The 51,664-nt window shown below is 41.0% G+C and carries 52 protein-coding genes, 1 rRNA gene and 1 other annotated feature (1 of these 54 running past the window's edge); of the genes, 38 read left to right on the top strand and 15 right to left on the bottom strand.

The genetic code is table 11. The annotated features are described in order from the left end of the window. Positions 1–149: 149 nt before the first annotated feature. A 5S ribosomal RNA gene (rrf, locus tag ACFO3D_RS00840) occupies positions 150–265 on the top strand. Positions 266–322: 57 nt separating this feature from the next. Here the strand turns inward: rrf and hemQ are convergent. The 3 genes from hemQ to ACFO3D_RS00825 form a co-directional block, all read right to left on the bottom strand. Further along, positions 323–1,033 carry a hydrogen peroxide-dependent heme synthase gene (gene hemQ / locus ACFO3D_RS00835; RefSeq protein ID WP_390292677.1) on the bottom strand — a complete coding sequence of 237 codons (711 nt, stop codon included), beginning with the start codon at positions 1,031–1,033 and terminating at the stop codon, positions 323–325. A 192-nt stretch (positions 1,034–1,225) separates the two neighbouring features. Continuing rightward, on the bottom strand, positions 1,226–1,396 hold the full coding sequence (locus ACFO3D_RS00830) for a hypothetical protein (RefSeq protein WP_390292676.1): 171 nt from the start codon (positions 1,394–1,396) through the stop codon (positions 1,226–1,228). A gap of 72 nt (positions 1,397–1,468) precedes the next feature. Beyond that, complete coding sequence (locus ACFO3D_RS00825) at positions 1,469–2,740, bottom strand: BaiN/RdsA family NAD(P)/FAD-dependent oxidoreductase (protein WP_390292675.1); 1,272 nt, start codon at positions 2,738–2,740, stop codon at positions 1,469–1,471. A gap of 135 nt (positions 2,741–2,875) precedes the next feature. Here ACFO3D_RS00825 and ACFO3D_RS00820 point away from each other — a divergent pair, with 135 nt between their 5' ends. Together ACFO3D_RS00820 and ACFO3D_RS00815 are read left to right on the top strand one after the other, a co-directional pair. Next, a complete protein-coding gene (locus ACFO3D_RS00820) occupies positions 2,876–4,495 on the top strand; it encodes a putative polysaccharide biosynthesis protein (protein ID WP_390292674.1) in 1,620 nt (539 codons plus the stop codon). Positions 4,496–4,508: 13 nt separating this feature from the next. Beyond that, entirely contained in the window at positions 4,509–5,231 is a 723-nt protein-coding gene (locus ACFO3D_RS00815; protein WP_390292673.1) for a pseudouridine synthase, read from the top strand. A 28-nt stretch (positions 5,232–5,259) separates the two neighbouring features. On the opposite strand, the gene ACFO3D_RS00810 is transcribed toward ACFO3D_RS00815, so the two are convergent. Then, positions 5,260–5,478, bottom strand: a complete 219-nt coding sequence (locus ACFO3D_RS00810; RefSeq protein ID WP_390292672.1) for a DeoR family transcriptional regulator — start codon at positions 5,476–5,478, stop codon at positions 5,260–5,262. A gap of 157 nt (positions 5,479–5,635) precedes the next feature. Between ACFO3D_RS00810 and thpR the strand changes: the two genes are divergently transcribed. From thpR to ACFO3D_RS00790, 4 genes are all read left to right on the top strand, one after another. Further along, positions 5,636–6,199 carry an RNA 2',3'-cyclic phosphodiesterase gene (gene thpR, locus ACFO3D_RS00805; RefSeq protein ID WP_390292671.1) on the top strand — a complete coding sequence of 188 codons (564 nt, stop codon included), beginning with the start codon at positions 5,636–5,638 and terminating at the stop codon, positions 6,197–6,199. Continuing rightward, the gene (locus ACFO3D_RS00800) at positions 6,200–7,123 is read left to right on the top strand and encodes an NERD domain-containing protein (protein WP_390292670.1); all 924 of its coding nucleotides are present in this window, start codon (positions 6,200–6,202) and stop codon (positions 7,121–7,123) included. Next, entirely contained in the window at positions 7,124–8,041 is a 918-nt protein-coding gene (locus ACFO3D_RS00795; protein WP_390292669.1) for a diacylglycerol/lipid kinase family protein, read from the top strand. Positions 8,042–8,259: 218 nt separating this feature from the next. Beyond that, the gene (locus tag ACFO3D_RS00790; RefSeq protein WP_390292668.1) at positions 8,260–9,087 is read left to right on the top strand and encodes a phosphotransferase; all 828 of its coding nucleotides are present in this window, start codon (positions 8,260–8,262) and stop codon (positions 9,085–9,087) included. On the opposite strand, the gene ACFO3D_RS00785 is transcribed toward ACFO3D_RS00790, so the two are convergent. Continuing rightward, positions 9,062–9,349 (bottom strand): YtzH-like family protein, encoded by a 288-nt coding sequence (locus tag ACFO3D_RS00785; protein WP_390292667.1) that lies wholly within the window; start codon positions 9,347–9,349, stop codon positions 9,062–9,064. The genes ACFO3D_RS00790 and ACFO3D_RS00785 overlap by 26 nt on opposite strands. A gap of 71 nt (positions 9,350–9,420) precedes the next feature. On the opposite strand from ACFO3D_RS00785, the gene trmB reads away from it, so the two are divergent. Then, positions 9,421–10,059: a tRNA (guanosine(46)-N7)-methyltransferase TrmB gene (gene trmB / locus ACFO3D_RS00780; protein ID WP_390292666.1), complete on the top strand. Its 639-nt coding sequence runs from the start codon at positions 9,421–9,423 to the stop codon at positions 10,057–10,059. A 238-nt stretch (positions 10,060–10,297) separates the two neighbouring features. Here trmB and ACFO3D_RS00775 read toward each other — a convergent pair whose 3' ends face one another. Further along, positions 10,298–10,774, bottom strand: a complete 477-nt coding sequence (locus ACFO3D_RS00775; protein ID WP_390292665.1) for a DUF4367 domain-containing protein — start codon at positions 10,772–10,774, stop codon at positions 10,298–10,300. A 211-nt stretch (positions 10,775–10,985) separates the two neighbouring features. On the opposite strand from ACFO3D_RS00775, the gene ACFO3D_RS00770 reads away from it, so the two are divergent. Then, positions 10,986–11,840 carry a YtnP family quorum-quenching lactonase gene (locus tag ACFO3D_RS00770; RefSeq protein ID WP_390292664.1) on the top strand — a complete coding sequence of 285 codons (855 nt, stop codon included), beginning with the start codon at positions 10,986–10,988 and terminating at the stop codon, positions 11,838–11,840. Positions 11,841–11,918: 78 nt separating this feature from the next. Here the strand turns inward: ACFO3D_RS00770 and ACFO3D_RS00765 are convergent, their stop codons facing one another. Then, positions 11,919–12,233 carry a PepSY domain-containing protein gene (locus ACFO3D_RS00765; protein ID WP_390292663.1) on the bottom strand — a complete coding sequence of 105 codons (315 nt, stop codon included), beginning with the start codon at positions 12,231–12,233 and terminating at the stop codon, positions 11,919–11,921. Between the two features lie 266 nt (positions 12,234–12,499). Here ACFO3D_RS00765 and ACFO3D_RS00760 point away from each other — a divergent pair, with 266 nt between their 5' ends. Continuing rightward, complete coding sequence (locus tag ACFO3D_RS00760; RefSeq protein ID WP_390292662.1) at positions 12,500–13,567, top strand: M42 family metallopeptidase; 1,068 nt, start codon at positions 12,500–12,502, stop codon at positions 13,565–13,567. A gap of 64 nt (positions 13,568–13,631) precedes the next feature. After that, entirely contained in the window at positions 13,632–14,132 is a 501-nt protein-coding gene (locus ACFO3D_RS00755) for a DUF84 family protein (protein WP_390292661.1), read from the top strand. A gap of 28 nt (positions 14,133–14,160) precedes the next feature. Here ACFO3D_RS00755 and ACFO3D_RS00750 read toward each other — a convergent pair whose 3' ends face one another. Then, positions 14,161–14,601, bottom strand: coding sequence for a YtoQ family protein (locus ACFO3D_RS00750; protein WP_390292660.1), 441 nt, complete (start codon positions 14,599–14,601; stop codon positions 14,161–14,163). Positions 14,602–14,762: 161 nt separating this feature from the next. On the opposite strand from ACFO3D_RS00750, the gene ACFO3D_RS00745 reads away from it, so the two are divergent. The 12 genes from ACFO3D_RS00745 (at position 14,763) to motS (ending at position 26,344) form a co-directional block, all read left to right on the top strand. Beyond that, positions 14,763–15,302: a hypothetical protein gene (locus ACFO3D_RS00745; RefSeq protein WP_390292659.1), complete on the top strand. Its 540-nt coding sequence runs from the start codon at positions 14,763–14,765 to the stop codon at positions 15,300–15,302. A gap of 107 nt (positions 15,303–15,409) precedes the next feature. Continuing rightward, positions 15,410–15,727, top strand: coding sequence for a thioredoxin family protein (locus ACFO3D_RS00740; RefSeq protein ID WP_390292658.1), 318 nt, complete (start codon positions 15,410–15,412; stop codon positions 15,725–15,727). A 17-nt stretch (positions 15,728–15,744) separates the two neighbouring features. After that, a complete protein-coding gene (locus ACFO3D_RS00735) occupies positions 15,745–16,560 on the top strand; it encodes a DUF1444 domain-containing protein (protein ID WP_390292657.1) in 816 nt (271 codons plus the stop codon). Between the two features lie 6 nt (positions 16,561–16,566). After that, positions 16,567–17,169 (top strand): YtpR family tRNA-binding protein, encoded by a 603-nt coding sequence (ytpR, locus tag ACFO3D_RS00730; RefSeq protein WP_390292656.1) that lies wholly within the window; start codon positions 16,567–16,569, stop codon positions 17,167–17,169. Between the two features lie 190 nt (positions 17,170–17,359). After that, on the top strand, positions 17,360–19,711 hold the full coding sequence (locus ACFO3D_RS00725; protein ID WP_390292655.1) for a DNA translocase FtsK: 2,352 nt from the start codon (positions 17,360–17,362) through the stop codon (positions 19,709–19,711). A gap of 153 nt (positions 19,712–19,864) precedes the next feature. Next, positions 19,865–20,977, top strand: a complete 1,113-nt coding sequence (locus tag ACFO3D_RS00720) for a nicotinate phosphoribosyltransferase (protein WP_390292654.1) — start codon at positions 19,865–19,867, stop codon at positions 20,975–20,977. Positions 20,978–21,094: 117 nt separating this feature from the next. Beyond that, complete coding sequence (murC, locus tag ACFO3D_RS00715) at positions 21,095–22,420, top strand: UDP-N-acetylmuramate--L-alanine ligase (protein ID WP_390292653.1); 1,326 nt, start codon at positions 21,095–21,097, stop codon at positions 22,418–22,420. Positions 22,421–22,667: 247 nt separating this feature from the next. After that, the gene (locus tag ACFO3D_RS00710) at positions 22,668–23,072 is read left to right on the top strand and encodes a DUF948 domain-containing protein (protein WP_390292652.1); all 405 of its coding nucleotides are present in this window, start codon (positions 22,668–22,670) and stop codon (positions 23,070–23,072) included. A 28-nt stretch (positions 23,073–23,100) separates the two neighbouring features. Continuing rightward, positions 23,101–23,505, top strand: coding sequence for a YtxH domain-containing protein (locus ACFO3D_RS00705; protein ID WP_390292651.1), 405 nt, complete (start codon positions 23,101–23,103; stop codon positions 23,503–23,505). 181 nt (positions 23,506–23,686) lie between these two features. Beyond that, positions 23,687–24,682: a catabolite control protein A gene (gene ccpA, locus ACFO3D_RS00700; RefSeq protein ID WP_390292650.1), complete on the top strand. Its 996-nt coding sequence runs from the start codon at positions 23,687–23,689 to the stop codon at positions 24,680–24,682. 62 nt (positions 24,683–24,744) lie between these two features. Continuing rightward, positions 24,745–25,569 carry a flagellar motor protein MotP gene (motP, locus tag ACFO3D_RS00695; protein WP_390292649.1) on the top strand — a complete coding sequence of 275 codons (825 nt, stop codon included), beginning with the start codon at positions 24,745–24,747 and terminating at the stop codon, positions 25,567–25,569. Further along, the gene (gene motS / locus ACFO3D_RS00690; protein WP_390292648.1) at positions 25,559–26,344 is read left to right on the top strand and encodes a flagellar motor protein MotS; all 786 of its coding nucleotides are present in this window, start codon (positions 25,559–25,561) and stop codon (positions 26,342–26,344) included. Before motP ends, motS begins: the two co-directional genes overlap by 11 nt. A 45-nt stretch (positions 26,345–26,389) precedes the next feature. Here motS and ACFO3D_RS00685 read toward each other — a convergent pair whose 3' ends face one another. The 4 genes from ACFO3D_RS00685 to ACFO3D_RS00670 all read right to left on the bottom strand — a co-directional run bounded on the left by ACFO3D_RS00685 (position 26,390) and on the right by ACFO3D_RS00670 (position 32,102). Next, complete coding sequence (locus ACFO3D_RS00685) at positions 26,390–27,556, bottom strand: acetoin utilization protein AcuC (RefSeq protein WP_390292647.1); 1,167 nt, start codon at positions 27,554–27,556, stop codon at positions 26,390–26,392. After that, the gene (locus ACFO3D_RS00680) at positions 27,553–28,203 is read right to left on the bottom strand and encodes an acetoin utilization AcuB family protein (RefSeq protein ID WP_390292646.1); all 651 of its coding nucleotides are present in this window, start codon (positions 28,201–28,203) and stop codon (positions 27,553–27,555) included. The genes ACFO3D_RS00685 and ACFO3D_RS00680 overlap by 4 nt, the downstream gene beginning before the upstream one ends. Beyond that, on the bottom strand, positions 28,203–28,856 hold the full coding sequence (locus tag ACFO3D_RS00675) for a GNAT family N-acetyltransferase (RefSeq protein ID WP_390292645.1): 654 nt from the start codon (positions 28,854–28,856) through the stop codon (positions 28,203–28,205). Before ACFO3D_RS00675 ends, ACFO3D_RS00680 begins: the two co-directional genes overlap by 1 nt. A gap of 141 nt (positions 28,857–28,997) precedes the next feature. After that, the gene (locus ACFO3D_RS00670; RefSeq protein ID WP_390292644.1) at positions 28,998–32,102 is read right to left on the bottom strand and encodes a transglycosylase domain-containing protein; all 3,105 of its coding nucleotides are present in this window, start codon (positions 32,100–32,102) and stop codon (positions 28,998–29,000) included. Positions 32,103–32,221: 119 nt separating this feature from the next. After that, positions 32,222–32,425 (top strand) — a binding site (T-box leader). Between the two features lie 55 nt (positions 32,426–32,480). Here ACFO3D_RS00670 and tyrS point away from each other — a divergent pair. Then, positions 32,481–33,752 carry a tyrosine--tRNA ligase gene (gene tyrS, locus ACFO3D_RS00665; RefSeq protein WP_390292681.1) on the top strand — a complete coding sequence of 424 codons (1,272 nt, stop codon included), beginning with the start codon at positions 32,481–32,483 and terminating at the stop codon, positions 33,750–33,752. Positions 33,753–34,397: 645 nt separating this feature from the next. Here tyrS and rpsD read toward each other — a convergent pair. Then, positions 34,398–35,000 (bottom strand): 30S ribosomal protein S4, encoded by a 603-nt coding sequence (rpsD, locus tag ACFO3D_RS00660; protein WP_390292643.1) that lies wholly within the window; start codon positions 34,998–35,000, stop codon positions 34,398–34,400. A 342-nt stretch (positions 35,001–35,342) separates the two neighbouring features. Between rpsD and ACFO3D_RS00655 the strand changes: the two genes are divergently transcribed. Further along, positions 35,343–37,226 carry a diguanylate cyclase domain-containing protein gene (locus ACFO3D_RS00655; protein ID WP_390292642.1) on the top strand — a complete coding sequence of 628 codons (1,884 nt, stop codon included), beginning with the start codon at positions 35,343–35,345 and terminating at the stop codon, positions 37,224–37,226. A 110-nt stretch (positions 37,227–37,336) separates the two neighbouring features. On the opposite strand, the gene ACFO3D_RS00650 is transcribed toward ACFO3D_RS00655, so the two are convergent. Beyond that, positions 37,337–37,825: a GAF domain-containing protein gene (locus ACFO3D_RS00650; RefSeq protein WP_390292641.1), complete on the bottom strand. Its 489-nt coding sequence runs from the start codon at positions 37,823–37,825 to the stop codon at positions 37,337–37,339. A gap of 119 nt (positions 37,826–37,944) precedes the next feature. Here ACFO3D_RS00650 and refZ point away from each other — a divergent pair, with 119 nt between their 5' ends. From refZ to ACFO3D_RS00615, 7 genes are all read left to right on the top strand, one after another. Then, positions 37,945–38,559 (top strand): forespore capture DNA-binding protein RefZ, encoded by a 615-nt coding sequence (gene refZ, locus ACFO3D_RS00645; RefSeq protein ID WP_390292640.1) that lies wholly within the window; start codon positions 37,945–37,947, stop codon positions 38,557–38,559. A 238-nt stretch (positions 38,560–38,797) separates the two neighbouring features. Beyond that, positions 38,798–40,489: a septation ring formation regulator EzrA gene (ezrA, locus tag ACFO3D_RS00640; RefSeq protein ID WP_390292639.1), complete on the top strand. Its 1,692-nt coding sequence runs from the start codon at positions 38,798–38,800 to the stop codon at positions 40,487–40,489. A 1-nt stretch (position 40,490) separates the two neighbouring features. Beyond that, positions 40,491–40,799: a hypothetical protein gene (locus ACFO3D_RS00635; protein ID WP_390292638.1), complete on the top strand. Its 309-nt coding sequence runs from the start codon at positions 40,491–40,493 to the stop codon at positions 40,797–40,799. Positions 40,800–40,946: 147 nt separating this feature from the next. Beyond that, the gene (locus ACFO3D_RS00630) at positions 40,947–42,086 is read left to right on the top strand and encodes a cysteine desulfurase family protein (protein ID WP_390292637.1); all 1,140 of its coding nucleotides are present in this window, start codon (positions 40,947–40,949) and stop codon (positions 42,084–42,086) included. 6 nt (positions 42,087–42,092) lie between these two features. Next, on the top strand, positions 42,093–43,295 hold the full coding sequence (gene thiI, locus ACFO3D_RS00625) for a tRNA uracil 4-sulfurtransferase ThiI (protein ID WP_390292636.1): 1,203 nt from the start codon (positions 42,093–42,095) through the stop codon (positions 43,293–43,295). A gap of 75 nt (positions 43,296–43,370) precedes the next feature. Then, positions 43,371–43,574 (top strand): small, acid-soluble spore protein, alpha/beta type, encoded by a 204-nt coding sequence (locus ACFO3D_RS00620; RefSeq protein WP_390292635.1) that lies wholly within the window; start codon positions 43,371–43,373, stop codon positions 43,572–43,574. A 699-nt stretch (positions 43,575–44,273) separates the two neighbouring features. Then, positions 44,274–45,875, top strand: coding sequence for an amidohydrolase (locus ACFO3D_RS00615; protein ID WP_390292634.1), 1,602 nt, complete (start codon positions 44,274–44,276; stop codon positions 45,873–45,875). 293 nt (positions 45,876–46,168) lie between these two features. Here the strand turns inward: ACFO3D_RS00615 and ACFO3D_RS00610 are convergent, their stop codons facing one another. Then, a complete protein-coding gene (locus ACFO3D_RS00610) occupies positions 46,169–46,960 on the bottom strand; it encodes an NAD kinase (RefSeq protein ID WP_390292633.1) in 792 nt (263 codons plus the stop codon). 133 nt (positions 46,961–47,093) lie between these two features. Between ACFO3D_RS00610 and ACFO3D_RS00605 the strand changes: the two genes are divergently transcribed. The 6 genes from ACFO3D_RS00605 to ACFO3D_RS00580 form a co-directional block, all read left to right on the top strand. Continuing rightward, positions 47,094–47,663: a DUF2953 domain-containing protein gene (locus tag ACFO3D_RS00605; protein ID WP_390292632.1), complete on the top strand. Its 570-nt coding sequence runs from the start codon at positions 47,094–47,096 to the stop codon at positions 47,661–47,663. 17 nt (positions 47,664–47,680) lie between these two features. Next, positions 47,681–48,229 carry a GerW family sporulation protein gene (ytfJ, locus tag ACFO3D_RS00600; RefSeq protein WP_390292631.1) on the top strand — a complete coding sequence of 183 codons (549 nt, stop codon included), beginning with the start codon at positions 47,681–47,683 and terminating at the stop codon, positions 48,227–48,229. 103 nt (positions 48,230–48,332) lie between these two features. Next, complete coding sequence (gene tpx / locus ACFO3D_RS00595; RefSeq protein WP_390292630.1) at positions 48,333–48,833, top strand: thiol peroxidase; 501 nt, start codon at positions 48,333–48,335, stop codon at positions 48,831–48,833. 192 nt (positions 48,834–49,025) lie between these two features. Beyond that, entirely contained in the window at positions 49,026–50,012 is a 987-nt protein-coding gene (locus ACFO3D_RS00590) for a class I SAM-dependent methyltransferase (RefSeq protein ID WP_390292629.1), read from the top strand. 23 nt (positions 50,013–50,035) lie between these two features. Further along, complete coding sequence (locus ACFO3D_RS00585) at positions 50,036–51,229, top strand: acetate kinase (protein ID WP_390292628.1); 1,194 nt, start codon at positions 50,036–50,038, stop codon at positions 51,227–51,229. Positions 51,230–51,240: 11 nt separating this feature from the next. Continuing rightward, positions 51,241–51,664, top strand: the 5' portion of a protein-coding gene (locus ACFO3D_RS00580) for a MogA/MoaB family molybdenum cofactor biosynthesis protein (RefSeq protein WP_390292627.1). The gene runs 86 nt beyond the window's last position; the window shows 424 of its 510 coding nt (coding positions 1–424); it begins with the start codon at positions 51,241–51,243; its stop codon lies beyond the right edge, outside the window.

The raw sequence follows: 51,664 nt of genomic DNA, 5'->3' as shown, positions 1-51,664 counted from the left end.
GATACTAATAGATCGAGGACTTAACTAAATCTTTACCTGATGTCATGCGAGGCTCTTATTTAGTTTTCAGGGTACAAACATTTCAAAGGATGTTTTGTTAAAACCGCTCACGTCCTGTGAACAACACAGAACGACCTACATCCTGTAGGTCTGGTGGCAATAGCGGAGAGGTCACACCTGTTCCCATGCCGAACACAGAAGTTAAGCTCTCCAGCGCCGATGGTAGTTGGGGCTTTGCCCCTGCAAGAGTAGGACGCCGCTAGACAATAAAATCCATGTTACGTTAAATCGTAACATGGATTTTTCTTTTCTCAACTAATCCTCAGGCAAAGAAAATGTCAATTGCTTCTTCTGCCATATAATTGCCGATATAAAAAGAACCGAAAATGGCATATTTGGCACTTACTTCATCAAATCTGGTATCATATATAAGTTTTTTAAATTGAAGTGGGTCATCGCAAAATAAGGATATACCCCATTCGTAATCATCCAATCCAATTGAGCCTGTAATGATTCTTTTAATGTTCTTAGTGTATGGTTTGCTTGTGGCAATATGATCAAACATCATGCGGCCCCGTTCTTCTTTTTCCAATGTAAACCAATTATTCTTTTCCCCACGTAGCTTGCTCATAGGATAAAAGCAGATATAATCTGACTTTGGAATATTGGGATGGAGTTTCGCCATCATTTCAGGATCCTTGTAAGGGTCTGTTTCTCGCTTAGAATAGGAGCTTTTTTCAATAATGGATACATATGAATAAGCCGGGCTGAGATATTTAGCGATTTCGGTCTTATTTAATTTCAGCTCTAGCTGATTAAGTTCCTTTATAGTAGGGCGCAGAATCATGAACATTATATCTGCTTTTTGTCCTACTATAGAATACACCGCATGGCTGCCAGCCTGGTTATCCTCTGTGGATTGCCAACTCTTCAACAAAGCATGAAATTCACTTAATGCTGCTGCTTTTTCCGTTTCAGAGGCATAAAGCCATTTCTCCCAGTCAACCTTTCGAAAGTCATGGAGCGCTACCACCCATCAAATGTTTCTACTGTTTCAACCATGATTTTCACTCCAATATCAGTTAGGTATAGTGTTTATGTGTTAAATTGTAAGTCAGTATATTGAAAGGAAATGTGATTAAAATCACATATAAAAAATGAGATGTGAAAACTTTGTGATAAGCAAAATAAAAAGCGCACCCAAATGGGCACGCTTTATTGTCTGCTATCTGTTTGAGCGTTGCTGGTTCCCTCCGCCACCCATTTGGGCCACAAATGGAACCATTTTTTGCATGGTCTGACCTAAATTTTGGTTATTTTTGGTCATCGTATAATAGGTGGCTGCTCCAACCCCTACTGAGGCGAGAACGGGAAGCCACATTTGATTTTTTTGCATGCAATCAACCCTTTCTAAGATGTCTTCAGACATTTATAGGTTGACCCAAACAGGTATATTTAATGTCAGGTATCATATACCAGCAACGTTACCTGTTTCGTAAGCTGCATTCATTCCGGCTAATCTGCCGGTGACCAAAGCCGATGTAATATTATAGCCACCAGTATACCCATGGATATCCAAAATTTCACCGCAAAAGTACAACCCATGCATAATTTTGGATTGCATTGTGTTTGGAACAATTTCTTTGATGGAAACACCCCCACCTGTTACAAAAGCTTTGTCTAGAGGTAAGGAGCCGTTTACATCAAATGTAAAGTGTTTAAATTGATGAATTACTGTTCTGACCGCTTCTTTTGAAGTGCCTGCTGCCTTTTGGTCTTCATTTATATTATTGGCCTGGAGCACATAAGCTAGAAAGCGTTCAGGAACCAAGCCCTTTAGAATATTTTTAATAGCCTTCTTAGGATTTTCCTCCATTTCCTTAAGGACTTTATTAACCAATTGATCCTCATTCTCTTCGGGTAGAGCATCTATTGTCATGGCCACATCCTTACGGCCTTTCATAAGTTCCTTGACAACAAACTGCGAACATCGTAATACTGCCGGTCCTGATACTCCAAAGTGCGTAAAAAGCATGTCCATCTTGTGGGTAATCATCGGTTTATTTTTCTTATTAAGGACACTTAAAGCGACATCCCTTAGTGCAAGTCCCTGAAGGCTTTTGTCCCTTATGAATTGCTCTTTTGACGTAAGTGCCACTTCGGTCGGATAAAGCTCTGTGACTGTATGCCCAGCTTTTTTGGCCCACGCATAGCCGTCACCTGTCGATCCGGTATACGGTACGGCTTTACCACCGACTGCTATAACAAGGGCGCCAGTGTCCGATTTAGTGCCGTTCTCGAGAATGACGGTATGAGCACCCTCTCCGTAATGCACAGCTTTTACAGGGGTATTCATCCGCACCTCAACCTGCAGTTCTTCAAGCTTGTTGATTAAGGCATTAACGACTGTTTTGGCTGAATTGGAGGCAGGGAACATACGGCCATGATCTTCTTCTTTTAGTTTCACCCCCATATTTTCAAAAAAATCGATGATATCATAGTTATTAAATACAGAAAAAGCACTATATAAAAACTTTCCGTTACCTGGTATGTGCCGGATAACTTCTTCTTCAGGAAGACGGTTTGTCACATTACAACGTCCGCCTCCGGATATTGCCAGTTTTTTACCGAGCTTTTTTCCTTTTTCGATCAGTAAAGTTTTTGCTCCGTTTTCAGCTGCTGCAATCGAGGCCATTAATCCTGATGGACCTCCACCGATTATTATCACATCATACGCCATATCAAACATTCCTTCCATGTATAAGCAAAGCTATAATTAATTTTTCATTTTCCCGTGACCTAATTGTAACGTTTATCAACGTTTTCTATGATAGAATAACGGTAAATGTAATTAAAAACAAATGCAGGTGAAATAATGTCGAATATTGTTAAAGGTACCATGCTTCTTACAGGTGCCACGTTTTTATCTAAATTCCTCGGGATGATTTATGTCATTCCGTTTAATTGGCTTGTGGGGTCAACAGGGGGAACGTTGTTCGCTCTTGCTTATCAGCCATATAACATACTAATCAGCATATCTACAGTCGGTGTTCCGCTAGCCGTATCGAAATTTGTTTCTAAATATAATGCCCTGGGTGATTATAATACCGGGATGCGGATGTTCAAAGCAGGAATCATAATGATGGCAGTTACGGGATTTTTGGCGTTTCTTGTACTCTTTTTTAGTGCTGATCTTTTAGCCCAATTCATAATCACCAAAGAAGATGCAGAAGGAATCAGCCAGTCCGATGTTTCCTTGGTAATTAAGATGGTGAGTTTTGCCCTTCTGGTAATTCCAGCGATGAGTATTGTCCGGGGGTTCTTTCAAGGCTATGAATCGATGGGACCAACGGCGGTTTCTCAGGTAGTTGAACAGATAGTCAGAATAGGTTTTATTTTAATTACCAGCTTTTTCATAGTAATAATGTTTAACGGCGAAATTGTAACAGCCGTTGGATTTGCTACATTCGCGGCTTTCGTGGGTGCAATCGCTTCCTGTGTGGTTCTTTGGATATATTGGAGAAAGCGAAAGACATATATTAATCGACAGGTTGAGCAACAACGTTACACATATGACATTCCGACAAAAGACTTATTTAAAGAGCTTTTCCAGTATGCCGGTCCATTTGTATTGGTTGGTGTGGCTACTCCGCTATATCAAATGGTCGACTCTTTCACAATGGAGCGAGCAATGGTCGCAATTGGAGAAAAGGAGATTTTTGACATTGCTTATTCAGCAATCAATTTTTACGGGCATAAGCTGATCATTATACCGGTGACGATTGCAACAGGGATGTCTTTGGCGATTATCCCGGCACTGACCAAATCGTTTTCACAAAAGAACACTTCACTGGTTAACCATCAGATAAATCAAGCGCTACAAATTGTACTGGTATTGGTTGTACCAGCTGCTGCCGGATTGGCAATGCTGTCTGAAGTTGTATATGGCTCGCTTTACGGTATGAGTCAATTGAACCTGACTGGTTCATTGCTTGGCTGGTATGCTCCTGTATCTTTATTGTTTGCTTTATTTACAGTTACTGCTGCGATTCTGCAGGGAATCAATCAGCAGCAATTTGCTGTCGTTAGTTTAACTGGTGGATTGTTAATGAAAATATTGTTTAATATTCAGCTGATCCATATGTTTGAAGCTAAAGGGGCCATCTTCGGAACTGCTCTTGCGGTAGGTACAGCCGTCGTCCTTAATTTATGGCGTATTAAAACATCCATTCAGTTTAATTTCAGACAGACGTACCGACGCTTTTTACTGATTGCTATTTTTACATTAATAATGTGTATCATTATATGGATTATAAAAGCAGTGGGAGGAACTTTTCTTGCATATGAAGCGAACCGTTCTGCGGCAGTTGTGATGCTGATTGCAGGGATTGCCATCGGTGGTGGCGTCTATCTATGGCTTGGTTATATTTCTACATTGCTCGAACGAGTACTGGGAAATCGTGTACGTGTTCTTGATAAGATTTTTCGCAGGTAAGGGGTTTTAATTGATGCGGCTTGATAAGTTACTTTCTAATATGGGGTATGGCAGTCGGAAAGATGTTAAAAGTATGATTAAGAAAAAGAAAGTTACGATGAATGGTTCAGTCCCAAGAAACTCTAACTTGCAGGTGGACCCATTCAAGGATGAAGTTAAGGTGGAAGGCGAACAGGTTCAATACCGCAAATATATTTATCTTATGATGCACAAGCCTCCCGGTTACCTGTCCGCAACCGAGGACGCACGGGATAAAACAGTAATTGACTTGGTGCCAGAATCCTATCAGCACTTTAAACCCCATCCGGTTGGCAGACTTGATAAAGATACGGAAGGTCTGTTGCTTATAACAAACGATGGGGAGCTGACCCACAAACTTCTTTCTCCAAAAAAAGATATAGAGAAGCTGTACTTTGCCAAAATAAAGGGGCGTGTTACCGAAGCAGACGTGAAGAAATTCCAAGAGGGAATAGTACTCGATGATGGCTACAAGACACAACCTGCTAAACTTACGATTATCCATTCAAGAGAACAATCAGAAGTGGAGGTAACGATTACAGAAGGCAAGTTTCATCAGGTAAAGCGTATGTTTGAAGCGGTTGATAAACAGGTTGTTTACCTCAAACGGCTGCGAATGGGAAAGCTTATCCTTGACGAAACGCTCAGACCTGGCTATATCAGAGAACTGACGGAAGCGGAATTAAATTATTGTCTTTACATTAAAAAAAACAACTGACGATAATGTCAGCTGCAATAGGATTTACTTATGATATTTTTACATGTTTGTCAGTTATTTTCCATTTGCCGCGTACCGGACTGCTGATTAGACCATTATGGGTCAGCACACTCAGATCCCGCTGTGTGGTACGGTCGGTGATCCCAAACTCTTCTGCTATTTCAGCAGTTGTAACTGTCCCATTTTCTCTGATGTACAGGTAGACAGCTTTCACTCTGTTCAGCATTCGGGATGTCATTTGATTCAAAAAACCACTCCTTAAATGAAAATCATTCACTTGTGGTGCCTAAGAATCTTTCCAGTTAATGATATTTTACACTTTTTCAGCTATAAATAGAAGGACCTTTTTAATAATTTACATTAATTTAAAAAACAACCGATATATATATAAGGTGGGACCTAAAATGACCAATACACCACATTACTTTATTGCTATACCATTACCTGATTTTTTAAAAGAACAATATTCCCAATGGCAGAAGCAACTAAAAGAACAGCTTTCCTACAAGCAGTGGCCGTATAAAGAAGATCTTCACATTACATTAAAGTTTCTTGGGCCTGTGGAAGAGGAGCAATTGTCCAAGCTGCAGAACGAACTTACGTCATTGGAAAGAAAAACGGCTTTTGAGCTATTTACAGGACAGCTTGGATATTTCGGTAACCCCAGAAAGCCTCGTGTCCTATGGGCGGGGGTAGAAAAGACGGGTAGTCTGGAAGATCTTCATCAGGAAGTGGAGAAACATGCTTCAGCAGCAGGGTTCCAATCTGAAAACCGTCCCTATTCACCACACATCACACTGGCAAAGAAATGGGCAGGAGATATCTCCAACCTTCAGGAACTAAAAAAGAATTTTATCGGTCAGCATAAAATGGCGGTTGATAAAGTAGTAATTTATCGAATCTACCCTGGTAATTCACCGAAATACAGGATAGAGGCTTCTTATAACCTGAAAGGGGGAACAGAATGAGTGGCACAACTTATTAAGCTGCAGGATTATATTTCACGCTATGAATGGAATATCTACCGTTATCCAAGCCAGTATATCCGAATGAAACAGGATCAGTGGAAGAAATTGCACCAGGTATGGCTGCATCAGGATAAGGAAGAAAGTGTGGAACATAGTGAGGACTCATCATCAGCTTTCGATAAATTTAAATCGTTTATAAAGAGAAATAATGATCATACGGAAGAGCTGGATAACGAAAACGAGCAACCTAGTCTACCGGAATCAGAGGACAGGCTAAGACATTATTTTTTGGACAAGTTATTTCCTTTACAGCTAAAATGGGCGTCTTCAACGGTTACAAATGTATCCTTTACGGACCGAAGTTATTATCAGGATGAAACACTTAAATTTTTCCTGCAGCGGTTTCCCGATACATACTTGCTGATGTATTATCCGATATTCAATATAAAAAAAGCACCAATAGATGGTGAAATCATTCTCATCAGCCCGGTTGGTATTGAAATTATATACTTGATTGAAGCTAATGCACATGCAAAAATTGTAGCGGATGAGGAACGGACATGGTTGATAAAAGATGAAGATAAAGAGACAAAAATACTCAGCCCGATGATTGCGCTTAAGCGAACCGATCAAATTATCAGGAGCATACTTCATACATTGAATGTGGATTTTCCGGTGAAAAAAGTGGTGCTGTCACGGAAAAATATAATTGAATTTCATACAGAACCGTATAACACCAAAATCATTGGCAAACACGCTTACGAAAAATGGTTTAATGAGAAGCGAAATTTGGTTTCACCACTAAAAAACACGCAGTTAAAGGCTGCAGAAGCGTTGTTGAAGAACTGCCAGACAACAGCTGTTAAACGGCCGGAATGGGAAGAGGACACAACTAACTTTTCTATGGATTATGAGGCTGACTGAATGTATATATTTATTATTAATCCAGCTGCAGGAAACGGAAAGGCAAAGAAAGCATTAACCAGAATCAAAAGAAGCAGCGAATTTAAACGCGTAGACAGCTACTGTTTTTTTACAGAATATCCTGGGCACGCTGAAGAAATTGCAGATCAAGTGTCAGCCCAATATAAGTGCCAGATCGAGGCAGTAATAATAATCGGGGGAGACGGCACCCTGTATGAAGTGATGAACGGCCTGCATAGTACAGATTATCCAGTTTCCTTTATCCCAGCTGGATCAGGCAACGACTTTGCCCGTGGCTGCAGAATTGAAGGACCACCCGAAGTTATCTTCGAACGGATTGTGTCAGGCGCCTATAAACAGGTGTATTGGCTAGGGAATTATCAAGCGGATAATATAGAAGGACGCATCTTTGTTAACAGTATTGGTATCGGCTTTGATGCCGAAGTGGCTGGGAAGGTCAATAGATCCTCCTATAAAAAGATGTTAAACAAGTTACGGATTGGAAAAATAACCTATATAATAGCACTCATTCAAACCTTGTTTACATTTAAACCGATGACACTTGAAGTAGTCATAGATGGGAAACATCGTTACCTTCAGAATTGCTGGATGATCACAATGGCCAATCATCCTTATTACGGGGGTGGTATGAAAATCATTCCACAAGCCGAAATACAACCTGAAAAGTTACCAGTATTAATTATCCATTCAATATCAAAATGGAAAGTGCTGAGTGTGTTTCTGATTGTATTTACGGGGCACCATACTAGATTTAAAGAGGTAGAAATAGTTGAGGCCAAAAAGGTGAAAGTGAAATCCGATTCTAAAATCACTTATCAGGTTGACGGGCAGACAAGTTTATGCGAAAAGTGTACGGTAACGAAGCAGGATATACCCTTCCAAGTATTGGGAGCATAAAAAATAGCTTGAAATTACTCTGAAAATCAGATAATCTAATCTCATGTCTTTTTTTAGCAGGTAAGAAAGTATAAATACTTTCTTACTGCATAAGTGCAACTAAGGCTTTCGCCATTAAAGCTTAGCGATAAGCCAAGTTTTCTAATAGCTATCAGGGCATTTTTTGGAAAATTTGATTTTTAATGCGGATAAAATACAGATGATTTGGGGAATGTACGGTGAATTGGCTTAAACAAGCGTTAGGAAGTGAATGGAATATCAGTCCTGCCGGTGGGTTAACTGGGGATGCATTCTTTGCGGAGAATGACAGTCGCCGCTTGTTCCTTAAAAGGAATTCCTCGCCGTTTCTTGCGGTATTGTCTGCTGAGGGAATCGTTCCGAAGCTTGTATGGACAAAACGGCTGGAGAACGGTGATGTGATCACGGCACAGGAGTGGTTGAACGGACGTGAACTGAAGCCTGAAGAAATGCGTCATCCCCGGGTAGCTACGTTAATCCGTAAAATTCATGAATCAACTGAATTGCTTCATATGCTCATGCGGCTTGGAAAGAAACCAGTAACGCCAGACGAGCGATTTGCCGAGTTGAGCAATCAATTACACGAAAATGGACTGATGGAGAAGCATCCGGAAGTCCTTGAGTCAATTAGCTATCTGGAAAAGCTTTTATCAGTAACCCGTAATCAGCGTAAAGTGGTTTGCCATTGTGATCTGAATCATAACAATATCTTGCTGACAAAAAAGGACCAGCTCTACCTTGTGGATTGGGACAATGCCATGATTGCTGATCCGGCGATGGATTTTGGTTTTGTATTAAAATGGTATATACCATATGAGGATTGGAATGAATGGCTGCAGAGTTATGGCATCCCCAAAGACAGACAACTGATCGAGCGAATGTACTGGTATCTGATTATGGATGCTTTATTCTATCTTAAGTGGCACAGTGACCGTAATGAAATGGATAAGGCCTTCAGCAGACTAGAAGATTTGAAGGAACTGAATTACCATGTCAGATCAGCTATTCTAAACTGGTCTGCTGAATAGCACTGACCCATGCGTCGATTTTTTCCCGGTTGGTAGTGATATGTTCCGCATCATTATGGGCATTTTCACCCTGACGCCCGTAATTATATATTTCCGGAAGTAATTGCAGAAGCTGTTCATCTGTAATACTTCCGCTTGCCATCATGGAGCGGACTAAACGCTTAATCTGCTGATATTCCGAAACTTCTCCACAGCAATCTTCACTTTGTTCACTTAATATATCCTCAAGCAATCTTAATTGATTATGGATGGTCAATGTCATTCATATTCACCTCAACGGATAGTATGAACCATCCAGCAAAGTTTTATGCCAAGAAACAGGAGGTACTTGAAATGCGTCAACGAAATAAACCATGGGCTGATGACTTCTTAAAAGAAAACAGCCATTTTGTAATACCTAATCCAAAAACCTATAAAAATAGATGGAATGAGTTATTCGGAAACTCGAATCCTATCCATCTTGAGATTGGAACCGGAAAGGGGCAGTTTTTAGCCGGAATGGCAGAAAAACACCCAGATGTCAATTTTATCGGCATTGAGCTTTCCAAAAGTGTAATTGTTACCGCAGCACAAAAACTGATGGATACAGGGCATGAAAATATCTTAATGATAAATGAAAATGCAGAAAATCTGATGGATATTTTTGCGGAAAATGAAGTATCTACTATTTATCTCAACTTTTCGGACCCTTGGCCGAAAAACCGCCATGCAAAGCGACGTTTGACCTACCATACATTTTTGGAGCGGTATAAGAATGTCCTTGACCCAAAGGGTGAGCTTATTTTTAAGACAGATAATCGGGGGCTTTTTGAATATTCGCTGGTTAGTTTCTCCGAGTTTGGTCTGAAGCTGGTTGAGGTAAATCTGGATCTTCATCAGCTGAATGATCCGGAAAATGTCATGACCGAGTATGAAGAAAAGTTCTCTGCAAAAGGCCAGGTTATTTACCGGTGCCGAGCACAATTTGAGTAGAGCCCTTCTTATTAAGACTTGTAACTGAGTTTGTATTTTTCGGATTTTGATTCCGTTATTTGTCTAGTGGGCATTTAGCGGAACCAGAATCCACTTCTGATTTATTGCAACCCTTTTTTCTAAGTTAACGGAATAAGGAGCCACTTCAACCGGTGTCTAGACTTTCATTCATTTAAACACGATTTAATCCTCGTTTTGCACTAAATCTCATAGAGAGATGCACGACTATTTGGTGGATTCATTCAAACAACTCCGCTACCGCTATTAATTGTTCCTTTGTAACTTTTTCTTTTGACTGTTTGCTCAGATAACCTAAGCTATAACTAATACCATCTTCTTGCCAATATAATAATTTCGTGCCAGCCTTATTTTCTCTATATTTACCTTGGATATTGCCAATTTCGACCTCTTCGTATTCAGCGCCTTGCGTAAGATTATCCCCTTTGAAAATTGACAGGCTTAAATGGTTTCCTTCACCAAAGAATTCCACAGTGGAGTGCGTGTCGTTTGATGGGTCTGAGGAAACTACAGTATCTTCGACTGTGAAAGGAATTTCAGTGGGGAATTCGGGTTTAAAGTTTTTCTTTTCAATCTTAGCTTTAATGCCTGCGTTATCAAACAATTCTAGATCAACGCTCTTTTCTCCACTGGTCACATCGTTACACCCAATCAACAGCAATCCAACTATTATTAATAAATATAATCCTTTCTTCACATCGTGCCCCCCTTTGCGATGTATTCAGTTACTATTTTACCATAAAATTTCCAATTAGCATAAATATTCTGAATGCAATTAAATTAAGAAAGAAAAGTGTTGTTGTGTAAAAAATAAAACGATTTTCATTTAACAACGAAAAAAAGATAGCGTTTGCACGATGTATTTTCATTAGCTACACTGTTAGTAGAGACAAAGAGGAGGAGAAACGATGGAGACACTTCAGATTGGCAGGGCAAAGCTGACATGGTTGAATGGGGGCGTTAATTTCCTTGATGGTGGGGCAATGTTTGGTGTAGTCCCTAAGGCACTATGGAGCAAAAAGTATCCTTATAACGATAAAAACCAGATTGAATTACGTACAGATCCAATTCTGCTTCAACTGGACGGGAAAAATTATTTGATAGACTCCGGAATAGGAAAAGGAAAGCTTACAGATAAGCAGCTCCGTAATTTTGGGGTACTTGAGGAGTCATCAATTGATAACTCTTTACAAGAATTAGGCCTAACTGTAAATGATATTGACGTTATGCTGATGACACATTTGCATTTTGATCATGCTTGCGGATTGACAAAGAAAGCAGGTGACTCGTATGAACCTGTGTTTCCGAACGCTAAAATCTACGTATCTGATATAGAGTGGAATGAAATGCAGAATCCTAATATCCGTTCCATTAATACATACTGGGAGATGAACTGGAAACCAGTTCAAAATCAGGTGGAGTCTTTCCAGGAGGAACTACAGGTTGCTGAAGGGCTGAGAATGATCCATACAGGCGGGCACAGCGACGGCCATTCCATTCTTGTTTTTGAGGACGGGGATGAGACATTTATCCATATGGCTGATATTATGCCAACACATGCTCACCAGAATAAACTGTGGGCGCTTGCTTACGATGATTATCCGGTGACATCCGTACACCAGAAAGAGAAATGGATGGACTACGGGTATGGCAAAAAAGCCTGGTACACGTTCTATCATGATGCTTATTACCGTGCAATCAGAGTTGATGAGTCAGGTAACCGGATTGACGAAGTGGAACGAGAGCGCTACGAATATAAATAATGGTATAGGAAAAGCCATCCACATTGTGATAGGATGGCTTTTGTGCTGTTATCTATGCAGGCTGGCTTTGCTAAGAAGTTATGCTGTTTGGACGGCACCGATTACTGCACCGGTATCAACATCCACATAGAATTCATATTGTTTATTCTCTCCGTCGATATTGCGGGTTACCCCGCCACGGTAAGCGTTATATAGTAATCCGTTCTTCTCAACTTCTTCTGGTTTCATATAAATCCATGAGCCACTAATAGGGCCTTGCTTCTTAAACGTTTCCTTCGCATGTTTCAATGCCTTTTCGGGTGTTATGGTCTGATAGTTGTCAATCTGCTGTTTAGCCAGATAGCCAACCGCTACTCCAATCCCTGTGGCGATTGCTACTTTTTTCCAATTCATATTATATTCACCTCTGGAAATAGTTTCGTGTAAAACGTTGACTGATTTAGTCTTAGTATAACTGAAATAATATAAATTAGAAACTAAAATACAAGTCACCGCACTTTAGTGGAAAGCAAAGAAGAGTTTCCGTTATACTTGGCAAGAAGGAAGATTTTAAAAATTCCCCTTCTTGCATAATTGGTGTGCTGACACTCTTAGTTAAGTTTAGGACTATAGAGTCTTTTCAAGGGTAATACATAAAAATTTAAAATGGAGGAATACACATGAACCAGGAGACATTGGAATTATTTAAAACGTTGACTGAACTTCAGGGTGCCCCGGGCAACGAGCATGCTGTGCGTAAGTTTATAAAAGGCGAACTGGAGAAATATTCGGATGAAATTATTCAGGATAATCTTGGCGGCGTCTTTGGTGTTAAAAAAGGGGACGGCCCTCGTGTAATGGTCGCTGGGCACATGGATGAGGTAGGATTTATGGTTACTCAAATTACTGATAATGGGATGATCCGTTTTCAGCCCCTCGGTGGCTGGTGGAGCCAGGTTCTGTTGGCACAGCGAGTACAAATTATGACTGATAACGGACCAGTAGTTGGTGTAATTGGCTCAATCCCTCCTCATAATCTTACACCCGAACAACGGAAAAAGCCGATGGAGATTAAAAATATGCTGATTGATATTGGTGCAGATGACAGAGAGGACGCCAAGAAAATTGGTGTAAAACCTGGTCAGCCCATCCTGCCTGTTTGTCCATTTACGCCAATGGCCAACGAGAAAAAAATTCTGGCCAAAGCATGGGACAATCGATATGGCTGCGGACTTTCCGTTGAACTGCTTAAAGAGTTACAGGGTGAAACAGTACCTAACCAATTATATTCCGGCGCAACCGTACAGGAAGAAGTTGGACTGCGTGGGGCACAGGTAGCGGCACACATGATTAAACCGGATATCTTCTATGCGTTGGATGCGTCTCCTGCCAACGATATGTCTGGAGATAAGAAAGAATTTGGGCAGCTTGGAAAAGGGGCATTATTAAGGATTTTTGATCGTTCCATGATTACCCATCCTGGAATGCGGGAATTTATTTTGGACACTGCGGAATCAAATAATATTCCTTATCAGTATTTCATTTCTCAAGGTGGAACAGATGCGGGGCGTGTGCATATTTCCGATGACGGTGTACCGTCTGCGGTAGTCGGTATCTGCTCCCGGTATATTCATACTTCCTCTTCGATTATTCATGTGGATGATTACCAGGCAGCGAAAGAACTGATTGTAAAACTGGTTAAATCAACAGATAATACTACAGTGGAGACAATTAAGAACGCCAACTAGCAAAGGTGAGGAAGCTGCTATCTGAGAATGGTGGCTTCTTTTACCTTTGATTGGAGGAAATGATATGAAAGTAAGAATCGGATCCCAAAACCCTGCTAAAATCCAGGCTGCACAGGAAGTGTTTTCCGGTTATGAAGTAGAAGGGATGGACGCTTCCTCCAATGTTAGTGCCCAGCCTACTTCCGACGCGGAAACGAAAAAGGGGGCTATTAACCGGGCTCGCAATACATACCAGGAGGGAGACCTGGGACTTGGCTTGGAAGGCGGTGTAATGACCATCGAGGGGCAACTGTATCTTTGTAATTGGGGCGCACTCATGACAGACGATCAGAAGATTCTCACCGCAAGTGGCGCGAGAATTTTACTGCCTGAAGAATTTTCCGCACCGCTGCAGGGCGGGCTGGAGCTTGGCGATATTATGGACAATTACACAGAACGGCAGGATGTACGGAGTAAGGAAGGAGCAATCGGGGTATTTACCAATGATCAAGTTTCCCGTAAAGAAATGTTTGCGCATGTAATAAAGTTATTATACGGGCAGTGGGAATACAGCAAAAAGAAATGAAGCAGCGGCTCCATACCGCTGCTTTTGTTTATTCATAAATATAACTTAAAACCTCGAGTGCCTGGTCAACTGTTTCAACCGTGACATTAGCTTTATTGGAAAGTTCTTTCAACGGATGAATAAGTGATTCAGGTCGCACAATTATTGTTGGTTTGTTCATCGCCATGGCTGCACTTGCATCCATTGCTGTATTCCATTGTTTGTATTTTTCCCCGAATAATGCAATAACAGCATCTGATTTCTGCAGTAGGACTTGTGTGCGGAAGTTATTTATATCGGAAGCTGCGTCATCTTTATAAACTTTACCAGGTTGTTCTCCAAGAATACTTTCCCCAACATTATCGGATCGGTCATGGTTCGTTTGCGGTCCAACAAATGATATTGGCAAGTTTCGTTCTTTTGCTTTCTTTTTGACATCTTCACGCCAATCATCATGTATCTGACCCGCAAGATAAACTGTTAAATCCATTTCTACCCCTCCATGATTGTTTTTAGTATATCTCTATCTTACCGACTTTTTTAGCCGTGGTAAACGAAAATACATAACTGGAAATTTCTGACCTTGTCATTTTTAAAAATAATAGTATTATAGAAAGGGGTAAAAAGTACTGATTTCAGGGGGAACTGAAATTGAAAAAGTCATTACAGCGAATTGCTGCTGCGATTCTTTTTCTGCTGGTTATCAGCGGATGCAGCATGCAATCGGAAGAAGAGGCAATTAAAAGCGCAAAAGAGGCTGCAGATAAAGTTTTCAGCTCGAAGCAGGAGATTAAAACGAATTATACACTTGATTCGTTTTCGATGTATTTGCCAAATGGATTAGAAGTGAAAGAGGCAGACGCCAGTAATGCGATTCTAGAGGATGGAGATCAAACCTTTATCGTTTTCTTTAACAGTCTTGAAAACACGCTCAGCAAAATCAGCTATAAAGCTGCTGCCGCTAAAAAGGACGAGGCTCTGTTACTGGATACATTTAAAGATAAAGAAAAGTTTGGTTATATCCGGATTTTACCCCATAATGAAGATAACAAATATGAATTGCAAATAGGTGTTGGTGGTGTGAAAATCACAACATATACGTCGAAAGGCGAGCTGGATAATGATTCGGAAGACATTATGAAGATAGCCCATTCAATTGCGTTTCAGCATACAAATACAGTACAGAAATAAAGTCAGCCAAGCTATTATTGGCTGGCTTTTTCTGTTTACTCTGCAAGCAAGAGCCGATAATTGATACTGTAAGCGAACAAAGTTATGATAACAGTGGAGGGATTTTAATGAAAACAGTTGAAACCGTTAAACAATTTAACGAACTTATAAATAATGGAAAAACCATTGCTTTATTTACTGCAGACTGGTGTCCTGATTGTCGGGTAATAGAGCCTGAATTACCGGGTATTGAAGCAGAGTATCCGCAGTTTACCTTTCTATCTGTGGATCGTGACCAGTTTATTGAGGTTTGCCAACAATACGATGTGTTTGGTATCCCGAGCTTTTTGGCATTCGATAATGGAGAGGAAACAGGAAGGTTTGTAAGCAAGGATCGAAAAACCAAGCAGGAAATCACCGAATTTATTGATGCATTGCCAAAGTAAGGAGGGGATCATTACCCATGAAAATGACAAGTATTAAAATGAAAAAAATACTGGATGAGCGTCTTGCTGGGCCGGAATACAAGACTTCCTACAAACGGGATGAAGATTCATACCGGATTGAGTGGAAGGAAACCGGACAGGGAATTACAATAAAACTTCCGAACGTTGTTGCCAAGTATAATCAGCGGGGAGACGCGGCAGTTGACGAGTTGGAAGACCATATACTGGAAGCCTTGCGCATTATGAACGAAGAACATAACCTTTCAGGAATGGAAAAACATATTTATCCAGTAATCAGAGCTACCTCATTCGCTATGGAAACCAATGCTGGCGAGAAGCTGGTTCACAAAGAGCATACTGCCGAAACACGTGTTTATTATGCGCTTGACCTTGGGAAATCTTACCGTCTGATTGATGAATCTTTACTTGTAAAAGAAGGTTGGACTGAAGAACGGATCGATCAAATAGCCTCTTTTAATGTACGTTCTTTGGAAAATGATTATAAAAAAGATACAGTTGCAGAAAATGAATTTTATTTTGTAGCGAAGCAGGATGGTTATGATGCAAGCAGAATTCTGAATGAAGCATTTCTCGAAGAAATGGCCGCCAACGCGAAAGGTGAGCTTGCTGTTGCTGTACCTCATCAGGATGTGCTTATTTTAGCTGACATTCAAAATAAAACAGGGTATGATATATTGGCGCAAATGACAATGAAATTTTTTGCGGAAGGCAGAATTCCAATCACCTCACTGCCATTTATTTATGAGGACAAAAAGCTGGACCCGGTATTTATACTTGCAAAAAATCGGCCTGAAAAGAATGAGAAAGGATGAGTTTTGATGGATGTTTTCTATAATCCAAATGGAATTGGCAACGTACTGATCGTCCCGTTAGGTAATGGAAACCGATATGAAGTGGACCATGAAAACGTTGGGGACGTTACAAAAATCACTGACAATGAAGGAAAAGTGCTAGGATATAATATATTTAATGCATCACAGTATCTGGACCTGGATAGCAGTGGTAAAGTGGAAGTTACTGAATCATTACTAAATCAGATGAAAAATTTATTTGAAAAAAATGGACTAAACGATTCGTTGGATTTTGATTTAAGTCCTAAGTTTGTTGTAGGTTATGTTAAAGAAAAAGCACCACACGAAAATGCGGACAAGCTTAGCGTCTGCCAGGTGGACACGGGGGGTGAAAAGCTTCAGATTGTCTGTGGGGCTCCGAATGTGGACTCCGGGCAAAAGGTTGTGGTGGCAAAGGTTGGAGCCACAATGCCAAGTGGATTAAGAATCAAACCGACAGAATTGCGTGGGGTAGCATCGAATGGTATGATATGCTCCCAGAAAGAATTGGGCTTACCTGACGCGCCGAAAGAAAAAGGCATCTACGTGCTGGATGATTCTTATTCAGTTGGTGAGCCATTTAAATTCTGATTTAAGAGCAACCTGAGTCAATTGACAAGGGTTGTTTTTTAGTCTTCAATTTTTCTGTGAAACTGTTAAAATAGTAATAGTGTAAACTTTTGCCATCAGCAAAAGAAGCAAGCCCTCCTGAACATTAATAAATGCTGCAGTATTATTCTCAGCAACAAGTCAAGTTTACTAATAGAAAAGAGTGAAATAAATGTGGGATCGTTTTAAAGAGAAAATCAGCAACTTTCTTTTTGTGGAAGTAGAGGAAGAAGAAGAAGAAGAACAGTCATCAAAGGAACGCGATTTCAATAGTAAAAATGTTTATAGAACCAAGCAAGGTGGTCGTACAGGAAAGCAGAATGTGCAGACTAAGATGATGTATCAGTATCCTGAAAAAGGACATTTCCGTTTTCCGGTGATCCCCGACGAGCCCGAAAAGGAAAAATACCCGGCGAGACCGGCGTATGAGCGGAAAAGGTTGAGAGAAAAACGTGAGAGCAAAACATCACAACCCGTTCAACGGTCTGAACGTAAGAGCAATACAGAGAAAGACATGTCGGTACCAAAAAAGAACAGACCAGTGCCAAAGAGAGATTCAAACGTGCCATTTAAGGCATCTGACGTTCCATCGCCAATTTATGGTTTTCATCGAAAAAAGGAAAATAAGGTTGAGGAAATTCCTGCATATCAGCGAAAGAAGATGGAGGAACCTGAAAAAACAGAGTCTCAGCCATCGCTAGTCGATACATATATGCAGGAAACAGCGGCAACTGTGGAAGCTGACGAGAAGCATGGCAGAAGAAGTGACCAACAGAAGGAAGCTTCAAAAGTAGACAGCCAGATTGTAAGCGATATTCCGGCAACAGAAAACCCTGAAGAAAGAGCAGTGGAACAACATGAAGAAACACAACAGCAAAAAGATCTGCAGCATTATAATACCAAAAAAAGCCCAACAGAGCGAAGGACAGAAAGGATTAGAAGCAAGCCTAAAGGTAAGAACAACCATAAGAAAAAACCACAGGACGGTCCTAAGACTCCTCCATTCAATGTGATGATGTCAGCAAACGATAAAATGATGCAGAAAATGCAGATGCAACGCCGGAAGCCAGAAAATCGGAAACCAGAAAATCCTCCTGTATCAGAGAATACGTCAGATAAGCAGAGTTTCTCAGTTCCTTATCATCTGTTGAACGATCCGGTGCCTAAAAGTGAACAGGATCAGTTATGGATGCGTAATCAGCAGGAGCTTTTAGAGAAAACGCTCCAGCATTTTAATGTTAGGGCAAAGGTTGTCAATATGACGCAGGGGCCTTCTGTCACCAGGTTTGAGGTGCAGCCGGAACTCGGTGTTAAAGTAAGTAAGGTAAAAAACCTAAGCGATGATTTAAAGTTAAATATGGCTGCAAGAGATATTCGCATAGAAGCTCCAATACCAGGAAAAAATACTATTGGTATTGAAATTCCAAACCCGAAGGCACAAATGGTAGGATTACAGGAAATTTTTGAAACGGATGGTTTCCAAAAGAACCATTCACCACTGACAATCGGTCTAGGATTAAGTATCGAGGGAAGCCCGCTAATCACAAATATACAAAAAATGCCCCATGGGTTAATTGCCGGTGCTACAGGGTCCGGTAAAAGTGTTTGCATCAACACAATACTAATAAGTCTTATTTATAAGGCCAGTCATGAAGATGTAAAGTTTCTGCTGATTGACCCGAAAATGGTAGAACTTGCCCCTTATAATGGTATACCGCATCTTTTATCGCCTGTAATTACCGATGTCAAAGCAGCAACCATGGCACTCAAGTGGGCTGTGAGCGAAATGGAAGACAGGTATGAGAGGTTTGTTAAAGAGGGCGTACGGGATGTCGAACGGTATAACCAAAAGATGGCCAAACAAAACCGTTCACAAGAAAAGATGCCATTTATTGTAATTGTGATTGATGAGCTAGCCGATCTGATGATGATGTCACCGCAAGATGTCGAGGATGCTATTTGCCGGATTGCGCAAAAAGCCCGTGCGTGTGGAATCCATCTATTACTAGCTACGCAACGTCCATCAGTAGATGTTATAACAGGTCTGATTAAAGCAAACATCCCTACAAGAATTGCGTTCAGTGTATCGTCCCAGGTGGATTCCAGAACTATACTGGATACAAGCGGCGCAGAGAAACTTCTCGGCAAAGGAGATATGCTGTTTATTGAGAACGGTGCCGGGAAAAGTATCCGCCTGCAGGGGGCTTTTGTTTCAGACGAGGAAATTGAGCGGGTTACTGAGCATGCTCGTTCCATAGCTGAACCTGAATATGCGTTTGAACAGGAACAACTTCTTGAACAGATTGTCACAGATGATTCAGAAGATGAACTGCTGGAAGAAGCCATTGCATTTGTTATCAGACAAAATAGTGCCAGCACCTCACTATTGCAAAGACAATTCAAAGTTGGATATAATCGCGCGGCCAGACTGATGGATTCCATGGAAACCCGAGGAATTATAGCCGGCCAAAATGGAAGCAAGCCCCGTGAGGTTCTGGTTTCAGAAACTCAGCTGGAGAGCTGAAGACATTGCTTCCTGCAGTATAAAGCAAACAATTAAGAATTTTTGTATCTGTTTATATTTGGCTATCGCCTTAATTACTGGCGATAAGCCAAATTTTCTAATATGATGAATGATAGCAGATTTACGATAACTTGAAGATGAGGAGAAACGGCCATGAAAGAAATTGAAATGAAATTGAGAGGGGATATCAACCGTTTAACAAACAAGACCTTTAAATTTGACGAGCGGATTAAGGAAGGTTGGTTTTCTGCGGTATACTTTCTTAAAACGAAGAAAATAGCCGAGGAAAAGTTACCACATAACCGTGTGACCATGCAGTTCTTTCAGAAATCTCATAATGCGGTTCTGTGCGGTACCGACGAAGCTATTGCGTTATTACATACTTTTGCTGATAATCCAGAAACCCTGGAAATAAACTCTCTCAAAGATGGAGACAGAATCAGTCCCTATGAATCGGTTCTTACAATTACAGGAGCATATCAGCAATTCGGCTTTCTGGAAGGGATAATTGATGGGATTTTAGCCAGAAGAACATCGGTAGCGACAAATGTATATAATGTTGTGAAAGCAGGCAGAACTTCTGGTAAGCAAAAGCCTGTTATCTTTATGGGTGACAGGGATGACCATTATACGCAGCAGGCGGGGGATGGATATGCAGCATATATCGGCGGCTCCACAGCACAAGCTACCCATGCAATGAATGAATGGTGGGGAAAGCATGGAATGGGGACCATGCCACATGCCATGATTCAAATGTTCCGTGGTGATGTTGTTGCAGCCTCAGAAGCATATCACGAAACGTTTCCGGAAGATGAACTGGTCGCTTTGGTTGATTATAACAACGATGTTATTACTGATTCATTAAAGGTGGCGAAAGCCTTTGGAGATACACTGAAAGGGGTTCGTCTTGATACATCCAGAACGCTTGTCGACAAATACTTCTTGCGTAACCACCACCTAATGGGGACATTTGACCCACGGGGGGTAAACCCAGAACTTATATTTGCTTTACGAAAAGCACTAAACGAGGAAGGCTATGACCATGTTAAAATTATGGCAAGCGGCGGATTTACTGAAGACAGAATTACTCATTTCGAAAGCCTAGGTGTGCCGGTGGATATGTATGGTGTTGGTGGAAGCCTGTTAAAAATTAATATTGGATTCACCGGAGATAATGTTTTACTTAATGGTACGAGGGAAGCTAAAGAGGGACGACGGTATCGTCCCAATCCGCGATTGGAGCCGGTAGAATACTCTGTACAGTAGTAAGTAATCGGGATAATTAGTTTCACTCACTGACAACATTTGCTATAATGGTAAAATAGCTACTGAGCAAATTGAAATTAATGGCTGTTTCACACATATATTTGGAGGTTCTTTTTTATGACAACTTACCATTTTATTGGTATAAAGGGGACCGGGATGAGCGCACTTGCTCATATTCTTCATGATTCCGGGGAAAAAGTTCAGGGATCAGATGTAGAAAAGCGCTTTTTTACCCAGGAATCATTAGAGGATAAACAAATTCCTATACTCCCTTTTTCAGAAAGTAACATCACCGAAGGATTAACCATCATAGCAGGTAATGCATTTTCGGATGAACATGTAGAAATAAAAGAGGCGAGACGCCAGGGTCTTACCTTTTACCGGTACCATGAATTCCTGGGAGAATGGCTGAAGCAATATACAAGTATTGCAGTAACGGGTGCACATGGCAAAACATCCACCACTGGATTGCTTGCACATGTGCTTGATCAGACTTACCCTATTTCCTACCTTATTGGCGATGGAACAGGGAAAGGACATGTTGACAGTAAATATTTTGTTTTTGAAGCATGCGAATACCGCCGGCACTTTCTCCGGTATGAACCAGACTATGCTATTATGACAAATATTGATTTTGATCATCCTGATTATTTCACGAGTATTGATGATGTATTTGAGGCATTCCAATCCATGGCTAATCAAGTTAAGAAAGGGATTATTGCCTGTGGAGATGACGAACAGCTTCAGCAGATCACAGCAAAAGTCCCAGTTGTATACTATGGCTTTTCAAGTACGAATGATTTCCAGGCACAAAATGTAAAAGAAACAGCAAACGGAACACAGTTTGATGTATTTGTCCGAAACAATTTCTATGAAACTTTCGAGATACCTATGTTTGGAAACCACAACGTACTGAACGCTTTATCAGTTATAGCAATTTGCCACTATGAAGGAATGAAAGCGGAAGATATGAGAGCCCTTGGAACTTTCAAGGGGGTTAAGCGCAGATTTACCGAGAAAACAGTTGGTAATCAGGTGCTGATCGATGATTATGCACACCATCCGAAAGAGATTACCGCAACAATTGATTCGGCGCGCAAAAAGTATCCGAACAAATCTGTTACAGCAATTTTTCAGCCTCATACATTTACGAGGACTAAAACTTTTCTGCAGGAGTTCGCTGACAGTTTAAACCTGGCAGACCAGGTATATTTATGTGATATTTTTGGATCGGCCCGTGAAGAGAGCGGGAAATTAACTATAAACGATCTTCAGGAACTTGTGGAGGACAGCAGTATTCTTGAGCTTTCTAATACAAAGATACTGAAAGACTACGACGACAGCGTACTCATTTTTATGGGAGCTGGAGATATTCAAAAGTTTCAGAAAGCCTATGAAGAACAACTTGAGTCTGATGGAAACCAAAAACTAAAGAATGCATAATCGGAAAGAGCTGGAAATTATTCCAGGCTCTTTTCTTTTTGTTCGAAATTTTTATTTAAAAGAGTTATAGTAAAGATAAGTGATGTAATCAGTAGTCAGATACAAGCACATTATAGTAAGGAGGCTAAATGATTAAGTTTGCTTAATTAAGGGTATACATATCCAGAGTAACTTTTTATTTCTTTACTGTAATGCTCTTTAAAATTACTGCTATTAACGTCTACTTAACGAAGGAGCTGACCTACCAATGGAAATTTTATTATCAATAGCAGCTATCATTGCAGCCTTAGCATTCGTCGTACTTGTTGTATACGTAGCGAAGACGTTAAAGGCCTCACAACGCACATTAAATGATGTTTCCGACACACTCGAAGGACTAGAAAAGCAAATGCAGGGAATAACTGCGGAAACTACAGAACTTTTAAATAAAACAAATAAACTTGCAGATGATGTCAATCAGAAATCGTCAAAGCTGAATGGTCTGTTTGATGGTGCAAAGGGAATTGGGGAAACTATTAAAGATTTTAACGAATCACTTCATAAGCTATCTGACAGTATCGCAACCAACGCAACCAAGAATCCTGAGAAAGCAGCTCAGGCAATCAAGTGGGGAAATACCGTAATCGATATGCTGAAAAAGAGAATGAAGTAAAGAAGCAAAAACTAAAGGAGGAATTAGGATGGAAGATAATAATACGAATAGTTCAAGCAATATTAACACGAAGGATTTCATGATCGGTACACTTATAGGAAGTATAGTAGGTGCATCATTTGCATTGCTTTTCGCTCCAAAAGCCGGTCATGAGTTGAGAGGGGATCTCAATGATTCAGCGACACAGTTAAAAGGTAAAGCCTATGAAAAAGGTTCTGGATGGAAAGATAAAGCCTATGTAAAAGGTACTGACTTAAGAACGAAGGCATCAGACTCTAAGCAGCGCTTGACTCAAAAAACGCAAGAGCTTACCAAAAATGTTCAAGAACGATGGAATCAGCGGGGAAATAAACAGCAGGAGGATGCGGAAGAAGCAGCTGAGGAAGTAGCAGAAGCTATTGAAGAGGCCGCAGAAGAAGTGGATAAAAAATAAAGCATATATATCAGGGGGCTGCCGTGTAAGAATGTACTTATACGTCAGCCTTTTTCGTATTCACTTGGAATGAGAAAGCGTACAGACCACCCTTCATATTTCCTTTGTAATTTATTGTCTGGTGGAGTATTATATATGAAAAAGGAATCGTAACTGGATATACACTAGGAGGCAGATTGGCATGAATGTGACAATATATGATGTAGCAAGAGAAGCAAATGTATCAATGGCAACCGTTTCACGAGTTGTTAACGGGAACCCGAATGTTAAACCCGCAACCAGAAAAAAAGTCCTTTCAACCATTGAACAGCTTGGTTATCGACCAAATGCAGTAGCACGCGGACTTGCTAGTAAAAAAACTACTACAGTAGGGGCAATAATCCCCGATATATCAAGCATATTTTTTGCGGAATTGGCACGAGGGATTGAAGATATTGCGACGATGTATAAGTATAATATTATTCTCAGTAACTCAGACCAGAATAAAGATAAGGAACTTCAATTAATCAATACAATGCTTGAAAAACAGGTTGATGGAATTTTATTTATGGGTGGCGACATAACGGAGGAACATGTTCAGCAATTTAAGAGTTCTTCTATTCCAGTGGTGCTTGCAGCTACTTATGATGAAACGAACACTATTCCGTCGGTAAACATTGATTATGAAGAAGCGGCTTATGAAGCAACATCCTTCTTGATGGAAAAAGGTAACAATAATATAGCCTTTATTTCAGGGCAGGATGATACTCTTATCAGTAAAGAGAAGTATAATGGATATCTGAGAGCACTGAAGGATAAATCTGTGAACGTAAATGATAATCATGTTCTCACAGGAGATTATACTTATGATTCCGGCCTGGAAGCAGCAGAACAGCTTTTAGCGTTGGATAATCGACCAACCGCTGTTTTTGTGGCCTCCGATGAGATGGCACTGGGAGTAATACATGGTGCTCAGGATAGAGGCTATCAGGTTCCTGGCGATCTTGAAGTGTTCGGGTTTGATAACACCCGTCTCGCTACAATGGTACGTCCAACCTTATCTACGATTGTGCAGCCTATGTATGATATCGGAGCAGTAGCAATGCGCCTTCTTACCAAGTATATGAATAAAGAGGCGGTCGAGGAAAAGAAAGTCGTATTACCGCACCGAATTATTGAGAGAAGCTCAACAAAATAAAAAGTATGCCGATATAAATAGAAAATCAAACATTATTCAACAAGCTTTTGGGGAGCGGGATTATGAGAAAAAGAGATATTTTGACACCAATCGGCATAACGCTGGGATTTATTATGATAATGTTGGCAATTGTTTCGAAAGATGGCACGAACGGTGTCGGGTCTTTCTTCGATGTTGCGTCAATTTTTATCGTCATTGGGGGACTGTTTGCTTCACTTTTTATTAACTTTAAAATGGAACAGATTAAACTGACAAGTAAAGTTATGAAAGAAGCGTTCCATAAGAATGACCAGCGGCTTCCTGAGCTTATTCAACTATTTATTCGGCTTTCTGAAAGGGCACGTAGAGAAGGTATTCTCGCACTTGAAAATGAATTGGATGACGTTGAGGATGAATTTATTAAAAAAGGTGTACTGCTGGCAGTGGATGGGGTAGAGCCTGAAGTGATTAACGATATTCTTTATGCCGAAATCACGGCTATGGAAGAGCGGCACTATAAAGGGCGTACTATTCTTGAGAAAGCTGGAGAGTATGCGCCAGCATGGGGAATGATCGGTACGCTGGTAGGTCTTGTCCTAATGCTCAACAGTCTTACAGATCCTAGCACGCTAGGGCCTAATATGGCTGTTGCATTACTGACGACCCTTTATGGTACAGTGCTTGCTAATCTGGTTTTCATTCCAATGGCGAACAAACTCGAAGCCAAAACCGAAGAAGAAATGTTTGTTAAACAGGTTATCATTGAAGGGGTTATTGGTGTCCAATCTGGACAGAACCCACGCATTCTCGAGGAGAAGCTGGGAGCATTCCTTTCTAATGAGACCAAGGACCGTGAAGAAACTGACGAGGAAGCCGCATTTGCGGGTGAGCGTGTAAATGAAGCGTAGAAGGGTCAGAAAAAGAAAAGATTCAGGTGCTCCTAAATGGATGGTTACATATTCAGACATGGTAACATTGATTCTTGTATTTTTTATTTTATTATTCTCCATGTCACAGATTGACCAGGTGAAGTTCGAAGCAATCTCTGAGTCATTCAAAAATAGGATGATTTTTGAATTCTTTCCATCGCCGGTACCAATGGAGAATCCAACTGAACATACAAGAGATCAGGAGAGTGGAAAGAACTCCAATGAATTTGAGAATCCCGTGCAGCTCCAGAATCGAAATGACCGGGATGAAAAAGAAGCAGAGGACAAGGAAGATTCACTTGACGAAATGATGAAAAATGTGAAGCATTATCTGAATGATAACAATTTAAATAACGTTGTATCAGCAAGCAGAACAGAACGAGGTGTGGTTCTGGTGCTCCAGGAAAGCATCCTATTTGATTCAGGAGAAGCTATAGTTCTGGATTCCGGTAAACCTTTTCTGGATAAAATGGGTAAGCTTCTTACAAAAATTCCAAACCATGTAAAAGTGGAAGGCCATACGGATGATCGGCCGATATCGAATTATCGGTATCCTTCCAATTGGGAGCTTTCAGGCGCTAGGGCAAGCAGTGTCATCCGGTATTTGATTAACGAAAATAATTTTGATGAGTCACGTTTTTCCTCGGTGGGATATGGAGACACACGGCCGATTGTACCAAATTCTTCTCCGGATAACTGGAGTAAGAATAGACGTGTAGAAATTGTGATTCTTGAAGCAGGAAATGATGTGTAATAGAAAAGGGAAATGACTTTATTGGTCATTTCCCTTTTCCTATTCTTATAAATTGTTTTGTTTATTCTTCGTGTACTTGAGAGCACTGAGTAAAACCTTTTCATTCTTTTCATTAATCTCAGGTTTTCTTGGGATTTTTGGGACGATTGATTTATCATCGTGCCAGTTTACAGGGAGTGTTACAGGCGAGTCGCTCTGCCATTTGGATAGCCATCCTTTTGGCAGTTCCCCTGAAGCTGTATTACCGGTTTTCATTACATTCCAGATTTGCGCCCAGGCGCGCGGGATTACCCGCCACATATCATACCCTCCGCCACCAAGTGCTATCCAGCGCCCTTCACAATACTGATGCGCCAGTTCATGTGCCAGGGAAGGTATCCTCTCATATATCTTCATGGTCGCACAGAGATGGGTCAACGGGTCATATGTGTGCGAATCAGCACCATTTTGAGTTAGAATAACATCGGGTTGAAAATATTCAGCTATTTCCCTGAAAGCGGATTCGTAAAGGTTTATAAAGGACTCGTCCTCTGTAAATGCATCGATAGGGAGGTTAAATGAATAACCATGTCCTTCCTTAATACCGCGCTCATTTACATTTCCGGTTCCAGGAAATAAGTAACGGCCTGTTTCGTGTATGGACAACGTGCAAACATTTGGGTCATCGTAAAAAGCCCATTGTACGCCATCGCCATGGTGTGCATCGGTATCGACATAAAGCACCTTTAAGTTATACTTCTCCCGAATGTATTTGATTGCTACTGCACCATCATTATAAATGCAGAAACCACTTGCTTTTCGTTTAAAACCATGATGGAGTCCACCACCGAGATTTAAGGCATGCCGGGATTTTCCCTGCAGAACTTCATCAACGGCCGTAAGTGTTCCGCCCACGAGCAAACTTGCAGCCTCGTGCATATCTGAAAAAATTGGTGTGTCTTCCGTTCCAAGCCCGTATTCTATTCCTTCTTCGGAATTCAGCAACCCCGCGCCAGCTTTTTTTACAGTTTCTATATAAGCCCGATCATGGAATAAGGCAAGCTCTTCCTCAGTTGCTAGCCGGGGTTCTACCATATCGCTTTCGCTTAACGTATTTATTTCTTCCAACAATTCTTTTGCTAACAATACCCGTTTCTGATTAAAAGGATGTTCCGGGTGAAAATGGTAGTTTAAGAATGTATCAGAAAAGATAAAAGATGAATTACATGTCATAGCTTAGGCTCCACAATATTATTTGGCCACATCAGTTCATAGCCTGCCTTTCGGAGATCCTGAATAACGGGCATTGGATTCATTGTTTGGACACGGAAGACGAGTATTTTATAGTTTGGGTCATCATTATACGGATAAACAAGTACAGAAGAGATATTTGTTTTACGTGCGCCAAATACAGCAGCAACTTCAGGTAAGATTCCGGGTTTGTGAGGAACTTTCACCTCAATTTGAGAGCTTTGAACGTTTGTACCGGTTAATTGGATAAGAGTATGCAGCATATCTTTTTCGGTAATAATGCCAACCAATTTATCATTTCTGACAACAGGTAGACATGCGAACTCTTCATCATAAAAAATCCGTGCTACTTCTTCTACAAAATCAAGTGGATGTACTGTAACCACTGGTTCGCTCATAATACTCTGAATCTTGTTTTCTAATTCTTTCTGATTTGATTCTTTATTGAATATGGAAGGAGTTGCATCTCTGACATCCCGGTCGGATACAATCCCTACTACCTGATATTCTTCATTGGTTATAGGAATGTGTCTGATGTGATTTTCCTGCAGCAGATTCCAAGCCTCCGCAATCGTTGCGGAAGGTGATAAAGTAATAATATTTGTTTTCATAATTTCTTCAACTAACATTAAAAGCCCTCCCTCATATTCCGGTATTTATGACGCTGCAAAAACCGGAGCTTATCAAATTGATTAACGGATTCTTCGGATACATTTTCACCTATCCGCACCATCAAACAGTTAGCAGGATGTGAAATAATCTCCGGATCATCAGTTGGGGCAGGGAGCAGACCACCTGCAGCCATCATCTTCTCCATGACTTTCCGGTAATCCCAGATACTCAGCCTTGTGCCATCTAAATCCCAGTGCCAGTAATACTCGGTGGAGATAATAATATAGTTCTCCATGTATTCATCCATCATGGATACCTCGAGTAAACCTGAGGCAACCTTCGCCCCTCGATATTTAGGGATAACCTCTATGGCACCCAGCTCGATTAAATCTTCCATATTAAACTCCGACCATCGCTCAAGCGGATCGGGGTGGAGGTATGTTACATAGCCTACTATGGTTTCTTCATTTCTCGCTATGATAATACGACCTTCCGGGAAATCGGCAATACTCAAGACAGCTTCAAACTGTTTAGGAGCGGGACGGAAGGCTGTAAGCTGTTCATGAAAATGGTATTTTTTGAGTTCTGAAGATGGTAGTGGTCCCTCGATGATAATTGAACCATTCGGTGTATCGCGTGTCATTGACTGATACGTTTTTACGTGATTCATTTCTTCACCGCCTTATGGAAGAGATTAACTCTTTTATGACATTCATTATACAGGAACAAATGTCACTTTTTTAGTGATATGAGGGGAAAAAGAGAATAAAAAATCAGGCAGTGTCATTGGGACACTGCCTGATTGAACTAGTTATTGTTTTGCCTGTACGGAAAATGTTGCAGAATCGCTCGCTTCGCCATCTGCAGTTATTTTACCATTATATTTGGTACCATTCGGCTGAATACCCTCAAAAACAACCTTGTTGCCTGTTGTTGTTTTCTTTAAATCTTCACCTAGAGTAACTGTGAATTTTGCCGATGCGTCATATTTCCAAGTAACGGTTACTGTCTTATTATTTTTATCATAAGAGGCACTAACATTAGAAAGCGTCACTTTTTTCTCATCCGGTTTATCAGGTTTCGGCTTATCCGGATCCTCAGGTTCTTCAGGTTCATCTGGCTCAGGTTTTGTAAAGTCTCCAACTTTCGCTTCATTAGAAGCGCCAGACTCAAGTCCAAAGTAATCTACTGCTTTAACCATATAAACTGCTTTACCACCTGATATAGTAAAGCTTGTTTCAGTTGTATTTCCAACTAGGCTGAATGAAGCACCAGGCTTGCTTGCACGGAACACACGATAGCCTACAACATCTTTACTGCTTGAATCCTTCCAGGTCAACTTACTTCCTGATCCTGAAACAGAAGTAGGGGCAGCAGGCTTCTTGCCATCATCATTTATTGTATCACTGCTTATTTCGGACGATGGTAAGCTAATCTTTTCCCATAATTCCCGATTGGTACGAGGGAAGAGATCGGTCAGATCATCAAGCTTATCATAGCCCTTCCGTTTCAGGAATTCAGGGTTAAATGTCAATCCATCACCCTGGGTGAATTCTTTCGGTGTGTTTTCTCCAGCTATGACCGCCTTTCCGTCGACCATAACGTATGTGCCTCTTATCAGACTGTCATCTTTCTTGGTTGGAACATATTTTGCATTGAATATGTCTGTTTTTACCAATCCAGCTTCCCGACATAAATCAGATGGAAGCATTCCTGAGATTGCACAATAACTTCTGGACACAATCCCACCTGGACGTTCGAAGTTATTTGCCGGTGCAACCAGCTTCGGATTAATATCTGAAGCAGCGTTTATAAGTTCAGCCCACAGCTTAACATTCCGGTTACTGTAGCCTAGCGAACAGCTGGAACATTTTATGGATTGTGGAATTCTATACCCCATCCATGTTCCAAAAGTTACATTAGGATTCGTTGCAACAAACCAGGTATCTTTCCAGTTCTGGGATGTTCCGGTTTTACCTGCCCAATCCACACCACTGTATTTCAGTTGGGAGTTCACGTAGGCAGCTGTACCACTGTCGATTACATCACGCATCATATCAATTGTAAGGTATGTTGTCTGCGGTGAGAAAACCTCAACAGGTTTGCTCTCATGCTGATAGAGTGTTTCCCCGTCGGCAGTAGTGATTTTTTCAATCATATAAGCGTCGACAAATTTACCGTTATTTCCAAAAGTGGTGTATGCATTAACATTTTCTTCAATGGTTACACCATTTGTTGTTCCCCCAATACCAAGTGATAGATTGGCATATTCGTTATCTCCAAGAGTTGATATACCCATTGGTCTTAGGAACTCGTTTACAGGATTTTGTCCCAATATTTGGCTGTAAACATAGATAGCAGGGATATTATACGAATTTTCCAATGCCTTACGAGCTGATACCAAGCCATGATAACCACCTGCATAGTTTCCAGGTGTATAGCTTCCGGCTGGGGTTGAAAATGTCATTCTAAAGTCTGGCACCGGAGTTCCAGGTTGCACAGCCCCCTTTTCCATTGCGGGAGCATAGGTAAGAATCGGCTTCATCGTACTACCGTTTGAGCGGGTGGTGGATGTCGCATAGTTTAGCTGGTCTTCAGAAGTATATTCTCTTCCTCCTACAAAGCTAATAATTCTTCCTGTGCTATTTTCCATGAGTATTCCGCCGGTTTCCATTGGCTGATTAATCTTGACTCTTTCACCTTCTGAATTGGTGATATAGCCACTCCAGTTTGGTCCGTAGTACTTGTACTTAGCTACAATTTCTTTAAATTTATCATGTGTCTTTTTATCAATGGTTGTATGGATTTGGTAGCCATTTTTCCGTAGAGCACGGTCAGCAAGAATCTCATACTCTTCCATAAGTTTTTCGTCTTTGTTCAAGTCTTCCATTGTATATCCGTCTTCCTTAGCAAGCTGTTTCAGAATAAGTTCTTTTGCCCGCTTTTCGACTTCAAACGTAAGGTACGGATATTTTTCGATTGGTGATTTAGAATCCTCGGTGAAATCCTTCACAATATTATATTTCATTGCTGATTCATATTGTTTTTTGGTAATGTACTCAGCTTCATACATACGGGTGAGCACTGACTTCATTCGATTAATTCCCGGTTGCAGTCCTGCTTTATCTTTCAAACCACCGTCGTTTGTGAATGGTGTATAAGCGAATGGGCTCTGTGGCAACCCTGCAAGATATGCAGCCTGCGGTAAATTCACTTTTGAGGCATCAATACCGAAAATTCCCTGTGCCGCTGTCTGGATTCCGGCAATATTGCCGCCGGATGCATCCCTTCCGTATGGCACAACGTTTAGATATGCTTCGAGAATCTCATCTTTGTCAAAAAAGCGTTCCAACCTTAATGCAAGAAGAATTTCTTTAGCTTTTCGTTCAAAAGAGACTTCGTTCGTCAGAATTTGGTTTTTGATCAACTGCTGGGTAAGTGTACTTCCGCCGGTTTTGACCGAAGCGTTTGTAACTTCCTGCATCACCGCACGGACAATTGCCTTTGGAACAATACCTTTATGTTCTTCAAAATATTCATCTTCTGTAGCTATTACCGCATTCCGCAGTGTTTCAGAGACATTCTCCAGTGAGACTTCCTCTCTATGTATGTCAGACCGGACATTGCCGATATATTTCTCCCCGGCAAAATATAGCTTGGACGTTTCCTCATAATTGTAAATATCTTTTTCCATGCTTGCATAGCTTCGAACCGGTTCGTCTTTTACAAGTGAAGCAAAGTAGCCTGCTCCGACCCCACCGGCGAAGAAGAAACCAACAAGACCTACAACTATGAAGAACAAGATAATATTCCAGGCCACATCATAGGATATCCTGGAAACCTTTTGTATTCTCCCAGTTGTCCAAAGTGTCTTGACCTTCTCTGTATATTTTTGAAATAATTGTTTATAATCCAAAATAAGACCTCCTAAATTCAAACACTATTATAGCATAATAGGCTAGTAAGGTGTATATTAAATTAGATAAATATATTGCTTTATAAATACTTATATGGTATGAATAGAGAGAATATAGTTTACAGGCATTGAAGGACCGGAGTAGTTTTGCAAATCCCTTTTCCAGAGAGCTGACGGCAGGTGAAAGTCAGTAAACATTTGCAGGCGAATTACAGTCTGGAGCATCTTCTCACCCGAGAAGACGGTGACATCACCGTTAACAATCCCAAAGTGGCACGGATGTGCAACAAGGGTGGTACCGCGAGTCAAAACTCGTCCCTTTTATATTTTTAGGGGCGGGTTTTTTTGATTTCAATTTATGATTGGAGAGTGAACAGGTTGGATATTTTAAAGGATTTAGAGAAACGCAATTTAATTCAACAGACCACTGACAGGGAAGGGCTGGAAAAACACCTTGCGGAGAATCAGGTCACACTGTACTGCGGTTTTGACCCAACTGCTGACAGTCTGCATATTGGACACTTGCTGCCAATAACGATGCTGAAGCGGTTCCAAAAGGCAGGACACCGTCCTATAGCACTGATTGGTGGGGGCACAGGGATGATTGGGGATCCAAGCGGTCGTTCAGATGAAAGGTCGCTTAACGAAGCAAACGTCGTAAAAGGGTACAGTGACAGGATTAAGGAACAGCTTGCAAAACTTCTTAATTTTGATACTGGCTCCAACGCCGCTGTTGCACGTAACAACCATGACTGGCTTGCAAGCATGACCGTGATTGATTTTCTGCGTGATGCAGGAAAACATTTTGGGATTAATTATATGCTTGGGAAAGAATCAGTCTCTGCCAGAATTGAACAGGGTATTTCCTACACCGAATTTAGTTACATGATTCTGCAGTCACTGGATTTTTTAAAGTTGTACGAACAGGAAAACTGTACCCTGCAAATTGGCGGCAGTGACCAATGGGGTAATATAACTGCCGGGATGGAACTAATCCGGCGTTCCCGTGAAGATGTGGGAGAAGAAGCAAAGGCTTACGGATTAACCGTGCCACTGATCACAAAAGCAGATGGAACTAAATTTGGTAAGACGGCAGGTGGAGCAGTATGGCTTGATCCTGTTAAAACTACTCCGTACGAATTTTACCAGTTCTGGATAAATACAGATGACCGTGATGTTATGAAGTTCTTATACTACTTTACATTTCTTGATCAGGAAGAATTGGATCAGTTGCAGGATGAAGTCGATACCCGTCCGGAAAACCGGGTAGCACAGAAAAGACTTGCAGAAGAAATGACACGCACGGTTCACAGCCAGGAAGCACTGGAGCAGGCACAAAAGATTACCGCGTCTCTGTTTAGTGGGGATTTGAAGGACTTATCTGGAAATGATATTGAACAAGGTTTTAGAGATGTTCCAACTTATGAAACTACTAAAGAGGATATTGGACTAATCGATCTTTTAGTTAACGCATCAATTTCCTCATCAAAGCGACAGGCGAGGGAAGACATCAAGAACGGGGCAATTTACATTAATGGTGAACGGCAGCAGGACCTGCAATATAATGTAGGTTCAGATGACCGAATTGAAGACAGATTTACCATTATTCGTCGCGGGAAGAAGAAGTACTTCCTAATAAGATTTAAATAATTTTATCGTATGAAATTTTTACAGAATATAAGACCGTCTCATATCTGGGGCGGTCTTTTTAATTTTTTGAGGAATAAGGTGTGGACGAATGATGTGGAGGAGGGGTTTTTGCGTAGCCGTTCTTTCCTTGTCAGGAGGATGTGATGGGACCCTGCTTTAAAAAGCCACAGTTTGAAGAATATGAATCGGGATTTTTATAGGTTTGACAAACAATTAAACACACCTCTTTCTATTAAGTTTTACAAGTGAAAATTCTGCTCATTAGGAAACAACAAATGGTGAACTTCGACGCAAAAATTGTGAAACTCGAGCAAACTAATTGTGAACACCGGCGAAAACCGATCAAACTCCGGCACTCGCACCCTTTAACCTCACCTCACCCACAATGGTTAGGATCAATCATAAATATGAGGTTGAAGTTCCATGGGAAAAAATCATTATAGTCTTTATGAAAAACTGTATTAGTGAGATTAAATGAATTTAAATGTTAAAACAGAGGAGTTTGGCAGTGGTAAGTTTTATATCGTTTTCTGATATGGGTTTATCTTGATTGAACTTACTCACTAGACTAAAAAATATCCCCTGAAACGTTGATATAACAACATTTCAAGGGATATTCGTGTGTCAACCTTTAAACAAGAAAGATTAACGAGAGTAGAATTCAACGATAAGTGCTTCGTTGATTTCTGCTGGAAGTTCAGAACGCTCAGGGTAACGAGTGTAGCTTCCTTCCAGGTTATCTGCATTAAATGAAAGATATTCCGGTACGAAGTTATTCACTTCGATGGCTTCTTTCACGATGTCAAGGTTTTGGGATTTTTCACGAAGACCAATAACCTGACCTGGCTTAAGACGGTATGATGGAATATCAACGCGCTTGCCATCTACAGTCACGTGGCCGTGGTTAACAAGCTGACGTGCTTGTCTGCGTGTACGTGCAAGACCAAGACGATAAACAAGGTTATCAAGACGGGATTCAAGAAGGATCATGAAGTTTTCACCATGAATACCTTTCATGTTTCCTGCTTCAGTGAAAATATTACGGAACTGACGCTCGTTCAATCCGTACATGAAGCGAAGTTTTTGTTTCTCCTGTTGCTGAAGACCATACTCAGAGATTTTTTTACGTTGGTTTGGTCCGTGCTGACCAGGAGCGTAAGGACGCTTATCCAGTTCCTTACCAGTTCCAGTTAATGAAATGCCAAGACGACGTGATTTTTTCCATACTGATCCAGTATATCGTGCCATGGGACATTTCCTCCTTTATATTATATTTGCATAAAATAAGACAGTGTGTTCCAACTCGCCATACATTTTGTTTTCATGTACCATCGCTCCAGCAGCAGAGAGTTACACGATACACCTCTTATTGGAGGAACAAAATGACACAAACGCAGGTTCACGTAAGCTACCTTTTTATTTTACACAAAGAATAGTATATAAGTTATGACGGCTTAAGTCAACAAAATAAGCTAATTTCCAAAAATAAACTATAGATAGGGGATATTTTTACGAATCAGTATAGGAAACCCTGTTTCTTTCCGATATAATGAATAATAAAAATACTTGTTCTAATGATGGGTGATGGAAATGGATTCACGGCTTACTTTAAAAGAAAAAATAAGAGATGTCTATTTTGAGTTGATTGCTGATATTGCGTATTATTCACACGGAACCTTACTACAGGCGATAGTTGACCGCCTGCAGGTAGTCCTGAATACTTCCAATACGGCAATCTATGTTTACAATGATTGGACAGACCAATATGAACTCGGCACTGCCTCTCATCATGCGTCTCTTCAAAATATCCTGACACCGCCCTACATCTGGAGTAATACAGAATCAGTAGCAGACGGTAAAGTCGCTTTTCAAAATAGTAGTGATTCCCGGGAATCTGTCATTATACCTTTATATCCAAAATATAAGCCTGCATGCCTTTTGTTTTTGACTGTTGATGATAATCGCAGTCTATTTCACATGGATAGTATCGCTATTATAAAGCACGAGACGGAACAACTACTGAAACTGGTTAACTATTACAGACAAAGTAAGACAAGTGAGCAACGGAATAAATTCTTGTTTGATATGTCATCGCGTCTCTATTCCATGACACGGAAGGAGGAAATTTTAGCCGAAATTGTACAGGGGCTTCAGGAATTATACCCGAACTTTTCCTATTATATATTACTTTCACAAGACTATGATTCCACTGAAGCTCTTCCGGTGAAAACAATCGAGTATAGTGATGATGCAACAAAAATGGTTAGTACCCAAGCATTTTTAACTGGTGAGGTACAGCTTGAAGACCGAATAAAAGAAAAGAACACTTGTCTATATGCTCCTTTAAAAGGAAAGCAGGGTATTTATGGAGTGCTTCAGGTAATTACTCCGCATGAAATCGGATTTCCTCAGGAGGAGATCAGTTTTATAACCAAATTCTCAGAAACGGCCGGTGCCGCGTTTGAAAACGTGACACTGTATCAGCATTCCAACCACCTTGTTGAAGACTTAAAATTGCTGAACGAAGCAACACATAAATTGAACTCCAATTTGCGGTTGAATGATATCATAATGACAGTCAGACACCAGATTATGAATGCTTGTGGCGCAACCCAGGTTGGCGTTGTTTATTTGAAAGATGGAGATCGTGAGGAATATGATATTTTAACTGGAAGTACAAATTATTTTAAAACCAGTGAAGGAAAAATGTTTGCAGCTTCCATTTTCGAGAGAGTTAGGGCAGATCGGGAACCAGTACTTAGTGGAGATTTTAATGCGACTGACTTATTTGTCCCATACAGATCTGTCATCGCAGTCCCGATGGTTCAGTCAGATATTGTTCACGGTGTAACCGTAATTATGAGTGAGGAAAAATATTATTTTTCATTTGATTCTTTCAAGCTAATCCAATCACTGGTCCAGCATTCGACACTAGCACTTACCAACGCCGTATTACGGAATAAATTAGAGATGGCTGTAAAAACTGATTATCTAACAAAGCTATATTCAAGAAACTATTTGGATGAAATGCTAAAACTCCACATGGAAAATGAAGAAAAAGGCACACTGATCCTCTTCGATATTGATGACTTTAAAAAAATCAATGATACATATGGACATTATATTGGAGATGAAGTGATAGTCCAGGTGGCGGATATTATTCGTGACCATCTGGGTATGAGGGATATAGCAGCCAGGTGGGGTGGTGAAGAGTTGGCTGTTTATCTGCCTGATGCTGATATCGAGGATGGATTAAAACTGGCAGGTGCTATCCGCCGGCAGGCAGCAAATTTTACCGAGCCATCTATAACGATGTCATGTGGAGTTGCATCCTGGACGGATAAAGCCAACGATTCTGCGAGTGAAGTCTTCCTTCGGGCTGATAAAGCGTTATACGAAGCAAAAAGTATTGGAAAGAACTGTGTAGTGAGAGAAAAGGGGCGACCGAAAAAATCTGTAGATGTGGCTGATTGACGTAATCAGCCACGATACAGTTATTTTTTAAACGAACAGTATTTAAAAGTTTATACGGTAGGTAGATAGTATAAGAAAAACTTCCACGCTCGTTGTAGACGAGACGAATGTCAGGAGTTTTTAAGAAAGTTAACCAGGGTATCAGCAAATTTTTCCAGGTAAGATTGGTCTATTTCATCAAACCTGTCTGTGACCGGGCTGTCAATGTCAAGCACACCATAAATTGCATCATCAACGATCAGTGGAACAACAATCTCCGACCTGCTTGCACTGTCACAGGCAATGTGGCCAGGGAAAGCCATTACATCATCCACACGCTGGGTCTTCAGTTCTTTAATTGCCGTACCGCATACGCCTTTACCGTATCCAATTCGTATGCAGGCAGGCAATCCCTGAAATGGTCCAAGTACTAATTCATCGTCTTTCCACAAATAAAACCCAACCCAGTTCACTTCTTCCAGAAATTGGTTCAGCAATGCGGAGGCATTTGACAGGACTGCAATATGGTCTTTTTCGTCCTCTGATAGTGCGGACAATTGTTTAATCAACAGTTCATAATCTTTGACTTTGTCACCGGAATACGATGTAGTCTGAAACATATACATTTTCCTCTCAGGCAGTTGTTATTTCGACAATATCCAGAAATATTTGTCGAGCGAAAAATGAAGGATTCGTCCCCACTTTGTCGTAATTGAGATGTAAGGAGTTGAGAATACATATGAAAAAGAATCCAACAAAACAAAAGGTGATTGATGCAGCATCATCTTTATTTTTCCAGAATGGTTTTCATGGAACCTCGGTCAGGGATATTGCAGATAAAGCGACAGTCAATGTTTCACTAATAAGCTATTATTTTAAAAGCAAGCAGGGTCTTCTTGAACATGCGGTAACGCAATACTATGAAGCATATCTGAAGGCCATTGAAACATCAATCGCTGAAAATGAATCCGCTTCTCCACTTGATCGTCTGAAAAAAATGGTTGAGGCTATTATACAGTACAAACAAAGTAATCATCAATTTACATGTTTTGTCCACCGGGAACTTTCACTGGATTCTATCTTTGTCAGGGAAATGACCGTTACATACCTTGCCAAGGAGAATTACTTTATCAGCAACACTTTTTCAGCGATTTTTTCAAAAAACAAAAAGTATAACCAGCAAAGTCAGTTTTTACTTATGCAGTTAAAAGGGATGCTTATAACTCCTTACATTTTGCAGAATGAATGGAAAAATCAAGTTGTTGGTGATTATTCGCATAACCAGTTTGCAAAGAATTACGCAAAGTCAATCGCGGATTGGCTGGATTATATTGTACAGCAGAACGAGGAATAAAATAATTTATTGCAAGATGTGGGCGAGTCACACCGCCTTTTTCTGTTTCTGGACAAAAAATTTGTCAATTGGTCATTTAATTTGTAATTTTTTCGCCAAAAATGCGAATAACATGGTATCATATGTATAATAATGACATAATTATATTTTCTGAAATGAACGATGGAATACCTGTTTTTCAAATGAGATCAGTAAATAATCATCCTCTTATTCAGGAATTTAGTTAGGAGGCTCAAATATGGCATATATCATCGGAACTATTTTAGTTGTCATAACGCTAATAATTGTAGGACTCATTTTGCGGAAAAGAGTTTATGACGTGGTTGACCGGCTTGAGGCGTGGAAAATGGATATTATGAACCGTAACATTGCATCGCAGCTGGCACGGATAAAAAGGCTGAACCTTTCCGGAGAAACACAGGTGAAATTTGAGTCATGGAAAGACCGGTGGGAATATATCGTTACGAAGGAGCTGCCGGATATCGAAGAGTTCCTTTTCGATGCGGAAGAAGCTGCAGATCGTTACCGATTCAGTGGTGCCAGGAAAACACTGCGAAAAGTGGAACAAACACTTGAATCCATCGAAAACGATATTGAGCAAATGCTTAAAGAACTTGATGAATTGATGGATTCCGAGGAAAACAGCCGTAAAGAGATTGAGCAAATTGAACCAGCGCTGAAGGGGCTAAGAAAAAGTCTTTCACAAAACCGTTACCAGTTCGGTAAGGCTGAAATCCGTTTTGAAGTTGAGATAGATGAACTTTCCGAACAGCTCGCCCAATACCATGAACTGACTGAGTCCGGTGATTATTATGAAGCCCAGAACCTGGTAAATGAATTAAAATCAGGAATTGAGGATTTGGAAATCCGTATTAAAGAGTTTCCGGCAATCTATAAGAAATGCAAAAATGACTTGCCTTCTGAACTTGATGAATTGTTTAAGGGATTGCGCGATATGAAGGATAATGGATACAGAATTGAACACTTGGGATTTGAAAAAGAGGTACATAATTATCAGCGTAGACTGATTGACTGTGTGAATACCCTGGAAAAGGGGGAACTCACTGAGGCCAAGACTGTAGCTGAGGAAGTGGACGAAAGAATTGCCGAGATGTATCAACTTCTGGAAAAAGAAGCAATCGCTAAAAGCTATGTGGAAACGAAGATACCCGGCTATGAGGAAGCTCTTAATAGTCTAGAAAGCAGTTTTCATATCACAAAAGACGAAGTCGAACTGCTCAGACAGACCTATTATTTTGAGGACAGTGATATGGAGAAATATCTGTCGCTTGAAAAATCCATTGTTCAACTAAGGAATCAACTTAATGAACTGGGTACAGAAATAGAGACCAAGAATAGTTCTCATACAGAGTTGCGTGCTGAACTTGAAAACGGTCTAAAACTTGTTGATGAACTACAGGAGAAACACGAGGAATTCAAAAAACGAATCCAAAACCTTCGAAAAGATGAAGTAGAAGCTAAAGAGAAATTGAAAGAAATGAAAAATGAACTTTACTTGATTAATCGTCGTCTTAATAAAAGTAATATCCCTGGGGTGCCAAGGTTTATATGGAATATTATGGATGAGGCAGTGGATAAAAATAACAAGGTGTTGAAGGCGCTGGAGAAACAACCGCTTGATATTACAGAAGTGCAGCATGCCCTTTCCGAATCGAAAACTGCGATTGACCGTGTAACCGAGCAAACCGATCTCATGCTTGATCAGGCATTTTTGACTGAGCAGGTAATCCAATATGCTAACCGATACAGGAGCAACTATCCATTATTGGCTGCTAAGTTATCGGAATCTGAACGGTTGTTCCGATCCTATGAATACGACCTGGCACTTGAGCAGGCAGCTAAAGCAGTTGAAGAGGTAGAACCTGGCGCATTAAAACGGATTGAATCTTTTCAGGTGGCTACAAACTAAAATGGTCGAAAAAAGTAAAGTTCTTCTAATAGCCCTTGGTGTATGTACGTTAATTATATGGACGGCTGCTATAATGATCTTTTTCGGCCAGCGGGAGCTGAATCAAGCTGAGCTGCATACGTTCACAGATAATACACTTGATATGAAGGAAGAAATCATGGTGCCCGTTAACCAGAAAGCTGAAATTATGGTACACCATGGAGAAGAAAGGCGCACATTAGCAGCGAAATCCAATACTGTATTGAAATCGAATAATAGCAATAAAGTTTCAATTGATGTATTATTGGAACTGATCAATAGTAATGAGTAAACCTTCTTGGCAGCTAAAATGTTAGGGAATAAAGTATAAGTTTATCTCAGGCTTGAAAGTATAAGTGAAAACTTAAGCTTTCACCAGAAAACTTGGCGAAAGCCAAGTTTTTCTATTGCCGGGAATAATATACAAGGAGTCATATTAATGATTTATTTGGATAATAGTGCAACTACTAAACCGGATCCTGCTGTACTTGACAGTTTTACTCAGGTATCGCAACGCTTTTTTGGAAATCCATCCAGCATCCACCAGCTGGGTGGTGAGGCAGAAAGGCTTCTTATCAGGTCAAAAGAACAAGCAGCTAATCTTCTGGGTGTTAATTCAGATGAAGTTATTTTCACCGCTGGAGGAACAGAGGGCAATAATCTGGCTATTAAGGGAATTGCGCTGGAGCATAGGGGTCGGGGGAAACATATCATCACAACCGATATAGAGCATCCGTCTGTGTTTGAAGCTTGCCAAAGTCTGGAGCGCTTGGGGTTCAGAGTGACTTATCTTCCGGTTAACAGAGACGGTGAAATTTCGGTCGATGACTTAAAAAAAGCGATTAATGATGACACCATACTGATCAGTATGATGCATGTAAATAATGAAATAGGCTCGATTCAACCTGTAAAGGAAGTTGGCGAAATCGCTAAACAACATCCAAAGTTATTTTTTCATGTTGATAACGTACAGGGAATAGGAAAAGTACCATTAACTCTGGAGGACAGCGGGATTGATTTATGTACCATTTCCGGTCATAAGTTGCATGGTCTTAAGGGGACTGGAATCCTTTATGTAAGCAGAGGAACAAAAATTTTCCCGCTTTTCCATGGTGGGAACCAGGAACGGGCAATTCGTTCAGGGACCGAAAACCTTGCGGGAGCTGTAGCAATGGTTAAGGCGCTTCGTCTGATAAGGGACAAGGAAGAAAAACAGGTGAGCAGCTTGTACAATCTCCAGGCATATTTACGGGACCGACTAACCAAAATGGATGGAGTGGAACTTAACACTCCACCAAAAGCTGCTCCGCATATAATGAACATTTCAGTTCCAGGGCTAAAACCCGAAGTTATGATTCATAAGCTAGGCGAAAAGGAAATATTTATTTCGACTAAGTCTGCATGTTCTTCTAAACAGACAGACGAAAGCAAGATTCTTTCAGCCTGCGGGCATACTAATGAACGGACAACTTCGGCGCTTCGTATCAGTATGTCGTACGACACAAACGAGAAAGAAATCGAAACCTTTTTAGAGGTATTTGAGCAGTCAGTCGAACAATTAAAAGAAGTTATGGAGTAGATAATTATGCAATATGATCATATTTTAATCCGTTATGGAGAGATGGCACTTAAGGGGAAGAACAGAAAAAAATTCATCAATAAGCTTCAAAGCAACCTGCGGAAAAAACTGCGTGAATTTCCTGACGCCACGGTAAAACGCACCCAGGGAAGAATGTTTGTTTTATTGAATGGCCATTCTCCCGAACCGTTAATTGAACAATGCAGGCAGGTCTTTGGAATACAAAGTCTGAGTCTTGCTGTAAAGGTGAACAACGAAGAAGAAGAAATAAAGGAAGCGGCGTTGTGGGCGCTGACGAACAGCGAAAATGTCCAAACTTTTAAGGTATCGGTAAAGCGGATTGATAAAAACTTTCCAATCCGTTCCCAGGATATGAACCAAGTGCTAGGTGGTTACCTGCTGTCAAACTCTGAGGGTTATACAGTTGACGTACACAATCCCGATCTTGAGATAAAAGTGGAAATTAGAACCGAGGCAACGTATATTACATCAAGCAACATTCCAGGTGCTGGAGGAATGCCGGTTGGTACAGCAGGTAAATCGCTTCTTCTCCTATCCGGGGGAATCGACAGTCCTGTTGCAGGTTATTTAGCAATGAAACGCGGCGTACAGTTGGAAGCCATCCATTTTCATTCGCCTCCATTCACTAGTGAGCGTGCGAAACAGAAGGTTCTGGATCTAGCTGAAAAATTGACGCATTACGGAGACTCTGTAAAAGTGCACATTGTTCCATTTACGAAAATGCAACAGCACATATACCGGGAAATGCCTGAAAGCTACGCAATGACAATAATGCGGCGGATGATGTTGCGTATAAGTGAAGCGGTTTGCAAACAAGAATCCATATTATCGATGACCACTGGTGAGAGTCTCGGCCAGGTAGCCAGTCAGACGATGGAGAGTATGAATACCATCAATGAAGTAACGAATTATCCCATTATCCGTCCACTCGTAGCGATGGATAAGGATGATATCGTTAAAGTTTCCCGAAAAATTGATACGTACGAAATCTCGATTCGTCCGTATGAAGATTGCTGTACTATTTTTGTCCCAAAATCGCCTAAGACAAGACCCGCAAGAGAAAAGGTGAACTATTTCGAATCACAGGAGGACTTCAATGGAATTCTGGAGGAGACCATCAATGGCATTGAGACAGTTACCATAACTGGGGAGTTGGATAAGGACAAAGAATTTGAAGGACTTTTTTAGCATTGTTGACATGAACTACCAGTTTAGAACACTTCCATCCTGCACATTATAAGGGTACCAAGGAGGTGAATTAACATGCCTAGTAACAACAGTTCAAATCAATTGGTAGTTCCTGGAGTACAACAAGCTCTAGACCAAATGAAAACTGAAATTGCACAAGAATTTGGCGTGCAACTTGGTGCTGATACCGTATCCCGTGCAAACGGTTCAGTAGGTGGAGAAATCACCAAACGTCTAGTAAGAACAGCTCAACAGCAAATGAACGGAAACATTCAGTAACAACAATTAAATATAATGGATGAAGGGCTATCCTGCGGGGTAGTCCTTTTTTGCAAGGTAAGAAAGTATATAATTTTGGCTTTATAAAGCTCTTTGCCAGCAAGAGCCACGTCCAGCTATGACGCACAGGACGTGCTAGTGCCGGGGAAGCCACAGGACGTGGCGTTCTCCCCGGCCAGCGCCCATCACCTAGTGCCCTTCCGGACTCTTCTTACGATAAAGTAGACTTGCCGATTGGTGGAACCAGAGGCATAGTCGCACTTATACCCTTGTGGTGAAAGTCAACATCAATTCTAAGTGAAGGAAGGCCGACTAAAAACGGCCTTTGCGGCCAACGTCGGCATACCCCTATGAAGGGGCATGTTTCTTTTATCTCATTGTAGAGTGCTCCAGTTTGTACGTTGCTAAACGGGCGTTTGCGCTTTTCTTTATTCTCTTTAATGCTTATAATCCTCACAGTTGATATAAATTGGGGTGTAACAGCATAGCTTCGCTTCGGAAATACATTGCGCTTTTTACCCGGAGTGGTAAAAGCGACTGCCCGTAGCGGAAATCAATATATTAGTTACGTCGCAGTTAATAATTTTTAAGTAAAACACAGTATTCTTTTAAAAACAGCTTGATTTAATCCTCTTGATTTTTTTACTTTAAATCAGTAAAGTGCTTAGTAGAGATAACGTATCAGGGAGGAATCACATCATGGGTAAACTTTGGTTCGGTGGGCCTATTTACACGATGGATAACGAAAGAGAGGCCGTTGAAGCTGTTTATACAGAAGACGGTAAAATTAAAGCTGTTGGGACATATGAGCGGTTGTATCATGATTTTTACGACAAAATCGAAAGTGAAATGAACCTTAAGGGGAAAACAATGCTTCCTGGTCTGGTGGACAGCCATATGCACCTTATCGGGCATGGAGAGAAACTGTTGCGTCTCGATCTTTCCCAAATGAAATCGCCCGAAGAAGTAAAAGAAGCATTGAAGAACCGAACAGCTAATTTGTCAACGGATGAATGGCTTATTGGTGAAGGCTGGAATGAAAATCAGTGGGTTAATCCTAAAATTATCCCCAGGGCTGAGTTGGATGAAGTGAGTCCGGATAACCCGATGATTCTTACACGTGTATGCCGGCATGCTGTTCTGGCTAATTCAAGGGCAATGGAGATGGCCGGTATTGACAATCAAACACCTGATCCGCAGGGTGGAGTTATTGTAAGAGACGACAAAGGGAAGGCAACTGGTTTTTTCCTGGATACGGCACAGGAGCTGATTAAGCAGGCAATGCCCGATGTTTCGCAAAATTATTTGGAGCAGGTAATTAAGATAGCTGTTGATGATTTGCTTAGAAAAGGACTGGTTGGTGGCCATACGGAAGACCTTAACTATTACGGAGGATTTTTAAAAACATATCAGGCATTCATAAATGCGATAAATGGAGAAAATCAAAAGTTTAAAGCACATCTTCTTGTTCACCATGAGGTAATGGATGATATGATAAATGAAGGACTTAGCTACCGTGATGGAACAAATTATGTAGAACTCGGGGCCGTGAAAATTTTTTCAGACGGTGCGCTTGGCGGAAGGACGGCATGGCTGACAGAAGAATATCGGGATGACCCGGGAAACTATGGATTTGCTATTCATACATTTGAAGATCTTGAAAAACTGATCAGAGATGCCAGAAGAAATGACTTGCCGGTTGCTGTCCATGCAATAGGTGACAGGGCAGTATATGAAGTAGGAAAGCTGCTTAAAAAGTATCCGCTTAAAAACGGGGCGCGCGACCGGATTATCCATGGACAAATCCTGAACCAGGAGGCGCTTCAATTGCTCAGTGATTTACCTGTTGTGGTGGATATTCAGCCAACGTTTGTTTCTTCTGATTTCCCATGGGCTATTGAGCGGCTCGGTGAGGACCGGATTAACTTTGCGTATGCCTGGAAAACCATGCTAGATAGTAATGTTCTATGTGCAGGGAGCTCAGATGCGCCAATTGAGGACGCTGATCCGCTTGCGGGTATTCAGGCTGCAGTACTTAGAAAATCTTCCTATGATGAAAAGGTATATACTGAGAAGGAAAGGCTTTCGTTATTCGAGGCAGTAAAACTTTATACAACTGGGAGTGCCAGTGCGATTGCAAGAGAGTCTGAACGAGGGCTGATTATGGATGGCTACGATGCCGACTTTACAATTCTGGAAGAAGACTTGTTTCAGACTGGGCCCGAGAAAATACATGAAATCGGGGTTGCAATGACCGTAATCGACGGTGAAATAGTCTATGATGCATCTTCTGAAATGTAAGCTTTATTAATCTGGCAGTAGAGAGGATTTTTCCACACATATAAATTAAACCTTATCGTCTTAGAAACGATAAGGTTTTTTTGAGAGGTAAGAAAGTATAAAATTTTGGCTCTATAAAAATCTTTGTCAGCAAGAGTCACGTCCAGCTCCAGCGCCCATCACCTAGTGCCCTTCCGGTCTCTTCTTACGATAAGTCAACATCAATTCGCTTTGCTCATTGTGTTTCCTTTATCTCATACGATTCCGTCCAGGGCATACGGTGATAAGCAGGGCGCTTGCGCTTTTGTTCTTAGTTATAAGAATGTGCGTTTTACACGGTCCCAGTATGAATTGTTTTTTAATTTGACTGTTTTAACCACTTTATCACTCAGCGTAACAGTCATATTCTGGACATTCCTGATTGAATACGCTTCGTTATCGAGTCCGATAATTGGGTAATCGTTGCCGTCCTGTACAACTTGAAGCGTTAATTTCCGATCCTTATTTAAAATAAACGAGGACCCGAGGGTGCGGTATCGATTATTGTTCAGTGACGCTAGTTCCGACACCTGAAAACAAGGGATTTTCGGATCTATGACTGCCCCACTGGTGGATTTGTTATAGCCGGTACTTCCTGTAGGCGTAGCAATTATCAGACCATCTCCCCGAAACGTTTCAAAATGCAGGTCATCTATGTAGACATCAATAACAATTGTTTTAATGAGGGTTGAACGGATACTTACCTCATTCAGACAATAGAAGGATGGCTCATCATTCACCTGAACTTCAGTGATAGGGAAGCGACGCACTTCCAATTCTTCATGTTCCATCGAATGCAGCATTTCATCAAAATTATCCATATTGAAATCACAGTACAGACCAGACTCATTCGCCTGGGTTATCCCGGTATACAAACAATCCTGTCGAAAACCTGTTTTTCGTACAGCCTGAAGAAATGCTCCATCCCCACCAATACTTATTATTACATTGGCATTATCGGGATTTTCTACAATTGTAAATCCATTATTTTCTGCAAGATTATATAAAGGTTCTAGCTTATGTTCCTGTTTTTGATTGAAAAAGCAAATGTTTTTGCGGTCTGGCATAGTGATTTATTACCTCCTGTACAAAGTCTACTTTCGCTCATCGTAACATTTTTTACCCTTTTTTTCCTTTCTGTTAACCAGAAATGAGTAAAACTGCAAATATGCAGCAAAATAGAGATACGGGGTGACGGTTATGGTTGAGCTGATAAGCGGCATTTTTATAATTGGGGTTCTTCTTCTATTTTCAAAAGTGAAAGTATCCGGAGAAATGTTCATTGGCCAGAAGAAGCAAGTGCTTTCCATTGCGGTGTATATTTATGGAGTACGACTGATTAGGCGACAGGTAGATTTGTCGGGAGGCCAGCAAAAAGATAAGACATTCAGGGAAGTATTGGATCAGTTTCATAAGATGAGTGAAAACTTTGGTCAAAAGGTCCGAACTTACGGTAATATTGCATCCATTTTGTTAAAACCCCTGACATTCAGGAAATTGGCCTGGACCACCAGGGTGGGGACTGGCGATGCAAGTAGCGCTGGAATGACAGCGGGAGGAATTTGGGCTGCTAAAGGCACAATCACTGGATTGCTTTCAGTAAAATGCACGCTCAAATGTAATCCCCTTCTTGAAGTGATTCCCCTTTTTAATCAGCGGTTTATTCAGTCTGAACTTGACTGCATTGTAACGGTAAGGATTGGGAAAGCTATATACGCATTTCTGATGGCAATGAGGAAATTATCAACTAAGAAGCAGGCATTTATTTAACAGTTAGGAGGATTACTATGGATGAGCATCCTATTCAGGGATTAATGACAACTGCAATGGAGAATCTTAAAGATATGATTGAGGTTAATACCATAATTGGGGACCCGGTGGAGTCACCGGATGGAAGTGTTATTGTACCCGTTTCGAAAGTGGGATTCGGTTTTGCGGCAGGAGGTAGTGAATTCAGCCCCGGCAACAGTAAAGGCGATTCAGGAGGTAGTGACACGCTGCCATTTGGTGGAGGTAGTGGTGGAGGTGTATCTATTACACCAGTAGCCTTCCTCATTGTCAGTCCAAAAGGTATTAAGATGGTACACCTCGATGAAAATACACATATTTACGAAAAAATGCTTGATTTCGCTCCTAAAGCCGTGGAAAAAATCCAGCAAATTCTAAAAGAGTCCGGTATGAATATGAAAAGAAGCCAGCATTCGGACAAACAATCCAACAAAGAGAAATCAGGAAATGAAAACTCCGGCGAGGAAAGCTCCGGAAAGAATAACTCTGGAAAAGATAACCAAAAGTCAAAGGAGGAAGATTCCGGTAGTTCCATGTATGATATCTAGTGTTCAGCCCCGTTCCTCCGGTTTATAATATTGGACATCGATTGGCAATAAATTCATAATGAAGAATGTAGACAATCTATATCTTATAGGAGGAATGATTTGAATGGCTAATGTTACATTCAAGGAGAATCCTGTTACACTTTTGGGGAACGAATTGTCAGCCGGGGACCAGGCTCCTGACTTTACGGTATTAACAAATGATTTGCAAGAAGCGAAACTGAGTGACTATGAGGGAAAAGTCAAATTGATCAGTGTCGTGCCGTCCATTGATACAGGAGTATGTTCTGAACAGACACAGCGGTTTAATAAGGAAGCTGAGAATATTGGTAATGTACAGGTGTTAACTATAAGTATGGACTTGCCTTTTGCGCAGAAACGCTGGCGGGAGGTAAATAAAGTACAGGAACTCGAAATGTTATCTGACCACCGTGATGCAGATTTTGGAGAAAAATATGGTGTTCTAATAAAAGAAATGCGATTACTTTCCCGGTCAATTTTTGTAGTGGATTCACAGAACAAGATAACGTATACCGAATATGTTTCTGAGAATACCAATCATCCGGATTACGACCGAGCTCTCCAGGAAGCGAAAAAAGCTAAATAGTGTTATCTTCAGATCTTCCCTGTTAAAATACTGCAGGGAAGATTTTTATAGTGACAGCATTCGGCCATAAATTATATGCATTTGTACTGACCATCTGGTACACTTTGAACAGTGTAAGGCAAGAATTAGCACTTATCTGCAATGTGATTTGCAGCTGATATAAACTGTTAGATAATGATCGGGGGAATAATAATGAAACAGACCAACGTAGAAACATTGTTCGGCCAATTGGACAAGGCAGTTGAGTTGATACAGGAGAATATGAACGAGACATACCTTGACAGTCTGACGGTCGCAATGGAAGTCTTTTTTTACCAGGAACTTTCAGAGGATACAGATGAGAATTTAAAGCAGAAGCTGGAGAACATATTAAAAGAAACCGATGTGTCTTCCTATCACACCGAAGAGATTCGTAAAGCAGTACAGTTGGCAATTCTTAAAGGGATGAAGGGGCCAACCCAGCAGCAGCACCTAATGACACCGGATACCGTTGCATTGTTTGTCGGGTATCTTGCCGAGAAGGTAATGAAAAACAGGGAAGACATCCGCGTGTTTGACCCAGCGGGTGGTACGGGTAATTTACTGACAACTGTGCTTGGACAATTGAAGCAGACAGAGTCGGCCTTTGCAAGTGAAGTCGACCCAACGCTGATTCAGCTGGCTGTATTGAATGCAAATCTCCAACAAAAACAAATTGAATTTTTTCACCAGGACAGTCTGCGCCCGTTTCTGCTTGACCCTGTTGACTTGATTGTATCCGATCTACCTGTTGGTTATTATCCCGATGACATTCGTGCAAACGACTTCGAACTTAAAGCGGATGAAGGACATTCGTATGCCCACCATCTGTTCATTGAACAAAGTATGAATTATACAAAGGATGGAGGATATCTGATTTTCGTTATTCCTGATTTCCTTTTTGACAGTGATCAGTCTGATAAACTTCATGCTTACCTACAAGAGTTTGCGCATATTGTCGGAGTTCTCCGTCTTCCGGAAACTGCTTTTAAATCTGAGAAAAGTATAAAAAGCATTCTTATCCTGCAGAAGAAGGGCGAGAATACGGCGACACCAAAACAGCCGTTGCTGGTGAAACTGCCATCCTTTAAAAATACCCAAGCCATGAATGATATTCTGGCACAAATGAATTCGTGGTTTTCCACGTATATGAAAGAGTAGCTTAGTACAGGGAGTTGAACAACATGCATAACAACATTCTGGCAATAAACGCAGGAAGTTCCTCGCTGAAATTCCAGCTGATACGTATGCCCGAAGAGGAAGTAATGGCAAAAGGGCTTGTCGAACGAATTGGCCTGCCTGACTCCGTTTTTACATTGGAGACAAATGGAAACAAAGATAAAATGGTTATGGATATTCCAGACCACGAAGATGCAGTTAACCATCTGCTGGATAAATTGATGAAATCTGGTGTAATCAAATCGATGGATGAGATAGAGGCAGTCGGTCATCGTGTAGTTCATGGCGGCGAGAAATTCAGCGATTCAGTTCTGATTACCGAGAAGGTTATCGAAAGTATTGAAGAGGTTTCCGAGCTTGCTCCATTGCATAACCCGGCTAACCTGACGGGAATCCGGGCATTCCAGGAAATCCTTCCAGATGTACCGATGGTTGCAGTATTTGATACTGCTTTCCATCAGGCAATGCCTGAAAAATCATTTTTGTACAGCCTACCATATGAGTATTATGAAGAATATGGTATTCGAAAATATGGATTTCATGGCACTTCGCATAAATACGTATCCCAGCGTGCTGCCGAAATGATAGGCAGACCGCTTGATCAGTTGCGTCTGATTTCCTGTCACTTGGGTAACGGGGCAAGTATTGCAGCGATTGAGAAAGGGAAATCGATTGATACATCGATGGGCTTCACACCGCTTGCGGGGGTTACTATGGGAACCCGTTCAGGGAACATTGACCCTGCACTAATTCCATATATTATGGAGAAAACCGGAAAATCAGCTTTCGATGTCATCAATATTTTAAATAAGAAAAGTGGGATGCTTGCGCTGTCCGGCTTCTCCAGTGATTTGCGTGATATTGAACAACGCGCTGGCGAAGATGAACGTGCTGAGCTTGCACTTGAAGTGTTTGCAGGTCGGATTCACAAATACCTAGGATCTTATGCTGCCCGTATGTCCGGTGTGGATGCTATTATTTTTACCGCTGGTGTTGGAGAAAACAGTGATGTAGTACGGGAAAAAGTACTTCACGGGCTGGAATTTATGGGGGTTTACTGGGATCCTTCCTTAAACAAAGTACGTGGTAAAGAAGCATTTATTAACTATCCGCACTCACCTGTAAAAGTACTCGTCATTCCTACAAATGAAGAGGTCATGATTGCACGGGACACGGTCAGGTTATCTGAGCAAGCGTAAGGGGGAGCTTTATGTCAGTTCATGAGCATAAACAGGAGAGGAAATCTGTTAATTGTATGGTGATCACGGTCAGTGACACGAGAACAGCGGAGACCGATAAAAGCGGAAAGCTTATGGTTTCCATGCTGGAAGAGGCGGGCCACCAGATTACAGGCAAACTGATTGTTTGTGATGAAAAAACGGAAATTAGGGAGCAGATTGAAACAGCAAGCTTTTCGGCTGAAGTGGATATTATTTTGATTAACGGTGGAACTGGAATTGCTTCCAGAGATGTCACTATTGAAACAATCGAGTCACTTTTTGAAAAAGAAATTCCGGGTTTTGGTGAGTTGTTCAGGATGCTGAGTTATCAGGAGGATATAGGTTCTGCAGCAATTTTATCAAGGGCAGTCGCCGGTGTGTATAACGATACCGTAATTTTTGCAACACCAGGAT

It is taken from the genome of Virgibacillus kekensis (genome assembly GCF_042654125.1).
Taxonomy (GTDB): Bacteria; Bacillota; Bacilli; order Bacillales; family Amphibacillaceae; genus Lentibacillus; species Lentibacillus kekensis.
Note: the sequence above shows the minus strand (reverse complement) of the source record. Positions and strands in the feature narration are given on the sequence as shown.

Excerpts from the sequence above, each read along its gene's own strand:
- ACFO3D_RS00830 (WP_390292676.1), bottom strand. The coding sequence starts at position 1,396 with ATGCAAAAAAATCAAATGTGGCTTCCCGTTCTCGCCTCAGTAGGGGTT.
- ACFO3D_RS00825 (WP_390292675.1), bottom strand. The coding sequence starts at position 2,740 with ATGGCGTATGATGTGATAATAATCGGTGGAGGTCCATCAGGATTAATG.
- ACFO3D_RS00820 (WP_390292674.1), top strand. The coding sequence starts at position 2,876 with ATGTCGAATATTGTTAAAGGTACCATGCTTCTTACAGGTGCCACGTTT.
- ACFO3D_RS00815 (WP_390292673.1), top strand. The coding sequence starts at position 4,509 with ATGCGGCTTGATAAGTTACTTTCTAATATGGGGTATGGCAGTCGGAAA.
- thpR (WP_390292671.1), top strand. The coding sequence starts at position 5,636 with ATGACCAATACACCACATTACTTTATTGCTATACCATTACCTGATTTT.
- ACFO3D_RS00795 (WP_390292669.1), top strand. The coding sequence starts at position 7,124 with ATGTATATATTTATTATTAATCCAGCTGCAGGAAACGGAAAGGCAAAG.
- ACFO3D_RS00785 (WP_390292667.1), bottom strand. The coding sequence starts at position 9,349 with ATGACATTGACCATCCATAATCAATTAAGATTGCTTGAGGATATATTA.
- trmB (WP_390292666.1), top strand. The coding sequence starts at position 9,421 with ATGCGTCAACGAAATAAACCATGGGCTGATGACTTCTTAAAAGAAAAC.
- ACFO3D_RS00770 (WP_390292664.1), top strand. The coding sequence starts at position 10,986 with ATGGAGACACTTCAGATTGGCAGGGCAAAGCTGACATGGTTGAATGGG.
- ACFO3D_RS00765 (WP_390292663.1), bottom strand. The coding sequence starts at position 12,233 with ATGAATTGGAAAAAAGTAGCAATCGCCACAGGGATTGGAGTAGCGGTT.
- ACFO3D_RS00760 (WP_390292662.1), top strand. The coding sequence starts at position 12,500 with ATGAACCAGGAGACATTGGAATTATTTAAAACGTTGACTGAACTTCAG.
- ACFO3D_RS00755 (WP_390292661.1), top strand. The coding sequence starts at position 13,632 with ATGAAAGTAAGAATCGGATCCCAAAACCCTGCTAAAATCCAGGCTGCA.
- ACFO3D_RS00750 (WP_390292660.1), bottom strand. The coding sequence starts at position 14,601 with ATGGATTTAACAGTTTATCTTGCGGGTCAGATACATGATGATTGGCGT.
- ACFO3D_RS00740 (WP_390292658.1), top strand. The coding sequence starts at position 15,410 with ATGAAAACAGTTGAAACCGTTAAACAATTTAACGAACTTATAAATAAT.
- ACFO3D_RS00735 (WP_390292657.1), top strand. The coding sequence starts at position 15,745 with ATGAAAATGACAAGTATTAAAATGAAAAAAATACTGGATGAGCGTCTT.
- ytpR (WP_390292656.1), top strand. The coding sequence starts at position 16,567 with ATGGATGTTTTCTATAATCCAAATGGAATTGGCAACGTACTGATCGTC.
- ACFO3D_RS00725 (WP_390292655.1), top strand. The coding sequence starts at position 17,360 with ATGTGGGATCGTTTTAAAGAGAAAATCAGCAACTTTCTTTTTGTGGAA.
- ACFO3D_RS00720 (WP_390292654.1), top strand. The coding sequence starts at position 19,865 with ATGAAAGAAATTGAAATGAAATTGAGAGGGGATATCAACCGTTTAACA.
- murC (WP_390292653.1), top strand. The coding sequence starts at position 21,095 with ATGACAACTTACCATTTTATTGGTATAAAGGGGACCGGGATGAGCGCA.
- ACFO3D_RS00710 (WP_390292652.1), top strand. The coding sequence starts at position 22,668 with ATGGAAATTTTATTATCAATAGCAGCTATCATTGCAGCCTTAGCATTC.
- ACFO3D_RS00705 (WP_390292651.1), top strand. The coding sequence starts at position 23,101 with ATGGAAGATAATAATACGAATAGTTCAAGCAATATTAACACGAAGGAT.
- ccpA (WP_390292650.1), top strand. The coding sequence starts at position 23,687 with ATGAATGTGACAATATATGATGTAGCAAGAGAAGCAAATGTATCAATG.
- motP (WP_390292649.1), top strand. The coding sequence starts at position 24,745 with ATGAGAAAAAGAGATATTTTGACACCAATCGGCATAACGCTGGGATTT.
- motS (WP_390292648.1), top strand. The coding sequence starts at position 25,559 with ATGAAGCGTAGAAGGGTCAGAAAAAGAAAAGATTCAGGTGCTCCTAAA.
- ACFO3D_RS00685 (WP_390292647.1), bottom strand. The coding sequence starts at position 27,556 with ATGACATGTAATTCATCTTTTATCTTTTCTGATACATTCTTAAACTAC.
- ACFO3D_RS00680 (WP_390292646.1), bottom strand. The coding sequence starts at position 28,203 with ATGTTAGTTGAAGAAATTATGAAAACAAATATTATTACTTTATCACCT.
- ACFO3D_RS00675 (WP_390292645.1), bottom strand. The coding sequence starts at position 28,856 with ATGAATCACGTAAAAACGTATCAGTCAATGACACGCGATACACCGAAT.
- rpsD (WP_390292643.1), bottom strand. The coding sequence starts at position 35,000 with ATGGCACGATATACTGGATCAGTATGGAAAAAATCACGTCGTCTTGGC.
- ACFO3D_RS00655 (WP_390292642.1), top strand. The coding sequence starts at position 35,343 with ATGGATTCACGGCTTACTTTAAAAGAAAAAATAAGAGATGTCTATTTT.
- ACFO3D_RS00650 (WP_390292641.1), bottom strand. The coding sequence starts at position 37,825 with ATGTTTCAGACTACATCGTATTCCGGTGACAAAGTCAAAGATTATGAA.
- refZ (WP_390292640.1), top strand. The coding sequence starts at position 37,945 with ATGAAAAAGAATCCAACAAAACAAAAGGTGATTGATGCAGCATCATCT.
- ezrA (WP_390292639.1), top strand. The coding sequence starts at position 38,798 with ATGGCATATATCATCGGAACTATTTTAGTTGTCATAACGCTAATAATT.
- ACFO3D_RS00635 (WP_390292638.1), top strand. The coding sequence starts at position 40,491 with ATGGTCGAAAAAAGTAAAGTTCTTCTAATAGCCCTTGGTGTATGTACG.
- ACFO3D_RS00630 (WP_390292637.1), top strand. The coding sequence starts at position 40,947 with ATGATTTATTTGGATAATAGTGCAACTACTAAACCGGATCCTGCTGTA.
- thiI (WP_390292636.1), top strand. The coding sequence starts at position 42,093 with ATGCAATATGATCATATTTTAATCCGTTATGGAGAGATGGCACTTAAG.
- ACFO3D_RS00620 (WP_390292635.1), top strand. The coding sequence starts at position 43,371 with ATGCCTAGTAACAACAGTTCAAATCAATTGGTAGTTCCTGGAGTACAA.
- ACFO3D_RS00615 (WP_390292634.1), top strand. The coding sequence starts at position 44,274 with ATGGGTAAACTTTGGTTCGGTGGGCCTATTTACACGATGGATAACGAA.
- ACFO3D_RS00610 (WP_390292633.1), bottom strand. The coding sequence starts at position 46,960 with ATGCCAGACCGCAAAAACATTTGCTTTTTCAATCAAAAACAGGAACAT.
- ACFO3D_RS00605 (WP_390292632.1), top strand. The coding sequence starts at position 47,094 with ATGGTTGAGCTGATAAGCGGCATTTTTATAATTGGGGTTCTTCTTCTA.
- ytfJ (WP_390292631.1), top strand. The coding sequence starts at position 47,681 with ATGGATGAGCATCCTATTCAGGGATTAATGACAACTGCAATGGAGAAT.
- tpx (WP_390292630.1), top strand. The coding sequence starts at position 48,333 with ATGGCTAATGTTACATTCAAGGAGAATCCTGTTACACTTTTGGGGAAC.
- ACFO3D_RS00590 (WP_390292629.1), top strand. The coding sequence starts at position 49,026 with ATGAAACAGACCAACGTAGAAACATTGTTCGGCCAATTGGACAAGGCA.
- ACFO3D_RS00585 (WP_390292628.1), top strand. The coding sequence starts at position 50,036 with ATGCATAACAACATTCTGGCAATAAACGCAGGAAGTTCCTCGCTGAAA.